We start from the raw sequence: 53,499 nt of genomic DNA, 5'->3' as shown, positions 1-53,499 counted from the left end.
CGTGTGCCGCGGTCCGGGAGCTGATGGGCCGTCAGATGTCGTGGACGAGGCTCCGGTCGGGGTTTCCGGCGCCGGTACGGGTGGCCGGCAAGACCGGCACGCTGCCGGGGCTCGCGATGGAGATCGGTGTCGTGGAGTACCCGGACGGCGGGCGTTACGCGGTGGCCGTGTTCGTCGACGGGGGCGGCCGCACGCCCCGCATCGACGTGGACACCGCACTCGGCCGCGCCGCGGCCGTAGCCGTCGGCATGCTGCGTGACCAGCGCTGATATCCAGTCACGTATGGGCGGTGCGGTGGGCTGGTCTTGGACAGCCCGGCCGCGCCGGTGCTTGGGTGGGCGTCATGTCCGAAACACGTGATCTGAACCGCCGCGCCCTCATCCGTACCGCCGTCGCCACCGGGGTCGCCGCCACCGGGGTCGCCGCGGCGGGGCCCGCGGTCGCCGCCCCCGCGGGCCGGACCGGCACCGCGACGCTGCGGTGGTTCGGCACCTCCGGCTGGCGCATCGACGTCAACGGGCGCACGGTGCTTGTCGACCCGTACCTCACCCGCTTCCCGACCGGCCTGTTCACCGGCGCGTTCGACCCGGCGACGCCGCTGCGGGTCGACGCCGACGCGATCGGCTCGCGGGTCGGCGCGGCGGAGACGGTGCTCGTCACGCACACCCACTGGGACCACTTCAACGACGTGCCGCACATCGCGAAGACCGTCCCGGGGGCGCGGATCCTCGGCACCCTCACCGCCTACCACCTCGCGCTCGCCTCGGGTGTGCCGGGCGGCCAGGCCGTCCCGGTCAAGGGCGGCGAGCACCTCGACTTCGGCGACTACACCGTCGAGGTGGTCGCGTCGCTGCACAGCCGCAACGCCGCCTACTCCCTCGCGTTCCCAGGCGTGCGGCTCACCCCTCCCGCGGCGCCGCGGACGATCGGCGACCTGCCCGAGGGCGACACCCTCGCGTACCAGGTGACGATCGCCGGCGGCCCGAAGCTGTTCTTCATGGGCGGCAGCGACTTCGTCGAACGCAACCTGACCGGCCTCGCTCCTGACGTGGCGATGGTCGCGCTGCCGTCGGCCGGCGTCGTGTACGACTACACCCGCCGGCTGCTGGCGGCGCTGGACCACCCACGGGTCGTCGTGCCCGTGCACTGGGACAACTTCGAGACCCCGCTGCGCAACCCACCGGCGGTCGCCGCCGGCGACGCGGCCAAGCTCGACGCGTTCGTCGCCGCGATCCGCGAGGCCTCACCGCGCACCCGGGTCCTCCTGCCGTCGTACGACACCCCGTACACCTTCTGACGTTCACGGGGGAACGCGCGGACCGGCGGGCCCGGGCGGTCCATGGGCTGGGCGGGCCTCAGCACTCGAACGCCGACCAGCAGATGTCGTTGCGCAGTCGCTGGTCGTCGAGGACGAGCTCGCGGATGGCGTCCGGCAGCTGGTCCCGCTGCCACTGGCACTCCTGCCGCGCCGCCGCGTCGCCGGTGCCGTCGGGTGCGGCCGCCCGCGCGGCCTTGATGGCGTAGGCGGCCGCGCCCAGCTCGTGCGCGGCGACGTGGGCGACGACCGCGGCCTGCCCGGCGGCGTACGCGGCGTGCCGCGCGGCACCGCGCAGGTCCCGGGCCGCCCCCATCGCGTGCCCGCCCGCCGCCCGGGCCTCCATCATCTTCACCTCGCCCCGCACCCACGCCCGGGCGGCCTCGATCGCCCGGCGTGGCCGGAGGTCCCCCGGCCGGGCCGCCTCGAAGTGGCCGAGCACGTGCTCCGCGCACACGGCGGCCCACAGCGCGAGCAGGTGGTGGTCGTCGTCGGTGAGCGTCCCGCCGCGCCGGATCGTGATGAAGCGGGGATCCCGGATCTTCGGCAGGATCATGCTGCGTTCCCACGGTTCATGCCTGTCAACCGTACCGTTGAACCGCCGGTTGAGACTTCAGCTCACCCGCGCCGCGGCACGTCGGGTCGCGGCGGCGTGGAGTACCTGATCAGGGCGTCGATGCCCCAGCCGCCCAGGAACGACAGCCAGGCGAGGGGCACGCCGAGGAGGCCGTCGTACCAGAACAGCCAGCCGCCCGCGCCCGCCCCGGTCACGAACGCCTCGCGGTAGCCGGGGATCGGCAGCAGCACGTCGATCAGCACGTACGCGACGCCGACCAGGATCGACATGACGGGTGTACGCACCAGCCACGCGTACAGCCAGGCCGGCCCGGCGGACGCAGCGACCATCCCCACGAAGAACCAGGGCGCGTCGCCGCGCAGGATCGTCATCCCGGCGGTCGGCAGCGCGATCCCGATGGTGGCGGCGAGCGCGACCCCACACCTCACCCACGCCCACCGGCTCATCGCAGCACGATAACCGTATCGTGCTGCGGATGCGCCCCAGACTGATCGCCGAGTCCTGCGTCGGGGCGACATCCGGCCAGGTCAGGCCCGTGGCCGGCGGCGGCTGGCTGGTCACCGACCCGGACGACGACGCCACGCGCCTCCTCTGCCGGCGGCTGCACGCCAGGGCGACCGTCGACGGCGGCTGCGGCGTGGTGTCCAGCGACGGCACCCACCTCGGCACCGTCACCGATGGCGTCGTCACGGTTGAGGACCTGCACGGCCGGCAGGTGTGGCGGAAGGCCCTCGAGGGCGTCACCGAGTGTCACCTGGACGGGCGCGGCGTCCTGTGGACCCTGGCCGGCGATCGGCTCGGCGCGCGGGAGACCGCCACCGGCCGCCTGATCGGCGAGGCCCTCCTCGGTGTCCACCCCGGCTGGTCCACCTGGATCGACGACCCACGCGGCGACTGGACCGGTCTCGCCGGCGACCGCAGCTGGCTGGCCCGCCCCACGACCGCCGGCATCGCGGTCCGGCCGGTGCCCGACGTGACGCTCACCGACCTGCACCGCACGGAACCCCGGTATCTGGCCAGCCCCCGCGACGGGACCCGCCTCACGGTCCGGGACGTCGCCACGAACGCCGTCGCGGCCGACAAGCCCACGGACCCGGGCGCGTGCCTGCTCGCGTCCACCGCGGTCAGCGAGTCGCTGGTGCTGGCCGCGTACAACCTGGACGACCACGAGACGGAACTGGAGCAGCACCTGCTGCTGTCGACGGCCACGCTGCGCGTGCGCTCCGTCATCGAGTATCCGGCACCGCAGCGCGACGTCCGCCGGTCAGCGGAGCACGGCACGTGGCTGACAAGGGACGCCGAAGGGCTCCGCCTGTGGCGGCTCGACGGTCTGCTCGACGACGACCCGCTCCCGGGGCAGCAGGCGCTGTTCTGAAGCAAGGCGGACACCGCTGCGAGGCTTTGTCCACTACTGTTGTCGATGCGCGGCATTCGACAAGCGGGGGGGCATGGACGAGCGGAGCGACGAGACCGGGTTCGGCGAGGCGGGGACCGACGAGGAGCTGCCGGCGGCGCCGGGGCGGTCGCGGTGGATCTGGCTGGTCACGGCGGTCGTGGCGGCGCTCGTCGTGGTCGGGGCCGTCGTGTACGTGCGGCTCGGCGGCACCACGCACTCGCTGCCGGAGGCCGTCGCGCCGAAGACGTCCGCGACGCCGTCCGCGCTGGTACTGGAGCCGAGGCCGACCGGTGCGGCGTGTCGCGACGCCCGGCCCGGCCAGTGCGGCGACGACGAGCAGGGGCTCGCGGCCTTCCCCTTGACGGTGCAGGACTGGGACTTCCGGATCGAGCACCGGTTCCGCCCCGCCTACGGACCGCAGGTCCGCGAAGGGCTGCTCGAGGGCACGACCTCGACCGAGATCGAGTTGCCTGGCGACGTGTTCGGCGCCGACGGGCAACCGCTGCCCAGCGCCGAGCCGAAGACGACGAGCGCCGACGGGCGGGTCACCATCGTCTACGACAAGGACCGGCACCTGCGGACCATCGAGTGCCGGGTCGACATCATGGCCTCGACCCGGCAGGCGCCCGACGGGCTCCAGCTGCTGCAGGCGTGTGTTCGGGCGATCGTCACCGACGACATCGCCGCCGAGACCAACACCTGGATGGCGCAGCACATCCGGCCGACGGACAGCCCGACGGCCGTGGTGAGCCGCTGGGCGTGCGGCTGGCTGGCGCTGGAGCTGACCGTCGGTTTCCGGGACAGCGTGGTCACGATGTCGGCACCGGCCGGCCAGCACGCGACGCCCTGCGCTCAGGTCGACCGGAAGTAGCCGGCGCCGCGCGGTACCGTCGCGGGATGATGGATGAGATCCGCCGCCTCGCCGCCGAAGTCGACACCACGGCGCTGTGCGACGTCGGCGACGACGTGCGGGGTCATGTCGCCCGCGCTGCGCTGCCGGTCGGCGAATCCCGTCCTGTGCGGCCCGGCGGTCACGGTCCGGTGCCGGGACGACTTCTTCGGCGTGATCCAGGCGATCGAGCTCGCGTCCGCGGGTGATGTACTGGTGGTCGACGGCGGCGGACGCGAGACCGCCCTCGCCGGTGAGCTGTTCGCACGGGTCGCGCTGGGCAAGGGCCTGGCCGGGATCGTCGTCGACGGCGGCTACCGTGACCTGCGGTTCGTGTCCGGGTGCCGACTGCCCGTCTACAGCCGGCACGTCACCCCGAAGGCGGGCACCACGACGAAGCCCGGCATCCTGGGCGCCACGGTCAGCTGCGGCGGCGTGCCCGTCCACCCCGGCGACATCGTCATCGCCGACCACGACGGCATCGTGGTGCTCGACCCGGCCGTCGCCGTCGCCCGCCTCACCGCCGCCGCGCAGGTGATGGCGACCGAGGCGGAGGTCGCGGAGCGCCTCGCCGCCGGCGCCACCCTCGCCGACGTGCTCAACACCGCGGAGCACGCGGACCGCCTGACCCGCGGCGAGCCGTCACGGCTGCGGTTCACCCTCTGACGGCAGGCGCGGCGGGCCGGGACGCGCCGGCGGCGAGCGCCGCCGGCGTCAGGCGGACGGCACGAACCGTAGGGCCGCGGTCGCGCCCGACGGGTCGAGGACGAGGCCGGTGGTGTCGGTGAACTCCGCGAGCCGGGCGAGCGCGTCGTCCGGCGCCGTGATGCCCGGCAGCGCCACGAGCAGGCCGGCGAAGGTGAGCGTGGCGTCGGCGTGGACGGGGTCGGCGCCCAGGCGGTCGACGTCGCCGGACAGGGACACCGCCGCTCGCAGCGACGGCCCGTCCTGCTCGCCCAGCCGGAGGTCGACGGCCTCGAACCGGTGGTGGATGTAGTGGTGGACGGTCGCCTCGGCGGGGTCCGTGAACGCGGCGCTCGTCAGGTGCAGCCCGCCCATCCGGCGCCAGCTGTCCGTCGGCGCCGGCATCCACTCGACGGCCAGGCTGAGCGGGCTGAAGTCGTCATCGTCGGGCACGTCCTCGAACCGGAAGTCGAAGCACCAGGTCAGGCGCGGCGGTAGGGCCTGGTTCGCGAACAGCAGACCGTGCCACCGGCTGCCTTCCGCGGAGACGAAGTCGAGCACGGCACCGAGTCTGGCACACCGCACCGGCTCGCCGGGGCGGTGTCGTGCGGCGGCGCCTACACTCCGGGCGTGGCTGCGGGCGGGGTGGTGGATGTCAGGGCCAGGCTCCGCGAGGCGTTCGTGTGGCGGGGGGACCGGACCGACAAGAGCCGGTACGCCGACATCACCGGCTGGTGGCGGGACGCGGAGCTGCTCGGTCTGCTCGGTCCGGCGCTGGCGGGGTTGTTCGCCGGGGCGGAGCCGACCGTGGTGCTCGGGCCGGACTCGCGGGGGTCGCTGGTCGGGCCGCTCGTCGCGCTGCACCTGGGGGTCGGGTTCGTCGAGGTGCGCAAGGACCGGGCGCCGGCCGGTGACAGCGACCAGTGGATCCGTCGCACGACGCCGCCGGACTACCGGAACCGGCACCTGGAGCTCGGCTTCCGGCGCAACCTGGTGCGGCCGGCGGACCGGGTGCTCGCCGTCGACGACTGGGTGGACACCGGCAGCCAGGCGCGGACGGTCCGCGCGATGGTCGACGGCGCGGGCGCCGGCTGGGTCGGCTTCGCCAGTCTCGTCGACGCGCTCGACGACGCCCGGCTGCGCCGCGACCTGGGGCTCAGGTCGCTGCTGCACCTGCGGGACCTGTGAGGGGACCTACCGCCAGCTGGCGCGGTCGCGGGCGCCGCGAATGCGGTCGATGCGGGCCTCGACCGTGGACGGCGCGTCGATGCCGAGCCGGGCGCGGCGGCGCAGCTGGCACGTGAGCATGTCGGCGAGCGGCGCGTCGCGGTCCTTGCGCCACCGTTTCGTGAGCCACATCGACTTCTTGGCGAGCAGCTTCGTCTCGGCGGCCTCCGATGCCGTCGCCGAGGCGGGGCCGGTCGCGGCGGCGAGGACCTGGTGCGAGCGGTGCCGGTCGGCGCGGTTCGGGTGGCGCTTGTTGCGGCGGATGTTCTTGCGGGAGCTCTTGTCGTTCTCGCCGTAGTCGTTGCGCCGGTCCTTGGCGTAGCTCAGCGCCTTCTTCTCCTGCGGGCTCCTGCGCGCCACCGCCGTCACCTCCCGTCTCGGCTGCCGCCGGCCAGGGTATGCGCCGGGCGGCCCGGCCGGCACCCGGATTCCGGCGTGGGAGACGCCATGAGGTCAGGTGTTGCGCAGGATGCGGTGGCCGAGGGCGGGTGACAGGCGCATGATCGGCGGCAGGAGCCTGGACCTGCCGACGAGGATCTCGTCGGTGCCGCGGGCGAGACCGTCCAATATGGACGCGGCGGCCGCCGCGGGGGTGATCTTGTTGGCGCCGCGGCCGCTGGTCATGTCCGTGTCGACGAGGGTCATGACGGCGTCGACGACGCGGACGTGCGGGGCGGCGTCCTGGCACTGGTAGCGCAGGGCGCGGGTGAAGGAGCGGACGGCGGCCTTCGTCGCGCAGTACACCGGGGCGGAGCGCTTCGGGGCGAGGGCCAGGCCGGTGGTGACGTTGACGATCGCGGCGGACGGCTGTCGGCGCAGGTGGGGCAGCAGGCCGGTGGACAGGGCGACGACCGCGTCGAGGTTGACGGCGATCTCGCGGCGCAGCACCGGGCGCAGGTCGCGCGGGTCCTCGGTGAGGAAGTCGGTCAGGGTCTGCACGCCGGCGTTGTTGAAGACCACGGACAGGTCGGGGTGCCGCTGCGTGACGCGGTCGGCGAGGTCGGCGACGGCGGCTGGGTCGGCGAGGTCGAGCGGCCAGTGGGTGACGCGGTCGCCGGCGGGGCCGTCGAAGCCGCGGGCGACGGCGACCACGTGGGCGCCGCGGGCGACCGCCTGCCGGGTCAGCTCCCGGCCGATGCCGCGGCTGGCGCCCGTGATCAGGACGGTCCGGTCGTTCAGGTGCATTGCGGTGTCTCCTGTACTGGGCGGGCGAACGCGACTGGAAGGGCGGAAGCCGCTGGGCGGGCGGATGCCACCGGACGGGCGGATGCCGATGGAAGGGCGGATGCCAGTGGACGGGCGAACGCCGACCGGAAGGCGGCGGGGGTCATCGCGGTCCGGCGGCGGAACTCGCGGGTGAAGTGGGGCTGGTCGGTGTAGCCGCTGGCGAAGCCGACGACGCCGAGCGCGTGCCGGGTGTCGATGAGCAGGCCCGCGGCGGCGTCGGCGCGGGCGGCGGCGAGCAGCCCGCTGAACCCGCCCTCGGCGCGCAGGTGGCGCTGCGCGGTGCGCGGTGACATGCCGAGCTCGGCGGCCAGGTCACGCAGCGTCCAGCGGCGGACGAGGTCGCCGGCGAGCAGCGCCCGCGCCGGGTCGGTCCCGGCCCGCGACGGCGCCGGGGGCACGACGACCGAGGTCCAGGTGAAGTGCCACGGCCCGCCCCGGTGGTCGGGTGGCGGCGCGGTGAACGTCCCGTCGGCGTAGACCGGCCACGGGCCGAGCGTCAGGGAGAGGCCGTGGACGCCGGTGGCCGTCAGCAGCGCCGCCAGTACACCGGCGACCAACGCGTCCTCGGCGGGCGTGGGCGGCTCGTCGGCGGGGCCGGTGTGGGACGCGGTGAGGGTGCGCTCCCCCGACGCGTGCACCACGACGCGGTGGCGGGAGTGCACGAACCGTTCGAGCCTGGCCCAGCGGGCGAACAGGTCCTGCGGGCCGGTGGCGGCGGCGAGCGCCGACATCGCCGGGTCGGGCGGCAGGCGGGGCAGGATCAGCCCGACGCGCAGCAGCGGCAGGAGCCCGTGCGTGGCGGCCACGTCGGCGAGCAGGCGGCGCTTCACCGCCAGCGGGACCAGCGCACCGCCCGGCGCGGGTGCGGAGACCGCGATGCCGTCGTCCGCGAGGGACCGCAGCACCGCGGCGACCAGCGCCCCGCTTGCGAAGTCGTCCATGACCGGCAACGGTAGGCGCTGCCGGTCCGCGTGTATTGAACGATCACGCCGCGATCGGGTACCGGCGGAGCTGGATCCGGGTGTGGTCCAACGTGCCGGGCAGCGGCGGGCCCAGCGGCTGGACGGCCGTGTACCGGTGGGTGCGCAGCAGCTCGGCGAGCAGGGTGGTGGTGACGAGCAGGACGAGGTTGCGGCCGGCGCACCCGGCGGGGCCGGCGCTGAACGGGAAGATCTGCGGGCTGCGGCGGGCCGCGCCGCTGAGCCAGACCTCGGGCGCGAACCTGTCGGCGTAGTGCATGCCCTCGTCGCGGTGGAAGAACGAACTCATGACGATCAGCGACGTGTGCGCCGGGAGGGTGGCGCCGTCCCAGTCGGTCTCGCGGGTGCTCTCCCGCAGGATGGCGAGCGTCGTCGGCCACAGGCGCAGCGTGTCCTGCACGCACGCGCCCAGGAAGCGCAGGTCGGTGGCGGCGGTCTCGGCGCGGGACGGGTCGGAGCCGAGCAGGGCGAGGGTGCGGAAGGCGGTGGCGGCGGCCGCGTCGAACGCGAACAGCCAGTGCGGCACCTGGCCTGCCGGGTCGACGTCGGTGGTCGACGGGGTGCCGGCCATCATGCCGGCCAGGCTGCCGGGCTCGGCGCGGGCGACGTACGCGTCGACGCGGCGCTGGAACCGCTGCCGCAGGCCTTCCTGGCGGGGCCGCAGGTAGGCCCAGTTGGCGGCGTCGCGCAGCCGGTCGAGCTCGCGGGTCAGCCGCTCGTCGTCGCGGGCGGCCTCGCCCAGCGTGACGCGGCGGGCGATCCGGGCGAACATGGTGGAGAACCGGCGCCAGTCCAGGGCGTCGCCGGCCGGGTCGCCGCGGCGGACCTCGTCGCGGATCGCGGCGACGATCGCGTCGGCCTGGCGGTGCTCGGTCTCCTGGGTGTCGAGGACGCGTTCGTTGTACATGCGGCGGTGGGTGCGTTCCTCGCCGGTGCTGATGAGCACGCCGTGCGGCTGGAAGTGGCGCAGCGCCGCGCGCTTCTCGGTGGTGGCGGGCGTGAACGGGTCGGGGGTCTCCCGCAGGATCCGCTCGACGTCGGTGGCCGACAGCACCACCGCGAACGACCGGCCCGGCACCTTCAGCATCAGGGGGCTGCCACCGTACTGGCGCCGCAGCCGCTGCAGGAGCCGCCCGGCTCGCTTGTCGGCGTCGAGCCGCCGCGCGAAGCGCACCATCCGCGGTCGCCGGCGGATGACGCCCTGGAGGAGCGTCGGGGCGACGACCGCGAGGGCGACCTTCGCCGTGTCGAGGGCCGACGCCGTCGCGGGCGGCGCGGACGGGGCGGTCCGGGCGGGCGTGGCCGTCGATGCTGTCATGTCGTCCCGGCTACCCGGCCCCCGGTCGGGGAAACGCCGCGGCGGCCGGGCGCTGGGGAGCAAGCCGTCTCGTCCGTCACGATCGCTGGGCGCTGACGAACGCGTTCGTTACGATCGTGTTCGTGAGTCCGAGACAAGGTCCCGTCAGCCGCCGCAGCCGGCCCGCCAAGGCGCCGCTGAGCCGCGAGAGCGTCGTGGCCACCGCCCTGCGGCTCATGAAGGACGAGGGCCTGGAGCGGGTCACGATGCGGCGGCTCGGCGCCGAGCTGGAGACCGGGCCGGCGTCGCTCTACGTGTACGTCCGCAACACCGCGGAGCTGCACGGGGCGCTGCTGGACGAGCTGCTCGCCGAGCTGCTCGCCGGCGTGGACCGGCCGGCGCCCGGCCAGCCCTGGCGGGAGCGGCTCATCGCGCTGCTGTCCGCCTACACGGAGCTGCTGTTCGCCTACCCGAGCCTCGCCCGGTCGGTGCTCACGCTGCGCCCGTCGGGGCCCAACTACCTGCGGCTGATCGACACCGTCCTCGGGCTGCTGCACGCTGGCGGCGTGCCGTCCGGGCAGGCGGCGTGGGGGGCCGACCTGCTGCTGCAGCACGCGACCGCCACCGCCGCGGAGCACGGCAGCCGGGCCGAGGCGGCCGAGGCCGAGCGGGAGGCGGAGGACCTCGCCATGGCGGTCGCCGACGCGCCGGCGGACGTCTACCCGCACATCGCGATGGCGCGGCAGGAGCTGTTCGCCGGCACCGGCGGGCAGCGGCAGCGCTGGGCCCTGTCCGCGATCATCGAAGGTTTGCGCGTGCCGATCCCGTAGTCCGTTTTCGTAGCCATCACGAACATGTTCGTCACGAACGCGTTCGTCAACCCGTCAGGAGTAGCCATGACCACCATCAGCATCGTCGGGGCCGGACTCGGCGGCCTGACCCTCGCCCGGGTCCTGCACGTCCACGGCATCCCCGCCACCGTCTACGAGCTGGACGAGTCGCCGTCCGCCCGCACCCAGGGCGGCATGCTCGACATCCACGACTACAACGGCCAGGTCGCGCTTCGCGAGGCCCACCTGTTCGAGCGGTTCCAGGCGATCATCCACGCCGGCGGCGAGGCGACCCGCATCCCGAGCTGCGGGCCCTGATCACCGCGGCCGACGGCCCGCTGGTCCCCCGCCCCATCACCGCGCTGCCGATCCGGCACCGCTGGGACCGCGTGCCCGGCGTGACGCTCGTCGGCGACGCAGCGCACCTCATGTCGCCGTTCGCCGGCGAGGGCGCCAACCTGGCGATGCTCGACGGCGCCGAGCTCGGCAAGGCGATCGCCGCGCACCCCGGCGACGTCGAGGCCGCCCTCGCCGCGTACGAGCGGGACCTGTTCCCGCGCAGCGCCGACGCCGCGCGGGAGGCCGCCGACAACCTGGCGCTGTGCTTCGAGGACAACGCCCCGCAGGGCCTGCTGGACCGGTTCGCCGCGCTCAGCGCGCACTGACTCCGCCGCGGGCGTCGGTGTCCCGTCCCGCGGCCGGGTCGCTCTACGCTGTGATCCATGCGGGACCCCGAGACCGACGCCCTGGCCCTGCTGCACGACCTCGTCCGCATCGACAGCGTCAACCCGGGCCTGGTCCCGTCCGGCGCGGGCGAGGCGGCGATCGTCGAGCACCTCCGCGCACGGCTGCGTGGCGCGGGCTTCGACACCACGGTGGTGCCGGCCGCCGGCCGCACCGACCGCCCCAGCCTGGTGGCGGTGCCGCCGGGCCCGGCCGCGGGGCCGACGGTCGTGTTGAACGGGCACCTCGACACCGTGGGTGTGGACGGGATGCCGGCGCCGTTCACGCCCCGGCTCGACGGCGACCGGCTCTTCGGCCGCGGCGCCGCCGACATGAAGGGTGGCGTGGCGGCGATCGTCGCCGCCGCGGAGCACCTGGTCGCGGTGGGGGCGCCGGTCCGGCCGGTGCTCGCGCTGGTCGCCGACGAGGAGGACGCGAGCCTGGGCAGCGAGGCCGTGATCGACGCGCTCCCCCGGCTCGGGATCCGGCCGGACGCCTGCCTGATCGCGGAGCCGACCGACCTCGCCCTGACCAGGTCGCTGCGCGGGTTCGCCGTCGTGCGGGTGCGCTTCGCCGGCCGCGCCGCGCACAGCTCGCAGGCGGACCTCGGCGTCAACGCCGTCACCCACCTGGGCCGGTTGCTGCACGCGGTCGACCAGCGGGGCGCGGCCGTGCGGGCCGGCGGCGGCGACCTGATGGTGACGGTCGCGCGCGGCGGGTCGTCGCCGTTCGTGGTGCCCGACCACGCCGAATGCCTGGTCGAGCTGCGCACGACGGCTGGCCGGTCCAGCGCGGCGGCGCTCGACGAGGTGCGGTCCCTGCTGGACCCCGGGTGGCACGCCACCGCCGAACTGCTCGCCCACCGCGACGGCTGGCGGCTCGACGACACCGGGCCGGCCGCCGGGCTGTCCCGCCGGCTCGGGGCCGAGCTGGGCACCGGAGCGACGTTCGACGCGCCGTACTGGATGGAGGCCCCGCTGTGGCAGCGGCTCTGCCCCACCCTGGTGTGCGGCCCGTCCGGCGGCGGGTTGCACGCGGTCGACGAGTGGGTCGACGTGCGCCAGGTCCGCGCGCTCACGTCCGCCCTGATCGCGGTCCTGTCCGACTGGACCCCCGACGACGGCCGGACGCCCGGCGCAGGTCAGAACTCCGATGCCGACTGGAGGTCCGATGCCGACTGACCCGCGCGGGTTGCGTGGCGACGCGCCGCTGCTGGATGCCTGGCTGCGCTTCGGCGAGCGTCCGCCGTCGCCGTTCACCATCCCGGGCCACAAGCAGCGCCACGACCTCGTCGGTGATGTCGTCGCCGGCGACGTCCCGCTGTACGCCGGCCTCGACACCATGAAGCTCAGCAGCGGCGTCCTCGCCGACGCCGAGGCCCGCGCCGCGCGGCTGTGGGGCGCCGACTTCTGCCGCTTCTCCACCGGCGGCGCGACGCACGCCAACCAGGCCGTCGCCCTGGCGGTCGCGGGCGACGGCGACCGGGTCGTCGTGAGCCGCACCCTGCACCGTTCGCTCCTGCTGGGGCTGGTGCTCGCCGGCCTGACGCCCGTCTGGGTGCGCCCCGAGGTCGACCCCGCCACCGGCCTGCCGCTGGGCGTCGCGCCCGCCACCCTGCGCCGCGCCCTGACCGCGAACCCGGACGTGCGGGCGGTGTTCGTCGGCGACCCGTCCTACGTCGGCACCGTCGGCGACATCGCCGGCCTCGCCGACGCGGCGCACGAGGCGGGCGTGCCGCTGGTCGTCGACGCGGCGTGGGCCGCCCACTTCGGCTTCCACCCCGACCTGCCACGGCACCCGCTGCAGCTCGGCGCCGACGTCATGGTGACCAGCGCCCACAAGACGCTCCCCGCCTGGAGCCAGGCGGCGCTCGTGCTGGCCCGCACCGGCCACGTCGACGCGGCGCGCCTGGACGCCGGCGTCGAGGCGACCGCGACCACCAGCCCGGCCGGCGCCGTCCTCGCCAGCACCGACGCCGCCCGCGCGCTGCTCCGGCGCGACGGCCACGCGCTGCTCGGCGACGCCATCGCCGCCACCCGCGAGGCCCGTGACCGGCTCCGCGGCGTCGACGGCCTCACCGTCCTCGACGGTCCCGGCGTCGACCCGTTGAAGCTGACGCTGCTGCTGTTCGGCACCGGCGCCGACGGCAACCTCGTCGAGCGGGACCTCCTGGCCGCCGGGCTGCCGGTCGAGTCCGCCGACCGCGACGTCCTCGTCGCCGTCGTCTCCCTCGCCGACACCCCCGCCTCCCTCACCCGCCTGACCACGGTCCTCGCCGACTCGGTGCGGCGGCGCCGGGGCACACCGCGACCGGTCGTCGGGCCGGCGGTCTACGGGGTCGACCCGGTCACGTCGATGCCACCGCGGCAGGCGTTCTTCGCCGCCACCGAGACCGTGCCGGCCGAGCGGGCCGTCGGCCGGGTCTGCGCCGAGCTCGTCGCCCCGTACCCGCCCGGCATCCCCGTGCTCGCGCCCGGCGAGCAGGTCACCGCCGCCGCCCTCGCGGCCCTCGACCAGGCCCGGCGCGCCGGCGTCAGGATCGCCTACGCGGCCGACCCGTCCCTACGCACGCTGCGGGTGGTCACGGAACGGGCGGGTCGGGCTGATGCTGCGCGGTGAGGGCACCGCCGGCAACCAGGTCCTCGACAGCGACTTCTTCGGCAACCACGCGGGGACCGGCGCCGGGGCCGGGCTCGCGGTCAAGTTCGGCGGCGGCGGCAACGTCGTGCGGGGCGTCCGCGCGTACGGCAACGGCGAGAGCGGCATCGACGTCGGCGAGTTCACGGGCGCGGTCAACGTGGAGCGCACGTGGGCGTGGGGCAACACCGGCAACGGGTTCACGCTCGGCGGCGGCGACCCGGTGCCGGCCGCGGCGCACGTGCTGCGCGACAACGCGGCCTGGGACAACGCCGGTGACGGGTTCTCCGACGCGCGAGTTCCGCGGCGCGATCCGGCTCACCGCCAACACGGCGTGGCGCAACGGCGACGCCGGCTTCACCTGTACCGACGCCGCCGCCGCATCGCAGGGCAACCTCGCCGTCGCGAACCGCCGGGCGCAGGCGGTGCCCCGCGCCGACGGCAGGCCGTGGCCGGCGGGCGCGGTGGCGACCAGGGCCGACTTCCGGTCCACCGACCCCACCGTCGCGGAAGGCGCCCGCCAGGCCGACGGGCGCCTTCCGCTCACGGACTTCCTGCAGACCTCATGACGGTCACATGGCGATGTTCGCCTGCGGGCCGCCGTAGGTCCTGACCAGGTTCGGCACGTCGGCGGCCGGGTCGAGGGTGTAGGAGTAGAAGCTGCCCGGGTTGAACGCCGAGCCCCTCGTCTCCTGCCGGCCGCTGCTGTTGACCACGATGCTGCCCGACTGCTTCAGCTGCGCGTTCGCGTCCGGGTAGTACGGGTTGTTGACGTGGTCGAAGTAGCTGTTCTCCAGGACCATCTTCGTCGCGCCGCGGGCGTAGTTGCCGTAGCTCGTGACGTTCTGCAGATAGTTGTTGTACAGGTGTGCGTAGGCGAGATTGTCCGCGCTGGGATTGCGTTGCGTGGTGTCGTGCAGCCAGTTGTGGTGGATCGTCATCCGGGCCACGACGTTCTCGGTCCAGCCGATGCCGAAGGTCTTGTTGTGGTTGCCGAGGATGTTCCACGACACGGTGACGTTGGTGGTGTCCTTGCGGGAGTCGATGTAGCCGTCGTTGATGTTCGTGAACGTGTTGTGGTCGATCCACACGTGGTCGGCCGTGTCCATCTGGATGCCGTCGTAGTCGAAGTCCTTGTCGTCGGGGTCGTCGGAGGCGACGGCGGTGTCCCCGATCGTCAGGTTCCGGATGATGACGTTGCGGACGCCCGCGCCGAGGAAGAACCCGCCGTTCTTGATCCGCCCGGTCTTCCCGACGCCGACGAGGGTCTTGTTCGACGCGACCGGGATCTCGTACCCGTAGTTGGGGACGGTGATCGTGCCGCTGATCCGGATGATGTACGCGGGGGCGGCGGTCGCGTACTTGAGCAGGTCCGCGTACGTGGTCACGGTGACGGCCGTGCCGCCGGCGCCGCCGGTCGTGCCCTGCGCGAAGCCGTCGGCGGTGTTGGACCAGGTGCGGCCGCCCTGCGTCGGCGTCGGGGTGGTGCCGGTCGTGGCGTTGAACGACCACTGCATCCGGGCGACGTCCGAGCACGGCTCCTGCACGATCGGGTTGTTCCCCGCCGTGGACCCGTCCTTGTTGCTGACGCACAACCCGTTCGCCGCGCTCTTCACCAGGTACTTGCCCGACGCCGCGCCGCTGGCGGTCAGCTGCCACGTCTGGTTCGCCGACGCCCCGCACGTCCACTGCCACAGCTGCGTGCCGGCCGTGGTCGTGTTGTTGGGCACGTCGACGCACTTGCCGCTGCCGGCGTTGACGAGGCCGTACGCCCCGTTCTGCGCGACGACGGTGAACCGCTGGGCGGCGGTCGTTGCGGCGCAGGCGACCTGGGTGAGCAGGCCGCCGTTGCCGGTGCCGGCGGCGACGACGCACTTGCCGCTGGACGCGGACGCGAGCGTGTAGACGCCGCCGTTGACGGGGGTGACGGCCGCCTCCGACGGCCACACGGTCACGGCGACGACGCCGGCGGACGCGGCCAGGACCGACGCGAGGAGGACGACTGTTCTTCGGTGCTGCACTTCCGTTGCTCCTTCCCTGCAACTGTTTGTCGCTGAGAGAGATGCATCGGACCACCCACCGATAACGGCTTTTCCGCCCGGCGTCCCGTTCCCTTCGACCGGCGGTGAAACTTCCACCCTCGGTTCCGCTACGGGCAGCCCTTTCGCACGAACCGGTACTCGGCACCGTTGTCCGGGTCGCCGACGGTGAACAGCAGGACGAGCCGCTCGTCCCGCACGACCTCGTCCCGCACGACGGAGACCAGCCGCGTGCCGTACGCCTCAGACCTGCCGTTGAGCGTGCGGAAGTGCAGGTCGATCTCGGTGGCCGGGCCGCGGCGGTCCGTCATGCGCGGGACGACCTTCCAGGTGCCGGCGCCGTCACTGCGCCAGGTCTCACCGCCCGGGCCGGGCCGGAACTTCTCCACGGCGGGCGCCAGAGCCACGTTCAGGATGTCACGGGCGGTGAACCGGTGATCGGCGCCGAACACGAGCTCACCCCGGTCCGCGCTGCACCAGGTGCCGACGACGTCCGCGTCGGTGAGCGGGTCCCGGTCACGGTCCAGGTAGGCGAGTCCGCCGCAGACGGCCAGCGCCGCCGCAGCCAGCCACCACCAACGCCTCATCACCGCACAGTAGACCGCGCGGTGCGATGCCCAGGTGTGCGCGGCGTGAAGATCCTGGGCCGGCCGGCTACTGGATGTCTTCGATGGATGGTGTACCGGGGCAGCGGATGCACCTAAAGACGCGCAGCGAGCCGTGACGGCTGACCAGCACGCCGGTCGGCTCGTCCGCGCCGTTGCGCCCGGGCCGTTGCCGGCCACGGCTCCCGTCGGGCCACAGCAACTACCCGCCCGCGTGACTGTCCTGCAACGTGACCTCACCGGCCGTCGGATGCAGCCGCGTCGCCGTCCTGGCGTGCCTGGCCAGCGACGGGAACAGCTCCACCAGCGGCGAGGCGATCACCGCGCCGTCGTAGTTCTTGACCTCAACCGGGCTTGAGCCCCTACGGTCGCCGTCATGTCGATGTCAGACGCCGAACTCGCCGCCCAACCCGCCGCCTACTGGACCGGCGTCGCCTACGAGTCGCTGATCGCCTTCACCCGGGCGCGGCAGGCGGAGCTCGGCTTCACCCAGCCGCAGTTCTGGCTCCTGCGCAACCTGTCCGCGAACGACCTCTCCCCCGACGGCCAGGGAATGACGCTCCCCGAACTCACCACGGCGATGCGCACCTACCTGCGCCGCGAGGACGACCTGACCGCCGAGTCCGAGGTCCTCCTGTCCCGCGGCTGGCTCACCCGCGACCCCGCCGGCCGCCTCTGGATCACCCCCGCCGGCGACGAGGCCCGCACCACCTTCGCCCAGCACGCCCCAGCCGTCCGCGCCCACATCCACAACGGCATCCCCGACACCGACTACGTCACGACGGTGAAGGTCCTGCAGCAGATGATCCGCAACACCACTCCTCCGCCCCTACAGCCCTGACCGCCGGTTCGGCCGGTCCCCGGTCACCTACGCTCCGGCCATGCCTTGGTTGGGTGCGATGTCGACAAAGTCTCGGGCGGCGAGGGCGACGACGGCAGCCTCGATCGCCGCCTCGGTGACTTCGGGCACGACGATGACGTTCCGGCCGAAGAACACGACGGTGAAGGTGCTGTTGCCAGCGGGTGCCGCGTGATCCGGATCCTGGTCGTCGACGACCACGAGGTGGTGCGGCAAGGGCTGCGGTTCGCCCTGGAACAGGAACCTGACCTGACCGTCGTCGGCGAGTGCGTGGACGGCGCCACGGCCCTGGCCGCCATCAGCGAGCTGCGCCCCGACGTGGTGCTGCTCGACATGGTGATGCCCGGCATGGACGGTCTCGGTGTGCTGCACGCGCTGCGCGAGCGCGACGATCCGGCCGCGGTCATCGTGTTGACGTCATTCCCGGCGGAGGACCGGGCGCTGGACGTGGTCCGCGCCGGCGCGGTGTCGTACCTGTCGAAGAGCACCGCTGTCGACCGGGTCGTGGAGGCCGTCCGCGCCGCGGCGACCGGCGGCAGCGTCCTGGGACCCCGACGTGGCGGCGCTGCTGGTCCGCGGGGTCCGCGCCGGCGACCAGGGCCCGCTGTCGCGCCTGTCCGCCCGCGAACGCGACGTCCTGGCCCTCATCTCCCGCGGCAGGTCCAATCGCGAGATCGCCCGCACCCTGATGCTCGGCGAGCAGACCGTGAAGTCGTACGTGTCGAGCGTCCTGACCAAGCTCGACCTCCAGGACCGCACCCAGGCCGCCATCTTCGGCCTGCAACAGGGTGTCGTTGCCCTGGGCGACGCGCTCAAACCCGACCCGGACTGACCGCGCGTCGGCCCTCCTCCGTCGGGCGTCCTCGTCCCCTTGGCCGGCACGTCCCTAGTACCCGAAGGCCCCGGCCTGCCACAATCCTCGTCCCACCGCCGGCTGTGCGGCCCTCTGCCACGACGAACCCGGCGGTCTCCGTCACGACCCTCCACACGGCCTCACCTCACCGGCGCGCGACGACCCTCCGCGCGCCGGCCTCCGTCACGGCCCTCCACGCGCCGGCCTCCGTCACGACCCTCCTCTCGCCGCCGTCCGGGCGGCTTTCCCTCACTGCCTCTCCTCAGCACCGCGCGGCCTGCCCGTCGTCGGCGAGCCGGCCGTCGTGCATGACGACCGTGCGGTGGCAGGCGTCGGAGACCGCTTCCTCGTGGGTGACGACGACGAATGTGGTGCCGTCGGCGTTCAGCTCTCGGATCAGGTCGAGGATGCCGGCGCCGGTGGTGGAGTCGAGGTTGCCGGTCGGCTCGTCGGCGAAGACGATCGCGGGGCGGCCCACGAGCGCGCGTGCGATCGCGACCCGCTGGCGCTCGCCGCCGGACAGCTTCGTCACCCGGTGCCCGCCCCGGTGCGCGAGACCGACCCGGTCGAGGGCCTCGGCGGCGGCGGCCCGTCGGGCCCGGGCCGGGACGCCGCGGTAGATCAGGCCGGTCGCCACGTTGTCCAGCGCGGTCAGCGACTCGAGCAGGTGGAACTGCTGGAACACCACACCCACGCGGTGCGCACGCAGCCCGGCGAGGGCCCGGTCGCTCAACGCTTCCACGGCCTGGCCGTCGAGGCGCACGCTGCCGCTCGTCGGCCGGTCCAGCGCCGCCATCAGGTGCAGCAGCGTCGACTTCCCGGACCCGGACGGCCCACGCACGGCCAGCATGTCGCCGGCGTCGACGGTCAGGGTCACCCCGCGCACCGACTCGACCGGCGGCACTCCCGGGTAGGTCTTGCGCACTTCGCGTAGCTCCAGCACGGTCACTGGCGTCCTCCTGTCGTCCCCGTCCATCCTCGGCCGGCTCCGCCCGCGCGACCTCCCCCGCTGGTTGGTCGTGCGCCCCCTCCTTCGGGGGTACCGCCGCAACCACCCCTGAACGTGGGTGCCATCAGCCCACTTTCGGGGACGACCCCACGAGCGGATTCCGCGACTGTTGAGCCATGACACTGCGCACGCTTGTCACCGCCGGGCTCACGATCCTGACCCTCGCCGCCTGCACCGGCACCCCGGCCACCAACACGGCCGCCGGTCCGTCCCCCACGCCCAGCTCGAATCAGGCCGCCGCGATCAGGCTGGCGGAGTGCATGCGCGCCAACGGGTTCCCCACGTTCCCCGACCCGGTGAAGGACGACCGCGGCCGCTGGAGCTTCCCGCCCGAGTCGACGGGTGACTGGCTGCCACCCGAGCCGTGCCGCCCGCTCGTGCGGGACTGGAAGGTGGCTTTCTCCGACGTGCCCCCAGCGAGCGCCGAGGACCTCGCCAAGACCCGCGACTATGTCACCTGCATGCGCGAGCACGGCTTCCCGGACTTCCCCGACCCGGACGAGGACGGCAACATCGAGCTCACAGACCGATTCAGAGTCCTCGCCGACACCGACGACGCCGCCTTCATCGCGGCCCATGAGGCCTGCCAGCAGCGCCTCCCGCCCAGGCCCAAGAAGTAGCCAACCGATCAGAACGTCCACGATGAGGTGCTTGGCCGATCGTAGGTCCCCGAACTCAGTGCATCTGGTCGTCTTGCCGGCAAGCTGTTGCGCGAGGTATCACCGGACGTCCCTGGTCGGGCGCGAAGACGATGAACTCCCAGGGGTCCTGCTCGAACCATCACCCTTGTGAGCTGCCCTCAGCGGGTCAGTCCGAATCCTTACATCGGACACCAACGACGGCGATCTCGCCGCTGCGGACGAGTTCACGAATCGCTCGGGTCATGGCCGACACGCCCGGTTCCGGCACGATCAGCTGGTCGACGGCCCAGAAGTAGCTGCCGTCTGCGACTTCGCCGGTCTCCTTCCACAACGCGAGCAGGCGGCGGACCTCATCGACAGTCACGATCGTGAGCGCCCAGCTGGAGCCGTCAGGAAGATCGACGAAGGCGTCGACGTTCGCCACCGACTCCTCGGTGTCAATTGTCGAATCGAGAAAAAGCCGCACCGCAAACGTCGGTTCTGTGATGGTCAGGTACGGATCGGTGGAGCTCATGAACGCCAATCATGCCGCACACCGCGAACAGGCCCATGATCGGCATCGGACGTCATCTAGGCTGCGGCGGTGAATTTCGAGACGCTGGATGCGGTCATTCAACATCTGATCGCAGACGCCAGCGAGGGGAACCTTCGCGCCTTCGGCGAGGAGACCATCGTTCTTCTCACTCGGGGCATCATGCAACCAGGACTCGTCACCAAGCAGGACCTCGACGAACAGGGGCGGCTGGCACTCGCTGACGCATACGACCGCGTACTGACGGCAGCCCGGACGAGCTCCGCAGGTTCTGGATCCGAATCAATCAGGGTGTCCTCACCGTTGACGACATGGACTTCCCGCTCTGCAACATCATGGACGCCCTCGAGCAGTGGATCACCTTCCAGGAGACAGGCCAGCCCGGCGAGCTGTACGAACTGGCCATCTGGTGCATCGACTGGGTCGACTTCGCCATTGAGGTGTCCGATGACAACGACATGCTCGCCGCGCCCGAGATTGCCGCGAAATACGAACGGATCAGGCGGGCGCTGACCCGGTAGTACCAGAAGCGCCGATGCACCATCGCCATCCGGATCTGCCACCGACCTCGTGCTGCACGCTGAGCGAAGTACCGTAGGGGCGTGGCCGACGACGATACCCGGGCTGGCCTGGAGCAGGCACGTTCGGCTGTCGCCGGCGAGGTGGACAGGCTCGAGGCGGACCTGCGCGCCGTGTTCGAGGCGAGTCAGGACTCCAACGCCGACGATGAGCACGATCCGGAGGGGAGCACGATCGCCTACGAGCGGGCGCAGCTCGCGGCTGTTCTCGAGGCGACCCGGCGCCGGCTGGCTGACCTGGACGAGGCACTGGCGCGGCTGGACTCGGGTGAATACGGCATCTGCGAGCGCTGTGGCCGGCCGATCCCCGCTGGTCGCCTCGCGATCCGGCCGTTCGCCCGTACCTGCGTCGCCTGTGCGTGATGGCGTGTGCGTCGGATTCCGTACGAGGACCTGGATCACGATGGCGACGTCGACCGTACGTACACCGGCGACGCGCCCTCCGGTATCAACCAGCCTCGCCGGTCCTGACCTGCGCGGCGGCGCGCCGGAGGCCGGTGTGGTGAAGGCGTGAAGATGCTGTGCAGGCGGCGCTCGCGGGGCGGCGGGGCGGTTTGATGCGGGTATGTTCGAGTCAGTACGGGGCGCGGTGTACGGGCTGTACGCGCGCCGATTGAGCCGGCGGCTGGCCGGTGGGCGGCTGCCGCGGCACGTCGCGATGGTCATGGACGGTAACCGGCGGTGGGCGCGGCAGATGGGGTTCGACGACCCCAGGGTCGGGCACCGGTACGGCGCGGAGCATCTCGACGAGGTGCTCGGCTGGTGCGCGGAGCTCGGCATCCAGCACGTGACGGTGTTCGTGGCGTCGGTCGACAACGTCCGTAAGCGTGACGCCGGCGAGGTCGGGAACCTGATGCGGATGATCGAGGAGGTCGTCGCCGAGCGGTTGCGGCGGCCGGCGAGTCCGTGGCGGGTGCATCTGGCCGGCCGGTTGGACGTGTTGCCCGACTCGACCCGGCACGCGTTGAAGCTGGCCGAGGAGTCCACCAGGGACAGCGGGGCGCCGTTCGGGCTGACGATCGCCATCGGGTACGACGGGCGGGAGGAGATCGTCGCGGCGGTCAGGGCGCTGTTGGAGCAGGAGGCGCTCGCTGGTCGTACCGTCGACGACATCGCACAGACGTTGAGCGTGGAGCAGATCGCCCAGCGTCTCTACACCGGCGGGCTGCCCGATCCCGACCTGGTCATCCGCACCAGCGGCGAGCATCGCATGTCGGGGTTCCTGCTGTGGCAGGCCGCGTACTCGGAGCTGTACTTCTGCGACGTGTACTGGCCGGGCTTCCGTAAGGTCGACTTCCTGCGGGCGCTGCGGTCCTACGCTGCTCGGCACCGCCGCTTCGGCGGCTGACCTCGCTCCTACGCCGCTCGGCACCGCCGGTTCGGTGGTTGACGGGCGCCGGCCGGCTGACCGGCGCCCGAACCGGGTCAGATCGAGGTGGAGGAGATCGAGGACCGGGCCGCGGCGGTGGTCGTGGTGCGCGGCGGGATGGACGACGTGTCGAACGCGTAGGTGATCACGGCGGTCGCGATCGCGTCGGCGTTCGTGTCGAGGGCGAACGTGTTGACGTTGCCGACGAGGGTGTACATGCTGCGCAGCTGGGCGTAGAGGGCCGGGTCGCCGCCCTTCTGCGTGACGCGGAACAGGTCGTCGCACGCCTTGTGGTAGCAGGGGTCGTAGGCGACGCCGGCCACGCCGCCGAACTTGGCGACGTCCGCGGCGGTCTTGATGACCTCCGCGCCGGTGAAGAGGCCGCCCGCGGGGATGTTCACGCCCGCGGCGATGAACGGGCCGTAGTCGGAGCGGCCGGTGAAGTCGGCGGCGTTCGTCTGCTGGCCGCGGGATGCGAAGAACGCCTCGAAGAGGGCCTCGATCTGGGCGGAGCCGGCCGGGCCGGGGCCGGCGCCGGCGGCCGCGGAGTCGTCGCCGTCGTAGACGCCGAACTGGTAGTTCGGCGAGGCGATCATGTCGAAGTTGAGGTAGAGCTTGATCTGCGCCTGCTGCGCCGGGGTGAGGCTGTTGACGTAGAAGGTCGAGCCGACGAGGCTGGCCTCCTCGGCGCCCCACCACGCGAAGCGGACCTTGTTGACCGGCTTGCTGCGGGCCATCTGGAGGGCGACCTCGAGCAGGGCGGCGCTGCCGCTGCCGTTGTCGTTGATGCCGTTGCCCTCGGGCACGGAGTCCAGGTGGGAGCCGGCCATGACGACGTTGCCCGCGTTGCCGCCCTTGGTCTCCGCGATGACGTTCTCGGTGTCGCGGATCTCGGCGGTGGTGGAGGTGGTGAGGTGGGCGGTGAGGCCGGCGGTGGTCGAGAAGGCGGCGCCGGTGTCGTACGAGACCCCGACGGCCGGGATCCCGACCGGGCTGCCGAGGGTGCCGAGCAGCAGCGAGTACCGGTCGGGTGCGGTGGCCCGGTCGCCGTTGCCCTGGTTCATGACGATCGCGCCGGCGGCGCCCGCCGCCTCGGCGTTGGCGACCTTGGTGCCGAACGGACAGCCGCCGCGCTGCATCAGCGCGATCTTGCCGGTGACGGCGGCGGTGAAGTCGGTGGCCTCGCAGCCGGAGGTGACGGCGACCCGGGGCTCTGCCAGGTTCAGGTCGACAGGGACGACGGCGGCGGTGACATCACCGGAGCCGGAGCAGGTCATGACGTCGTAGTCGGTGCCTTCGACGTACGTCGTGGCCGCCGGCGCGGTCTGCGCGAAGGACGAGCTCGACTCGTCGCAGAAGTTGAACTGGAACGGCTGCCGGGTGACCTGGTAGCCGGCGTGCTGCAGGAGGGCGGCGACGTAGTCGGCGCTGCGCTTGTGCCCGGGCATCCCGGACGCGCGGTTGCCGCCGTTGAGGTCGCCGATCAGTTGGAACGCGAGCAGGTGCCGCAGGACGCCGGGCAGCGTCACGGCCTTGGTCAGCTGTTTCGGTGTGCTGATGGTGGGGGCGGCGGCGGCAGGTACTGCCAGCCCGACCGACCCCACCATGACCGCGACGGTCGCCGCGCCCACGAGCCTGCGAAGCACCACGTGCTCTCCCCTCCTCGTCGAGGTACAAGAGGAGGACTGTAGGCAGACTCGCAAGATCGACGGTAGTTGATGCATGTCCGTTTGTGCGCGATGTGCACACGCTGGGGTGGGGCCTTACGCGGCGGCGAGCACGTCCACGACGAACCGCAGGGCGCCGGCGGGCCTGCCGCCCTCGGGGTTGTCGCCGTACGCCATCGCGGCCGGGATGTCGAGCTGGACCCGGCTGCCGACCTTGACTCCGACGAGGCCGTCGTCCCAGCCCTTGATGACCCTGCCGGCGCCGACCTGGAATTCGAGGGGCTGCGACCGGTTCCAGGACGCGTCGAACTCCTTGCCGTCGGCGTAGGTGACGCCGACGTAGTTGGCGGTGATGGTCTGCCCCGCCTGCACGGCCGCGCCCTTGCCCTCGACCAGCGTGGTCGAGACCAGCTTCGTGACGGCCCCGGTACCGCCGGTCACGGTCGGCTTCGTCTTCAGCGCCGGGTCGGCGCCGTCGGGCAGCGGCGGGAAGGCCGCGTCCGTCGCGCCCTGAGCGGGATCCTGAGTAGCGCCGGCGCTGCTGTTCGTGCCGGCCGCGGGCGTCGACGGGTCGTCGTCACCGGACTGCGAGAACCAGACGATCCCGCCCACGACGAGCAGCACCGCAAGCGCCGCTCCGATCATGCTCAGCACCCGTCGGCGCTTCTCCGCCGCCACCGCCTTGGCCCGGGCGGCCTTCGCCGCCGCGCGCTTCGCGGCCTTGGACTTGTCCACCTGGATGCTGCTGCTGGCGCGCTTGGTCGCTGCGCCACGCTGCGGGTTCGCCACACGTTCGGTCACCGCAACACCATACGGCGGTGATGTGCCCATGACCACTCGCACTTGATCTCAACCGGTTTCAAGCGGGCGGGCCGTCGCCGATCACGCCGCGCACGTGGTCCAGGGACAGCGCCTCGGCGTCGAACTCGGTCAGCAGCCAGGTGGCGCCCGCCTCGACGTACGCGGCGGGATCCGCACCCGGCGGCAGGGCGACCGCGACGTCGTCCGGCACCGTCATCTTCGTGAGGGCCTCGGCGAGTTCGTCCGCGTGCTGGAGGTTGACCGGGAAGAAACCCTGGTGGCGGGCCGCCCGCCGGAGCGGCTTCACGCTGCCCGGCATGGCGGCCACCCACACCGGCACGCCGGGCCGCTGCACCGGTCGCGGGAGGAACACGACGTCGTCGACGACGTAGTGCGCGCCGCGGTGGCGGACGGGCTCGCCGGACCAAGCGGCGGTGAGGATGTCGAGGGCCTCGTCGAGCATCTGCCCGCGCAGCCGGTCGTCGACCTGCTCGCCGAACCGGGACAGCTCCCCGCCGAACCGATCGCCGCCGAGCCCGACGCCCAGCGTGAGCCGCCCGCCGCTGAGCCGGTCGAGGGTCGCGGTCTCGCGAGCCACCTTCGCCGGCCGGCGCCGCGGCAGCGGCGTGACCATCGGTCCGAGCCGCAGCCGTTCAGTACCGGCGGCGATCGCGGCGAGGGTGATCCACGGGTCCGCGGCCTGCCGGATCGGCTCGCGCCAGCGGATGTGGTCCCAGACGAAACAGCCGTCCCAGCCGGCCTCCTCCGCCTCAGCGGCGAGCCTCGCCGCGACGAGGGGATCGGCGAGGGCGTCGAACAGCGGGAGCCAGATCGCCGCCCGGGTCACGGCGCGTACCCGTGCAGGCGGTCGGCGAGCTCCACCGGCCGACTCAGCGCGACGCAGTGCCCGGCGTCGATCTCGTCGGGCGTGATGCCGAGCCGCTCAGGCACCAGCCGCCGGAAGAGGCCGGGCGGGAAACACCGATCCTGGACACACAGCAGGAATCGCGTCGGTACCGCCGGCCACGCGGCCAACGGCCAGGGCTCCGCGGCCGCGGTCTCCGACGGGTGCGCGCGCTCCCGGCGCTTCGCCTCCTCGGCGAGGTCGCGGGGCACGTCGTGGTAGAAGCAGACATCGGGGTCGTCGTTGCCGGTGCGCCCACCGTCGCGCGCGGCCTGCTCCCGGACGGCGTCCCGGTAGCCGGCGCCGCCGCCCCAGTCGCCGGGCCGCTCGCCGGGCACGGGGATCATGCCGGCGACGAGCACGAGCGCGTCGGCGCCGATCCGGTCCGCGACGAGCGGTGCGGTGAACGCGCCGAACGAGTGGCCCACGACAACCAGGTCCCGCCGGTCGCCGGCCGCTTCGACGACCGCGTCGGCGTAGGTCGTGAGGTCGGCGCCCTCACCCTCGGGCAGGTCCGGCGTGACCGCGTCGTGCCCACGGGCGCGCAGCGCATCCGCGACGAGGTGCCAGGACCAGCCCGAGTCTCCCGCGCCGTGGATCAGTACGAAGGTGCTCATGCCGATCACGCTAGTTTCGCTTCTCCATGCTGAAAAGCGATCGTTCATGATGCTATCCATCGACTGTACCGATATACACTCGGCGTCGTGACCGACATCGAACTGCGGCACCTCGCCACCATGACGGCCGTCGTCGACGAGGGCTCGTTCAGCAGGGCCGCCGCCCGTCTCGGCTACACGCAGTCGACGGTCAGCCAGCAGATCGCCGCCCTCGAGAAGACCGTCGGCGGCGCCGTGTTCGACCGCCCCGGCGGGCCCCGGCCGGTGCGGCTCACCCCGCTCGGCCAGGTCGTGCTGACCCACGGGCGCGACCTGCTGACCCGGACGCACGCCATGGTCGACGCCATCGACCGCTTCCGCGCCGGCGACGGCCGCATCGACATCGGCACGTTCCAGAGCCTGTCGATCGCGCTCCTGCCGCGGCTCGTCGTCGCGCTGCGCGAGGAGTTCCCGGCCTGCGACATCCGGCTGTTCGAGGAGGAGAGCGACCCGCCCCGCGTCGACGACGTGGACCTCATGTTCTACGACGGCCGCACCGACGGCGACGTCGAGCACCGCAAGCTGCTCGACGACCCGTACGTGCTGGTCGCCCGCCGCGGCGACTTCCCCGACGGTGTCGTGCCGCTGGCCGGCCTGCACCTCGCCCCGATGGTCGCGTGGCCCGCCGACTGCGACCAGCCCCGGATCGAGGCCGCCTTCGCCCGCGCCGGCGTCCACCCCCGCATCGTGTTCCGCAGCGCCGGCAACGACGCGGTGTTGTCGATGGTACGAGCGGGCATCGGCTCCGCCGTCCTGCCGCGGCTGGCGCTCAGCAGGGTCGACGACTCGCTGGCCGTGCACGAGCTGGACCCGGCGTTCCCGCCCCGCGAGATCTACCTGCTGTGGCGCGCCGGCCGCACCCACTCCCCGCTGGCCGCCCGCGCCATCGAGCTCGCCCTCGGCATCGCCGCCACGCTGCCATGAATTCCCGCACCACGTCGCCGCGACCCGGCTCCGGCGGCCGGCGGCGCGCCTGAGGCGGCTACCAGGCCAGGCGGCGGCGCTTGCGGCCGGTCAACCGCTCCGCGGTGGCCACACCCTTGCGGAGCAGGCGGGTGGTGCGGGTCGTGCCGCGGCGGGCCTCGATCCGTTCGCTGACCTTCCTGGCACCGGCGATCGCGAGGGGCACCGCGATCGCGGCGACCGCCCACCGGGCGATCATCTTCGGCAGCATGGTCGTCCTCCGTACGTCGACGTCCCGACACCTACCGGGGTACCCGCCCGCCCGCACCACGAACCGCCCGGCTTTCTCAGCCGGCCGAGGCACCACCGGACGCCGCCGCGACGGCCTGCTCGGCGTCCTGTTCACTGCCGCCGGCCACCGGCCGGTGGAACGTCCACCACCGGTACATCACGTAGTTGAACACCAGCGTGGTGCCACCCGCGGCGACCCGGCCGACAGCGAGGTGCACGCCGAGCGCCTGCAACCCGAGAACCGCCCCGACGGTCAGCGCGTAGTCCCCCAGCACCTGCACGACGAACCTCGCGACCTGCGGCCCCACCGCCCGATGGCTCGCGTCGAAGGTGAAGTACCGGTTGAGCACGAAGTTCACGGCGTACGTGGCCCAGAACGCGATCGTCACGCACGCGAACGCCGGCAGCGGCGTCGCCGCCTTCAACACCAGCAGCAGCCCGACGTCGAACCCGAACCCGAGCCCCGCGAACGCCACGAACCGCACCAGCGGATGCCGCCAGACGCTCACGACCCTCCCCCGCACGGCGGTGACCCTACAGCAGCCAGCTGTCCGCCGAACGCCGTTCCAGCCGAACCGCCAGCCGCCGCCGTCCGCCGCCGACCAGCGGCGGAGCAGGCCGCCACGGCCCGACCACGCCGCTGGAGCAGCGGTGGTACAGCGTGCCGTCACCCCCGCGCAGCGTGCCCGCCATCGAAAGTTCCACAGCCATCTGCCGGATGACCGCCGCGGCATCGAGACCTAAGATCATCCGCCATGGGCTGCCGTGGGGTGTTCTTCGCGCTGACCGCCGCGCAGGAGGCGGCGCTCACCGCCACGCGCGACGACGCCGAGGTCCGTGCGTTCGTCCACGCCGTCGAAGCGGCGTGGGACGACGAGTGGCTGTGCGAGACCGACAAGGCGTGGGACGCCATGCACCGCTGCCTCGGCGACGGCACGCTGGACATCGCCTACCGCGACGGCGGCCCGCTCCCGCTGACCGTGCTCGGCGGCCGCCACCACTACGAGGGCGAGGAGTACGTCGTCGCCCACATCCTCGTCGCCGACGTCGTCAAGGTCGCCGAGGCCCTGCGCACCGTGGACGAGACCTGGCTCCGCGACCGCTACCACCGCATCGACCCCGACGACTACCAGGGCGTGCTGGACGACGACGACTTCGAATACACGTGGTCCTACCTGCAGGACGTCCGCGACTTCTACCAGCACGCCGCCGCGGCGGGCCGCTCCGTCATCTTCACCGTCGACCAGTGACCACCTCCTGCTCTCGCGCCTGAACGGGCCAGGTGCGTGGGTCGAGGCGGGACAGGTGGGGAATCGCGCCGGCCTGGCTCAGGGTCTCGATCAGGTCGGCCGGGGCGTTGTGGACGACGGCGTCGCACATCGGGGTGGAGCCGCGCCGGCTGACCAGGTTGACGTCGACGTGCTCGGCGAGCAGGCGGGGCAGCAGTTCGTCCCACAGCCGCTGCGTGACGATCCGGTCCTGGGCGCCGCTGACGATCAGGGTCGGCACGGCCGCCGGCCACCACCGCAGCTCGTACGTGCTGCCGAAGTGCCGGGCCGACCAGTCCACGGCCGCGGTGTTGTACGGCATCCGGGCCAGCATCTCGGCGCCGGCGGCCATCCCGGCCGGCGTGAAGTTCCACGGCGCGGACGCCACCGTGAGCCGGCGCAGGTTTTCGTCGGTGGGGTCGGCCTCGTACGCCGCGCCGGCCGCGTCGACGGCGGGCAGCAGATGTTCCCCGACCATCCGCTCGAAGTCGGCGAGCCAACCGGCGTGCGGTGCCGAGCTGACCAGCACGAGCCCGGCCAGCAGCGGCTCCAGCTCCGGCACCGACAGCAGGTACATCCCGCCGGTGGAGTGCCCGACGAACACGGCCCGCGGCAACGCCTGGGCCGCCTCGACCAGCACCCCCGGCCAGCGGGCGAAGGGTTCGCCGCCGACCATGTTCGAGCCGTCGCCGGGCAGGTCGACCAGCCACGTCACACCCGGTACACCGGCCGCCTCCGCCAGACCGTGCAGGCTCTCCGACCCGATGCCGGGCCCGCCGGGCAGCAGCAACCAGTTGAGGTCCCCGGCCCGCTCCGCCACCGGCCGCAGCCGCGCCCCGGACGCCGTCCGGAACTCACTCACCGTCACGCTCGGCATGCTCCACGACGGCGCCGCCGCGCGCCAGGCAGTTCGCCGGGTCGGTGAGCTGCGCGAATCGGCCGTTCGGCCGACGCGATCATGCACGTTCGGCAGCCCGAGCGGGACAGCGAGGGATGTTCATGTCCCACTACGCTCCTGCCGTTCCCCCCAAACCCTGAGGATGGCGATGACGTTTCTGTCCCGTTTGTCGGCTCGCCGGACCGGCGCCGCGCTCGCCGCGTCCGCGCTCGTGTTCGCGGCGCTGCCGGCGACGTCGGCGCTGGCCGAGGACGACTTCCCGTCCGTCGGCGCGGCCACCAGCTCCGACATCGGCCTCGGTGCCGTCGGCACGCCCGGCAAGGCCGTGACCGTCTGGGTCGACGCGCACAATGCCGTCAAGCCCCGGTTCGAGATCGACCAGACCGGCCTGGCCGGTGTCGCGACGTTCGCCGTGCCGGACGGCAACGACCAGTGCAAGGCGACCGGGAAGAAGATCGTCTGCGACCTGCCGCAGGCCGACTTCACCTCCGTGCCCGTCGTGCTCGTCCTGCACCCCGACAAGGGTGCGGCGGTCGGCGACAAGGGCACGTTCACGCTGGACACGATGGCCGACAACGCGCCCGACCTGCCCGCGTCCGTGCACAAGGTCACGATCGCCGACGGTGCCGACCTCGTCGTGACCGCACCCGTGTACGTCTCCCCCATTCCCGAGGTCAAGCCCGGCGACGTCCTGTTCACGAAGGCGGCGTTCGTCAACGCCGGCAACCGGGCGGCCGCCGGCGCCACGATGACGATGATGTTCGACCCGGGCATCGCGCCGTTCAAGTACGAGGGCTGCACCTACACCGAGACCGAGTACCCGCTGATCGTCGAGTGCCCGGTCGACGGGACGATCGAGCCCGGCGCGGGCCGGGAGTTCGTGACGATCGACGAGAACGGTAAGGAGACGCCCGGCATGGGTGCCGTCGTGGCACCCGATGCGCTCGGCTGGAAGGGCGTCGACTTCCTCGCCCTCGCCGACAGTGTCGTGGAGGACCTTCCGCCGGAGGTCCTCGCGAAGGCGAAGACGAAGACGACCAAGGCGACGACCGGCAAGAAGTTCAAGATCCGGCAGCAGGAGCCGGTCGTCAAGTCGCTCAAGGCGCAGCCGGAGATCGACAAGAACGACAACTATGCGGGCACTGCCTACGGCGTGCTGAACTCGCACGACCTCGCCACGATCGGCGCGACCGCTTCGGGTGGTGTGGGGAGCGTGGTCACGGTGAACATCGGCGTCAAGAACACCGGCGTCTCGATGCTGGACGCGTACCGGACCGGCGGCGAGCCCGCCGCCAGGTTCAACTTCGTCGTGCCCGACGGCACCGAGGTCGTCGGGGTCGGCGAGGGCTGCATCGCCCGGTGGAAGGAGGACGACGGCAGCATCGGCTGGGACCCGGTGCCGGGCAAGCGCTTCTACGACTGCGGGATCGACTCGTCGCTGTTCAAGCCGGGCGCGTCGTACACGACGGCGTTCAAGCTGAAGATCACGCAGGTGATCGCCCACGCGACGGGCACCGTCTCGTTCACCAACCCGTTCCGGGACCCGGCCGAGCCGCCGGCGGACGCCAACCCGGGCAACGACGTGGCCGAGGTGGTCATCAACCCGAACCCCGGCGGCTCGGGCGGTGGCCTGCCGCTGACCGGTGCACAGACCGGGCTTGTCGCCTCGGTCGGCGCGGCGCTGCTGGCGGGTGGCGTGGTGCTGTTCCTGGTGGCGCGCCGTCGCCGCGTGGTGCTCGTGGTGCCGCAGGACGGCAGCGCCGAGTAACCCTCTGCACGAACAGGCCCCGGCGACCGCGGTCGCCGGGGCCTTGCCGTCGGCGCGGTCAGAGCAGGTGGCGCAGGTACCGGTCGGGTTGGCCGAGGAACGCCCGGAAGTGCTCGACGACGGCGAGGTCGGCCCAGCTGGTGCGGCGGATGCCGTGCTCGCCGAGCTCCAGCACCGTCGCGTCCGGCAGCGCGGTCAGGACCGGTGAGTGGGTGGCGACGACGACCTGCGCGCCGGACTCGGCCAGGGTCGCCAGGCGGGACATGAGGGTGAGGGTGGACGTGAAGGACAGGGCCGCCTCCGGCTCGTCCATCAGGTAGAAGCCGGGCTGGTTGAACTTGCGCTCCAGCAGGGCCAGGAAGCCCTCGCCGTGGCTGCGCTCGTGCAGGTCCCAGTCGGGCGAGCCTTCGAGCGACTCGAGGTAGGTGTACAGGCCGTGGGTCGTCTCGGCGCGCAGGAAGTACGCGTTGCCGCGAGCGCCGGCCGTGCGGACGAAGCGCAGCTGCGCGCCGAGCGGGGCCTCGGTCTCGCGGGTGCGGTGCATGGCGCCGCGGGAGCCGCCTTCCGGATTCAGCCCGTACGCCTGGGCGAGCGCCTCGATGAGGGTGGATTTCCCCGACCCGTTCTCGCCGACGAGGAAGGTCACGCCCGCCGGGAGGTTGAGGCCCCGGTCCAGCAGGGACCGCACCGCGGGGATCAGGGCCCACCAGGCGTCCGGATCCCACGATGCGCCGGGGTCCACCTCGACGCGCCGCACCAGCCGCTCCACACCGGCGAACACTACCGGCCGGCCCGGCGTAAGCGCCGGATGAACACCTCCGCCACGGCCAGGTTGACGATCCAGCCGGCGGTCTGACCGAAAGGGATCAGGGTGGGTGCGAGCGTCGCGGCGCTCTCCGTGCTGAACGGCAGCCGGATCAGCAGCAGCAGCGGCACCAGCACGCGGGCCGTCACGGCGAGGAACGTCAGCGCGTAGTTGCGCAGCATCCACTCGCGGTGGGCGGTGAAGTCGCGGCGGCGGGCGGCACGGTACGCCAGACCGCCGGTGATCAGCCACAGCACGGCCGCGACGGTGAGACCGACCTGCGTCACCGGACGGCCCGACCACAGCGCGACCGGCACCGCGGTCACCGCCGCCGGCAGCACCCCGGCGAGCAGATACACCCGGCCGATGGTGCGGTGGACGCGCGGGCGGGCCCGCACGCGCGCCATGAACTGCAGCGGGCCGAGGATCAGCGCCACGGCGGCGGTGAAGATGTGCGCGACCAGGGTGGCGTAGTGCACGGTCCCGCTGACGCCGAGGCGGCTCTCGGAGGCGTCGAGGCCGACGTACGGATAGACGAGCACGAGACTGACGACGACCGCGACCACGAGCGTCACGCGCGGCAGGCGGCCCGGCGACCCACTGCGAGGCGATCCGCTGCGAGGCGACGGCCGGCGGGGCCGCTCGACCGTGCGTTCGTTCGACATGACTCGACTCTGGCCCACCACGGCGCCACCGTCATCAGCCCAGCGATGACCCAGCGCTACGCCAATGGGCGTAGGTCCACCGGTTCGAGAGAGCGCTCTCTGTGGGATGGATCGCAAGATTCACGTGCCAGTTGATGCAACTGAACCGTGGCGGACCCTGCACCGGTTACCCGTCGTACTTCCACCTGCGCGCCAAGGCGACCTGCAAGCCGATGGGCAGCGGCTCGTCCTACAGCGTCACCGGCCCGCGCGCCTCGATCGGCGGCACGTCGAAGGTGCTGTGCCAGGTCGGCTACTACGCCGCCGGCGGCACCACGCTGGTTGAGAACAACTGACGTCGCGCACAACGAGACGTCGTGAACGACTGAACGTCGCGCACAGCTGACGAACAACGGGTCCCGGGCGGTGCGCAACGGTCCGGGACCCTCGGCGTCTCAGCCGAGCTGGTCGCGGCGGCGGGTCAGGTACGCGGTCTCGGCGGTGTTGCCGGCCAGCTCGATCGCCCTGTCGTACGCCGCCCGCGCCTGCTGACCGCGCCCCAGCCGCCGCAGCAGGTCGGCGCGGGCCACATGGAACGCGTGATAGCCGGCCAGCCGGCCCTCCAGGCGGTCGACCGCCGCCAGGGCCACGTCCGGCCCGTCGAGCTCGGCGACCGCGATCGCACGGTTCAGCGCCACGACCGGCGAAGGGTCCAGTCGGACGAGCTGGTCGTACAGTGCGACCACCTGCGACCAGTCGGTGTCCCGCACATCGCGGGCGGAGGTGTGCACGGCGTTGATCGCGGCGAGGATCTGGTACCGCCCGGGCGCCTCTCCCGTTGCCAGCCGCTGCCGGACCAGCCGGTGCCCCTCGGCGATCAACGCCGGGTCCCACGCGCCGCGGTCCTGTTCGGCGAGGGTGACCAGCTCGCCGCCCGCGGAGACCCGGGCGGCCCGCCGGGCCTCGGTGAGCAGCATCAGCGCCAGCAGCCCGGCCACCTCGCCGTCCGCCGGGAGCAGTGCGCGGATGAGGCGGGTGAGCCGGATGGCCTCGGCGGTCAGGCCGGGACGCACCGGGTCGCTGTCCGCGCCGGTGGCCAGGTAGCCCTCGTTGAACACCAGGAACAGCACGGCGAGCACGCCCGCGACGCGAGCCGGGAGATCCTCGGTGGAGGGCAGCCGGTACGGGATGCGCGCCGCCTTGATCTTCGCCTTGGCCCGGGTGATCCGCTGCCCCATCGCGGTCTCCTGGACCAGGAACGCCCGGGCGATCTCGGGCACCGTGAGCCCGCCGACCATGCGCAGCGTCAGCGCCACGCGGGTCTCCATCGCCAGCGCCGGGTGACAGCAGGTGAAGATCAGCCGGAGCCGCTCGTCGTCGATGGCGCCCAGAGGCTCGGCAGGCGTGTCGTCGTGCAACATCCGGGCCTCCTTGTGCTTGTCGTCGCGCTTGCTCTCGCGCCGGATCCGGTCGATGGCCTTGCGGTTGGCGGTCGTGGTCAGCCAAGCGCCGGGGTTCGGCGGCACGCCGTCGGCCGGCCAGCGCTCCACGGCGGTCGCGAACGCCTCGGCGGTCGCCTCCTCGGCGATGTCGAGGTCGCCGAAGTGCCTGGTCAGGCTGGCGACCACCCACGCCCATTCCTCCTGGTGGGCCCGGGTGAGCGCGGCCCGCACATCAGTCACAGAGATGGCCGGACCTCGATCATGCGGTTGCGCTGGATCACGGACGCCAGGTGCTGCACGGTGCGCTCCTCTCCTCGGCCCCTCTGTCTACCTGACCTACGAACCCGCCGCCGCCGATCCGACACGACCGCTCGAAGTTTTCCGGCGGAGATTGATCTGGAGGACATACCGAAGCATTCCGTTTCATTCGCCGACGTCACGGCGTCACCAACCGTGCCGAGATCACCTCGATCGATTGACACGGAAGTCGGGCTGCCCCTACGTTTCGCTCACTTTCACTTCGCGGGGGCATCCAGTGATCTCACTTCATCGCGCCGTGCGCAGGTTCCTGTCCGGCGCTCTTCCCATCAGCCTCGCGCTGACCGTCGCGGCCGTGGCCGGCGACCCGGCCGCCGCCGACCCGGCACCCGGGCAGCCTGGTCAGCCCGGCCAGGTCGCGCCGCCGGTCGACCAGCGCGCCGCCGAGACCGCGGCGCTGCAGCAGGCGGTCGAGAGCGGCCGCACGGTCGAGGTGGCGAACTCCAGGTCCGAGATGGCCCGCACGATGGCCACGCCGCGCGGCACGCTGGTGCGGGAGAGTTACGCGGTGCCGCAGTGGACGAAGAAGGACGGCGCCTGGCGGCAGATCGACCTGTCGCTGCGCAAGGACGGCACGACCCTCGCCCCGGCCGCGTCCGTGGCGGACGTGCGGTTCTCCGCCGGCGGCACCGGACCGCTCGTCACCCTGGCCGGCGCCGGCGGCGCGCTCAACCTGACCTGGCCGTCGAAGCTGCCCGCACCCCGCATCGAGGGTGACACCGCGGTGTACGAGTCGGTCCTGCCCGACGTCGACCTCCAGGTGCAGTCCACAGTGGAGGGCTTCGGCTACTCGCTGATCGTCAAGACCCGGCAGGCCGCGGCGAACCCGGCCCTGGCGAAGCTCAAGTTCGGGCTGAGCAGCACCGGCTGGTCGCTCAAGCAGCGCCCCGGCGGCGGCTACGAGACCCGCGACACCACCGGCAAGGTCACCGCGTCCGCCGGACCGGCCCTCATGTGGGACTCCGCGGGCGTGCCCAACGCGCAGCGGTCCCTCGCGGCGGCGCGGTCCGCGGGGAAGAACTCGCTGCTGCGGCACGTGCCCGACGACTCCCGCAAGGCCGACCTCCCCACCACCGTGGAGGACGGCTCCCTCGTCATCGTGCCCGACGCCGCGATGCTCGCCGACCCCAACGTCGCGTACCCCGTCGTGATCGACCCGTGGACCGGCGTCGGCCGCGCCCGCTGGGGCTACACCGACTCCACCAACGCCAACCGCGACGACGGCATCGTCCGCGTCGGCCTGAACACCGACGGGTCCGGCACCTTCCGCTCGTTCTTCGCGTTCGACCTCACCTGGCTGCCCGGCAAGCAGATCCGCAACGCCAAGTTCGTGACGTACATGACGCACTCGTGGTCGTGCACCGCGACGCCGGTCAACCTGTACCGCACCGGCGACCTCACCGGGTCCGGCCGGCAGGCCTGGTCCGGCCCCGGCCTGGACCTGCACATCGAGCAGAAGTCCGGCAACGCCCACAAGCCGTCCACCGGCGCCGGCTGCGCGAACGACCCGCAGCCGAACATGTACATGGAGTTCTCCAACCAGACCCTGGTGAACGACATCGTCGGCTTCGGCCAGGGCCGCGGCAGCTACACCCTCGGCCTCTCCGCCCGCGACAGCAACGGCGCCAACGAGACCGTCGGCAACCGGTGGAAGAAGTTCGACCAGGCCTCGACCGCGCTGTCCGTGGAGTACAACAGCCTGCCGAACACGCCGCAGGCGGCGCAGATGGCGACGCACACCGACTACACTGCCGCCGGGCAGGCCTGCGTCACCGGCGCGACCCGGCCGATCGTGCGGTCCATGACGCCGTGGCTCAAGGCGACCGTCTCCGACCCCGACGGCGACCAGAGCGGCCAGCTGTCCGCCGCGTTCTCGCTCGAGCGGCTCAACGGCAGCACCTGGGCGGGCGTCGCGGGCTGGCCGAAGGGCGACTCCGGCATCCCGTCCGGGACCCTCGGCGAGGTGCAGGTGCCGGCCGGCACCCTGACCAGCGCCACCTACCGCTGGCAGGTGCGGGTCAGCGACACCCTCGGCGGCACGTCGAACTACTCGGCGTGGTGCGAGTTCTCCGTCGACACGACACCGCCGGGGGTCGTGCCGACCGTCACGGCGGCCGACGGCCTGTACCTGGAGTCGCCGCCCAACGACACCATGCGCGGCTCCGTCGGGCGCAGCGGCCAGTTCACGTTCGGCGCCAACGGCGAGACCGACATCGTCGACTACGAGTACCAGCTCGACGGCAGCGCGAAGACGTACGTCGCGGCCTCCGTCACCGGCGGGCCCGCGACCGTCTGGGTCACCCCGACCCACCGTGGCGAGCACGTGCTGACGGTCCGCTCCCGCGACGCCGCGCAGAACGCGTCGCCGCCGAGGGACTACCGCTTCCTCGTCAACACCGCCTCCGATCCCAAGGCCGTGTGGAAGCTGGACGAGGGCACCGGCGTCACGCTCAACACGACGCCGGCCGGTGGCCCCGCCGCCACCGTCACGGGCGGCCAGACCTGGGTGGCGGGTCGCGTCCTCGGGGCGCACCCCGTCGCGGGCACGGACGGCGCGCTGCGGTTCGACGGCGTCGACGACCTCGCCGCCACCGCCGGGCCCGTGCTCGACACGTCGAAGAGCTTCAGCGCTGCCGCGTGGGTCCGGCTCACCGCCACCGACAGCCAGCGCACCGTCATGTGCCAGGAAGGCGCGATGGCCTGCGGGTTCGCCGTGCACTACCGGCCCGCGCCGGACAACCGCTGGTCGTTGAGCCTGTACGGCAGCGACACCACCGACCCGCCGATCGTCCGCGCCAACTCGGCCGCGCCGCCGGTCGCGAACCGCTGGACCCACCTGGCGGTGTCCTGGGACGCCGGCACCAAGACCGCGAAACTCTTCGTCAACGGCGACCTGTCCGGCACCGTGAGCCGGCCCACGAACTGGAACGCCACCGGCGCGCTGCTCATCGGTCAGGGCAAGTTCAACGGCTCGCGCAACAACAAGTTCGCCGGCGACATCGGTGACGTGCGGGTGTGGGACCGGGCGATCGACCCGTCGCTGGACCTCAAGCCGCTCGTGGCGCCGGTACCGACGGGCGCCTGGGCGATGGAGGACTACGACGAGGACGTGCCGCGGCAGGTCACCGACGACTCCGGGTACCAGCACCCGCTGACCCTCACCGACGCGCCCGGCGCGACCTGGTGCGAGGGCAACGACCTCAGCGGCGGGCTCTGCCTGGACGGCGTCACCGGCGCCGCCGCCACCGCCGGGCCGGTCGTGCACACCGACCAGTCGTACTCGGTGAGCGGCTGGGTCCGGATCACCGACACCAGCGTGTCCCGCAGCGTCTTCGCCCAGCAGGGCACGCGTGGTGCCGCGTTCACCGTCCGGTACGACAAGGTCGCCAACCGGTGGGCCTACGCGGTGACCGGCACCGACGTGGACGCACCGACCGTGGTCAAGGTGACCTCGCTCGCCGCGCCGGTGCTCAACAGCTGGACGTTCCTGGAAGCGGTGTACGACGCGCAGGCCGGCCGGATCCGGCTGTTCGTCGACGACAAGCTGCAGGCCGAGGCGACCATCGCCGGGGCCTGGGACGCGGCCGGGCCGTTCACCGTCGGCCGCACCCTGCAGGCCGGCGCCGCCGCCGAGTTCTTCGCCGGCACCATCGACGGCATGCAGGTGTCGGCCGGCGCCACCAGGCCCGTCACCGGAGCCCCGCCGGCCGGCGGGCTGACCCTGCTGCGCTCGGGCCTGCCCGGCAAGTGCCTGGACAACTACACGGGCGGGTCCGCCGACGGCAACAACGTCACGTCCTGGTCCTGCAACGGCGGGTACAACTCGCAGCTGTGGACGCTGGCGGGCGACAACACGATCCGCATCGTCGGCAAGTGCCTCGACGTCGTCGGCTCCGGCACCGCACCGGCCACCCGGGTGCAGCTGTACACCTGCAACAACACCGTGGCGCAGCAGTGGCAGCTCGGCCCGGACAACTCGATCCGCAACCCCAACTCCGGCCTGTGCCTGGACGTCATGAACGCCAGCACGGCCGACGGGGCCGGCATCCAGATCTGGACCTGCGACGGCAACTCCGCCCAGCAGTGGACGATGCAGTGGGCCGGCATCGGCATGGTCCACTCCGGCATCCCCGGCAAGTGCATCGACAACAACCTGGGCCTTCTCACCAACGGCAACCCGATCCAGTCCTGGGACTGCAACGGCGGCGCCAACTCGCAGATCGTCACCGTCCTCGGCGACGGCACCATCCGCGTCGCGGGCAAGTGCCTGGACGTCGTCGGCTACGGCACCACCAACGGCTCGAAGATCCACCTCTTCGACTGCAACCTGACGCCGAACCAGCTGTGGGAGCTCAGCCCGAACAACTCGATCCGCAACCCCGTGTCGGGTCGCTGCCTGGACGTGCCGAACTCCAGCACCGTGAACGGCACCCAGCTGCAGATCTACGACTGCAACGCCACGAAGGCCCAGGAGTGGCTGGTGTCCTGAGCTGAGCCTGTCCCTGTGGCGACCGCTCGGCCGAGCGGTCGCCACAGGCGGGTCACGGCTGGGCGAAGGGGCGGACCTCGACGCGGCGGTTGCAGGCCCGCGAACCCTCGGCGGCGATCTTCAGGGCGACGTCGAGGTCGGGCGCCTCGAAGACCCAGAAGCCGGCGAGGTACTCCTTCGTCTCCACGTACGGGCCGTCGGTGATCAGGCCCGCGCCGTCGCGGTTGTCGAGGACCGTCGCGGCGCTGGGCGCGGCGAGGCCGCCGGCGAAGACCCAGTGCCCCTCGTCCCGCATCCGGTCGTTGAACGCGTCGATCGCGGCCATCTCGTCGTCCCTGGGCACGATGCTGTCGTCGAAGAGGACGGAAACCAGGTACTGCATCCTCGGATCATCTCCCGTGGTCCGGGCCGCCCTCGTCGGCGGCGCTCATCCCATCTACGAACACGTCCCGCCCGATCCGACAGGTTCCTCAGGAATCTCCGAGGACGAGCAGGTCGCTGTCCATTGTGATGTGGCCCGGGTCGTCCCCGGCGGCGACCGCGCGGTCCAGGGCCGCGAAGCCGAGCCGGGTCTCCTCCTCGGTCAGGTGCTCGAAGGTGGAGATGGCGCGCAGGCGGAGCCGCCGCGCGTAGGCGGCGAGGTCGGTGGCGACCGTCTCGCGGATCCGGTCGAGGCCGAGGACCGTCAGGCCCGCGTCCTCGAAGAGGCCGGTCACCTCGGCGACCGTCGGGAACATGCGCTGCTCGACGTCGCGGGCGCTGGGGAAGAACCGGTGCCAGTACAGGTCGGGCAGGCGGTCGGCGAAGGCGCTGCGGACCAGGACCCGGCCGCCCGGGCGCAGCACCCGGTGGATCTCCGCCGCCGCGCGGGGCCGGTCGACGATGTGGTGGAAGACGAGGAACAGCAGCACGACGTCGCAGGAGTCGTCCGGCAGCGGGATCGCTTCCGCGCTGCCCGCCAGGTACTGCACGCGCGGGTGGGGGGCCGCCTGCTCCCGCATCCGCCCGGACGGCTCGACGCCGTAGACCGGGCCGCCGAAGGTCTCCGCGAGGACCGTGGTGAAGCGGCCCGTGCCCGAGCCCAGGTCCAGCGCCGTCAACGGGTTCGGCGCGCCCGCCCACCTGGCGAACAGCCCGGACCAGAGCTCCGCGGTCCCTTCCGGCAGCGCCCGCCCGGCCGAGTACACCGAATGCTGCCGTACGTCGTAGTCAACCCGCTCCAGCATGGCCACCGTCCTCGAGGTTGCCGGCGGCCTGGGCCGCGACCGTGCCGTCGAGGTGGCAGTGCGGCTCGTGCCGCACCCGGGTGCCCTCCCCGCAGCGATCTGACGATGAGAGTGACCGTACCCGTGCGGCCGGACCCGCCAAACGCGGCCCGAACCGTTGCTCAGGGCGCGGAAAGCGCCTCGGTCGGTGACAGCCGGCTGGCGCGGATCGCCGGGTACAGGCCGGCGATCCCGCCGACGAGCATCGTCGCCGCGACCGCGCCGGCGGTCGCCCACGCCGGGACGACCGAGGGCCACGCCTGGTAGGTGGCGTAGCCGGCGGTGACGGCCACGCCGAGCACCACCCCGCCGAGGCCGCCCATGGTGGACAGCAGCAGCGACTCGACGAGGAACTGGAGGCGGATCTGGCCGCGGGTGGCGCCGAGCGAGCGGCGCAGGCCGATCTCGGCGCGGCGCTCCAGGACGGAGATGACCATCGTGTTGGCCACGCCTACGCCGCCGACCAGGAGGGCCACCGCGCCGAGGCCGAGGAGCAGGCCGTTGAGCGTCGTGTCGGCGGCCCGGCGGGCGGCGAGGACGGCCGACGGCTTGGACACCGCGACCGTGCCGGGCGCCTGCGGGTTGGCGGTCGCGGCCAGGACGCCGTGGACCGCCTCGATCTGGCTGTCGCGGGTCCGCGCGTACACGGTGCTGGCCCGGCCGTCGAAGCCGAACGCGGTGGCGGCGACGTCCCAGCCGATGAGCACCGCCGCGTCCAGCTCGGGGGCGAGCGCGACCGGGCGCAGCACGCCGATCACGGTGAACCGTTCGCCGCCGACCAGGATCTCCACGTCGGGGCTGGCCCGCCCGACGCCGAGCCGCTCCGCGGCCGCCGCGCCCAGCACCGCCGCCGGGTACCGGCCGGTCAGGCCGTTGAGCCAGGTGCCGCCGCGCACCACGGCGCCGACGGTCCGCGGCAGGCTCTCCCGCGCGGCGAGGACGGTGAGGCCGTTGGTCTCCGCCCGGTTGATCCGGTCCGTCCGGTACACCTTGGCTCCGGTGACCTTCCCGGTCGCCGAGACGCCGGTGACCGGGCCGATCCGCGCGATCATCGCCTCGGCCTCGGCGGGCAGCTTCGCCGCGTCGCCCTCGACGGTGCGGCCGGGCGCGACCGTCAGCAGGTTGGTGCCGAGGGCGGCGAGCTGCCGGTCGAGCTGTTCCCGGGACGAGGAGGAGATGCCGACGACCGCGACCATCGCGGCGATGCCGATCGCGATGCCGAGCGCCGACAGCAGCGCCCGGGTGGGCCGGGTGCGCAGGCCGGCCGCGCCGACCCGGACCACGTCCCGCACGTCCATGCGGGCCGGGGCCAGCTGGGCCGCGGTCACGATCCGGCCGCCGGCGCGGAGTCGGCGACGACCAGGCCGTCACGCATGTGGACCTGCCGGTCGAGCGCCGCCGCCACCGAAGCGTCGTGGGTGATGACGACGACCGTGGTGCCGCCGGCGTGCAGCTCCCGCAGCAGCGCCAGGATGCCCCGCCCGGACGCGGTGTCCAGGTTGCCGGTCGGCTCGTCGGCGAGCAGCAGCGCCGGCCCGCCGACCACGGCGCGGGCGATCGCGACCCGTTGCCGCTCGCCGCCGGACAGCTCGTGCGGCTCGTGGTCGAGGCGGTGCCCGAGTCCGACCCGCTCCAGGGTCGCCTCCGCGCGCCGGCGGCGCTCCTTCACCCGTACGCCCGCGTAGAGCAGCCCGTCGGCGACGTTGTCGAGTGCGGGCACCGCGGTGGCGAGGTGGAACTGCTGGAACACGAAGCCGATCCGGCTCGCCCGCAGCGCCGACAGCTGCCGGTCCGACAGCCGCGACACGTCGTGCCCGTCGACGGCGACCGTGCCCGAGGTGGGCCGGTCGAGGGTGCCGAGCATGTGCAGCATCGTCGACTTCCCGGAGCCGGACGGGCCGACCACGGCGACCAGCTCGCCGGCGCCGACGCGCAGCGTGATCCCGGCGAGCGCCCGCACCCCGCCCGGGTACTCCTTGGTGACGCCGGTCAGCTCGATCATCGCGGCATCCCCACGGTCATGCCCTCGCGCAGGCCGTCGCCGGTGACCTCGACCCGGCCGTTGGCGAACAGGGCGGTCTCCACCCGCACGTACCGGGTGCCGGAGCCCTCGACGACCTCGAGGCCGTAGCCGCCCTCGGCGAGCGCGACGAGCGCCGCGACCGGCACGGTCAGCACGTCCTTGTGCTCGGCGGCGGTGAACGTCACGGTGACCACGGCCGCCTCGACGCCGGTCGCGGCCGACGGGTCGCCCAGCGACACGATCGCCTCGATCTTCGTCAGCGGCGGGCCGTCCTGCTGCTCGATCACCGTGTACACCCGCTCGACCCGGCCGGGCACCGTCCGGCCGTCGGGCATCTGGACCTGGACGGCGACGCCCTTACGGGCCAGGCGCTGCTTGGACACGTCGAGCTTGACGGTGATCTCCCGTCCGGTGCCGGTGAACCGCAGCACCTCGTCGCCGCCCCCGGTGGACGCGTTGACGCCGGCGGTGACGGTGTCGACGCGGATCGCCCCGGGCGCGAACAGGACCCGGCCGAGCTCGACCTGCCCGGTCTGCGGCAGGTGGTTCGCCTGCTGCCAGCGGCGTACCGCGGTGGCCGTCGTCGCCGAGTAGCTGTCGTCGACCGTGAACCCGGTGTAGCCGAGCGCCCGCAGGTTCGTCTCCAGCTGCCGGACGTCGGCGCCGACGACACCCGGCGCGAGCGTCCGGTACGCGGCGACCTCCCCGAACAGCAGCACGACCGGCGCGTCGTCCACGCGGTACACCGGCTGGCCGCGGTCGATGACGTCGCCGGCCTGCGGCAGCCGGGTGAGCACGCCCGGGATCCGGCCTGCGAGGGCCGTGGCGGGACCGTAGCCGAGGCTGCCGGGCTCGTCGTCGGTGTCCAGCATCGTCGTGCGGGTCACCTGCGCGGTGGCCGGCGGCAGGTCGGACGCGTCCTGGGTGCCGGTGTCGCCGCCGCCGAACTGGAACCCGGCGAGCCCGACGGCCGCCGCCGTGGCCGCGCCCACGACCCCGGCGACCGCGGCGGCCTGCCCGCGCCGTCTCACCGGGTCACCGCGGGGCTCGGCGTGCAGGACCGGACGTGGTCGTCGCACAGCAGCGGCAGCGACCCGGCCGTCAGCGACCTGCTCATCGGGACGCCGCCGGGGACGGGGTGAACGAGCGGACCTGGTCGTCGCAGAGGCGCTTCGTCTCCTCGTACCGCGGACTCTGGCGGATCGCGTCCGGCACGACCGCCCGTCCGTCGGCGTCCGGGTCGGGGAAGTCGGGGAAGCCGTGCGCCCGCATGCACCGCGAGAACTCCCGGGACTTCTCCACCTTCGCCGCCGCCTCCGCCGGCGGGAGCTGCGGCAGCAGCGGCGCGCACGCCGCCTCCGCGGCCACCAGCTTGTCGTTGCCGACGGCGGCCTTGTCGACCGGGCCCATCCGGATGCTCGACGCGCTGACCTCCGGGTCGCCGAGCGGGACGCCGTGCTCGCGCATGCACCGCGTGTAGGCGATCGCCTGCTCCTGCAGGCTGCCGGTCGCGGTCGTGCTTGGCCTGGACGTGCCGTCGACCGTGGCGACACCGTCGTCGCTGCCGGCGCCTGGGTGGGCTCCTGTGCAGGCGCCGGCGCAGGCGGCGAGCAGGAGCGGCAGCACGGCCCGGGCGAGGAGTCTCGTTCTCATGGCGGCCAGTGCAGCAGCGGACCGGCAACGCGGGCGTCACAGCGTCTGTAACGCTGGTGTTATCCCCGCCCACCGACAATGGCAGGGAAAGGACGGTCCGGTGCGGGTGCTGCTGATCGAGGACGAGGCGCTGCTGGCCGAGCAGGTCGCCGACGGGCTGCGCGACCACGGCATGGCGGTGGACGTGGCCGGCGACGGGCTGGACGGGCTGCACAAGGCCGGCGCCAACCGGTATGACGTGGTGGTCCTCGACCGGGACCTGCCGCTGCTGCACGGCGACCAGGTCTGCACGGCGCTCGCCGCGGGCGGCAGCGACGCGCGGGTGCTGATGCTCACCGCCGCGGGTGAGGCGGCGGACCGGGTCGCCGGCCTGATCCTGGGCGCCGACGACTACCTGCCGAAGCCGTTCGTCTTCGACGAGCTGGTGCTGCGGATCCGGGCGCTGGCGCGGCGGGCCAACAACGCGCCGCGGGTGCTGCAACGCGCCGACCTCACGTTCGACACCGGCCGGCGGGTCGTGACCCGCGGCGGGCGCATCATCCCGCTCACCACGAAGGAGCTGGCCGTGCTGGAGATCCTGATGTCCGCCGCCGGCGCCGTGGTCAGCGCCGAGGATCTCCTCGAGCGGGCGTGGGACGAGCACGCGGACCCGTTCACCGCGACCGTCCGGGTGACCGTGGCGCGGCTGCGCAAGAAGCTCGGCGACCCGCCGCTGATCGAGACGCTCGTCGGCGCGGGGTACCGGCTGTGAAGGCGCACCGGCCCCGCCGCTCGATCCGGCTGCGGCTCACCCTGGTGTACGCGGTCATGCTGGTCCTCACCTGCGCGGGGCTGCTCGCGCTCAACTACGCGCTGCTGTACAACAGCCTCTACACCAACGTGCACGGCCCGACCGCGGCCGAACTGGCCGTGATCCAGCCACCCACGGACGGCTCGGAGGGGGCCGACAAGTTCGAGGCGGTGAAGCGGGAGCTGGCCGAGACCGAGCGGCTGCGCCGGCGCGAGCTGCTGCACACCGGGGAGATGTCGGTCCTGGCGCTGGCGTTGACGTTCGTCGCCGGGGTCGGCGTCTCGTGGATCGTCACCGGCCGCATGCTCCGGCCGCTGCGCACCCTGACCACCACGACCCGGCGGATCTCGCAGGACCACCTGCACGAGCGGGTCGCGCTGGCCGGTCCGGACGACGAGCTCAAGGAGCTGGCCGACACCTTCGACGCGATGGTGACCAGGCTGGAGGGGTCGTTCAACAGCCAGCGGAGGTTCGTCGCCGACGCCTCGCACGAGCTGCGGACCCCCCTCGCCATCGTCCGGACGGGCGCGGAGGTCCTGCTCGCCAAGCGGCAGAGCACGCCCGAGCAGTGGCAGGCGATGGCGACCCGCGTGCTCACCGCGACCGGCCGGGCCGAGCGGCTGCTGGACGGCCTGCTGGCCCTGGCCCGCAGCGACAGTGGTGCCGTCACCCGCGAGCCGCACGACCTGGCGCTCGCCGCGGCCACCGCGCTCGGCGACGCGGACCCCGAGGCCGTGGCCGCCGACCTGACCGTCACCACCGACCTGCGCCCGGCGTCCGCGCTCGGCGACCCGGCCCTGCTCGACCAGCTGGTGCGCAACCTGGTGGACAACGCGGTCCGGCACAACGTCCCCGGCGGCTGGGTCGACGTGACGACCGGCGGCCCCCGCGGCCCCGGCGGCCCGGCGGTCGTGGTGGTCCGCAACAGCGGCCCGGCCATCCCGCCGGCGGAGGTCGACCGCCTGTTCGAGCCGTTTCAGCGGCTGTCCGCCGACCGCCCGGCGGGCGGCCGCTCCACCGGCCTGGGCCTCGCCATCGTCCGGTCGATCGTCCGCGCCCACGGCGGCACGGTCGTCGCCGAGCCGCAGGACGCCGGCGGCCTGACGGTCACCGTCACCCTGCCACCGCCGCCCCCACCGGCCGACACCCCGCCGTGACCGGGCCACCGGCGGGTGCCCCGGTGTGGCAGGAACGCCTGAGCGGCCGGGACCGGGCGCGGGTCAGGCACGGTCCGCGGGGTCTTCCTTCGGGTAGCAGGCGACCGCCAGGCGGAACCCGTCGCCTTCGGCGCCGCCGTAGCGGGTGAACAGGTCCTGCAGCGTCTGCTGCAGCTCCTCGAGGAACGCCTTGCGCTGCTCCGGGCGCACCTTGATCTCGCCCGACACGCCGATCGACGGCAGGTCCGGACGGGTGAGGTCGAGCGCGGCGATGTCCGCCTGCACCTCCTCCATCAGGTCGACCAGGTGGCCGAGGCTGAGCAGGTCGCGGGCCTGGCGCAGCCCGATCCGGCCGACCAGGCCCGGGGACAGCCAGTAGGACCGGCCGGCCGCCTGGTAGATCCCCTCGTGGATCCCGCGCACCCGGCGCTCGGCGACCTGACTGACCAGGCCGGCCTCCACCAGGCGCTTCACGTGGTAGTAGACCCGCTGCGGGGTCTGGTCGAGCTCGACCGCGACCTCGGTGCAGGACCGGGGCTCGGCGAGCCGCCGCAGCACGTCGATCCGCTGCGGCTTGAGCAGGGCCTCAGCCTGCTCGATCTGGTCGAGGTAGACGACGTCTCTCATGACAAGCCAAGTCTTTACGTACAAGATTTTTTTGTCAATAGGTACGCCGGAGGAACCCGGCATCCTCCACGGACGCCGGGCTCAGTGGCAGTGCGGCTCCTGCCGGTCGCCGACCGGGGTCACGGACGGCCTGGTCCACTGGGGCACGGGCCGGCCGTCGCGGCGCCACCTGGTGTACGTCGGCTCCTGGGGCCAGCCGTCCGGGGACGACTCCCAGACCTCCTGGCGGCCGTAGGCGGTCATGTCGAGCAGCTTGTGCGAGCCCATGATGGCCTCGACGCCGCGCCCGGTGGTCTCGTACGTGAGGAAGAACCGGTCGCCCTGGCGCAGGTAGCAGGCGATGACGCCACCACCGGCGTAGGCGGGGTCGTCGATGCCGTAGGTCGAATACCAGCGGTGGGTGTAGCCCATGAACTCCCGGAACGGGGCCATCTGGTAATACGGGCCCTCGCCGAAGACGGCGAACGAGATGCCGCGCTCCTCCAGGTAGGCGGCGTCGTGGAAGTCCCAGATGGACGCGGTGCAGCCCTCGCACTGGTCCTCGAACGGCTTGTCCAGGTGCCACATGTGCTTGTAGACGACCAGCTGGTCGCGGCCGGCGAAGATGTCGGCGAGCGGGGTCGGGCCGCCGGCCCCGACCAGGGAGGTCGGCGTGACCTCGGTCATCGGCAGGCGGCGGCGCGCCGCGGCGATCGCGTCGCCCTCGCGGGTGTGGGCCTTCTCGCGGGCCAACAGGCCTTCCCGCTCGCGCAGCCAGGTCGCGCGGTCCACGACCGCCGGGGTGGGCGTCACATCATGGGAAGCGGTCATGTCCAGTATCCTAAACATAGTCGAACCTATGTTCACCAGAGTGAGCCGGGATGAGCCAGAGTGTTCCGGAGCGATCCAGGGTGAGCCGGAGCGGGGAGGGGTGAGGCGCGCGTGCCGGTCAGGCAGGGCTACGGCGACCACGGCGACGCGTGCCGCGCCGCGAACGCGCTCGACCTCGTCGGCGACCGGTGGACGCTCATCATCGTGCGGGAGCTGATCCTCGGCCCGAAGCGCTTCGGGGACCTGCAGGACGCGGTCCGCGGCATCACCCCCGCCGTCCTCACCGAGCGGCTGCGGTCGCTGTGCCAGGCCGGCATCGTCGACCACGTCGTGCTGCCCGACCTCGCCCGCACCCGGGCGTATGTCGCCACCGCGTGGGGCCGCGACCTCGAGGGCGTCCTGGCGGCCCTCGGCCGCTGGTATTCCGCCGGCCCCGACCCGGCCACGACCGGCGGCATGACGCCCGACGCGGTCGTCCTCGCGATGCGGACGATGGCCCCGGAGGCGCCGGGCGAGGTGCCGGCCGTCGTGCTGCGCCTCCACGACGCCCGGCGCGCCCACCCGCCCGTCCGTGTCTTCCACACCGTGGCCGAGGGCGGCGCCGTACACGTGAGGACCGGCGAGATCCGGGACCCCGCCGCGACCGTGACGGCCGACTCGACCGCGTGGACCCACATCCTCTTCGAGGGCCTCGGCCTCGACGCCGTGGACATCGACGGAGACCAGGGTGCCGTCGCCCGGCTCGTCGGCCTCTACACTCCACCGGCGTGACCCTCGGCCCCTACGCGCAACGGCTGCTCCAGGCCATGACGGGGCCCGCCCCGGACGACCCGCGGTTCACCGGCGAGCCCCCGGACCTGAGCCGCGTCGGCGACGAGGAGCTCGGCGCCCTGTTCGTGGCGGCGTGGCAGGTGGCCGCGGAGACAACACAAGGGGCAACACAAGGGGCGACGCAGGAGACGGCACCGGCGGCGGTCACGGCCGCCGGTGCGGTGCGGCTCGCGGTCCAGGAGCGTTCGCCGGCGTTCACCCCGGCCGTATGCGCCGACCTGTTCCACACCATCGCGGAGCGCGGGTTCAGCCCCGGCGTGGCGGTGGCCGCGGTGCTGCGCTGCACCGGCCCGCTCCCGCCCGATCTCGCCGCACCGGCGGCGGTGCTGGCCCGCGACGCCCGGGGGTTCGGACGGCTCGTGCTGGCCGCTCTGGCCGGGCCCGCCGTCGACGCGGCCGTCAGCGCCGGGGTCCGGGCGGACCTGGCCGGCGACCCGCTCGCGGCCGCCGAGGTCGAGGAGGTGCTCGCGCTGGACGTGGCGGGGCGGGCGGTGGTGGCCGAAGCCGACCGGCACCGGGACGTGGGCGGGGTGGCGGCGCTGCCCGACATCATCGACCGGCTCGCCGGCCTCCCCGGGTACGTGCCGTTCGCCCGCATCGCGCTGGAGACCGCCGGCGCGCGCATCGCCGACATCCACAGTGGACGGACCGCGTACGCGGCGGACAAGGCGTTCACGCCCTCGAGGTCGACGTGCTCTGGCGGGCGTGCCAGGTGGCGCTGCTGCGGGACGAGCCTTGGGTGGGCGAGGTGCTGCAGCGGCTGCTGCCCGGCGCCGTGGTGGCGCCGACCTCGGCGAGGACCGCACCGTCCCAGGCGGCCGGCCACGCCCTCGCCCAGGCGGTGGCGGCCTGGCCGACGCCGGAGTCGGTGGCGGCGCTGCGGGCGGCCCGCACCGCGGCCCGCCACGCCGGTCTCGTCAAGAAGCTCGACCGGCTGGTGCCCGTCGCGGAGCAGGGCCTCGCCCGGCAGCCCGCGATCGCGCTGCGCCTGCCCGCCGGCGCCGCCCCGACCCGGGCCCAGCTGACGACGATGACCCATGCCCTCGAGGGCGGGTACCTCGGCGACGTCAGCTTCCCGTGGGAGCGGTGGCACGCCGACGTGCCCGGCGACCTCGCCGCGCGGCTGATCTGGGAGGCCGAGACCGCGCCCGGCCGGTGGGAGGCGGCCCTCGGCGCGCCGCCGCGGGGCGGGCGGGTGCGGCTGTGGCACCCGGCGCGGGCCGGCGCGGCGGACCGGGCCGCCTGGCGGGACACGGTCTTCGAGCGGCGGTTGACGCAGCCGGTCCGGCAGGCGTTCCGCGAGCACTACCCGGCCGGCGACGGCACCGCGACCGACATGTTCGGCGGGTACGCGGTGGCGATCCGGCCGCTGCTCGGCGTGGCGGTGCGCGACGGCTGGCGCGGCGAGCACGGCGCCGGGCTGCTCCGCCGCGACCTGGGCCGGTGGCGGGTGGCGTTCACCGTCGACGGCCCGCTGCACCGCGGCGCGTCCGGGTTCGGCTTCACCGGCGCGCTGCACCTCCAGCACCGCGACGGCGGCCAGTGGTGCCCGGCCCGGTTCACCGACGCGCCGCCGGTGCTCGTGTCGGAGGCGCTGCGCAGCGTGGACCTGCTCGTCAGCGTGGCCGCGTTCGGTCTCGACGACGACCCGCAGCTGCGCGACGACGCCCGCTGGCAGGCGCTCACCCGGCTCGCCGACCGGCCGCTCGGCGAGACGGACCGGGAGCTGCCGGAAGGGCGTGACAGCTGCCGGATGCGCCGCGCGGCGCTGCGCCGGATCCTCGCCGGCTTCGACGGCGTGTCGTTCGGCGACCGGCACGTCCACGTCGGCCCCTACGCCGTGCACCTCGCCACCGCCCGCGTCACCCGCGACGGCGACCCGGTCACCACCGACGTGCGGCACCGGGTCCCCGCCTCGGCGGTGCCGTGGCTGCCGTACGACGAACACCTGCTGGAACGCGTCGCCCACACGGTCGTCGCGCTCGCCTACTGATTCGGGGTGCCCGGATGGCGGTCCTCTACGTCGCGCTGCTCGTCACCGCCGGGTGGGCCGTGGCGGGACTGCCGCGCCCGGCCGGGCCCGCGAAGGTGCCGGTGGCGACGCTGGTCTCGGTGGCGGTCGTCGCGGTCGTGTCGGGGCTGCAGCTGACGGTGGCGCCGGGGCTGTTCGAGGCGCTGCGGCGGGACCGGGCGGCGATCGCGGACGGGCAGGTGTGGCGGCTCGTCAGCTCGTTCGTCGTGCAGGACAGCGGCTGGACCGGCACCGTCTTCAACCTGGTCACGCTGGCCGTCCTCGGCACGCTCGCCGAGCGCCGCTGGGGCGCGGCGCGGTGGCTCGTGCTCGCCGGCACGGTGCAGGTGCTCGGCGGGCTGTGGGGGCTCGTCGTCCTGCCGGTCGGCGCGGGCAGCTCGCTGGTCGACTTCGGCCTCGCCGCGTCCCTCGCCGCGGCGGCGCTGGTGCTCGGCACGTCGGTCCAGGTCCGGGTGCTGGGGACGGTGAGCCTCGTCGCGGCGCTCGTGCTGCTCGTCCTCGGCGACGTCCACGGCGGGGCCGCGACGCTGGGCGCGGCGGCGGGTGTGACGCTCGCCGTCCAGCAACGGCGGTCGATAGGCTCGGTGCATGTCTGACGGGGAGACGCTCGGCATCGACTTCGGCACGTCGCACACCGTCGCCGCCCTCGCCCGGGCCGACCCGCACCGCGCCGTCGAGCTGCTGCTCTTCGACGCCTCGCCGCTACTGCCGTCCGGGGTGCACGCCGAGGGCGGCGAGCTCCTCGTCGGGCGCGACGCGCAGCGCGGCGCGCGGCTCGACCCGTCGGCCTACGAGCCGCACCCGAAGCGCCGCGTCGACGACGGTGCGCTCCTGCTCGGCGGCGCCGAGGTGCCCGTCCGTGACGCGATCGCCGCGGTGCTGCGGCGGGCCGGGGGTGAGGCCGCCCGTACCCTCGGCGGCGCGACACCGTCAGGGCTCGTCCTGACGCACCCGGCCGGTTGGGGGCCGCGGCGGCGGCAGCTCCTCGTCGACGCGGCCGCGGCGGCCGGCCTGCCCGCACCGCGGCTGGTGCCGGAGCCGGTCGCGGCCGCCGTCTCGTTCACCACGGTGCTCGGCCACCGCGTCGACGTCGGCAGCACGGTGGTCGTGTACGACTTCGGCGGCGGCACGTTCGACATCAGCGTCGTGCGGCGCACCGGCGGCGACCCAGGCGGTGATGCATGGGACGTCGTGGCGGCCGACGGCCTCGACGACGTCGGCGGCGTGGACCTCGACGCGGCGGTCGTCGACTGGGTCGGCCGGCAGGTCGCGGACCGCGATCCCGCGCTGTGGCAACGGCTCGCCTCGCCCGGCTCCGCCGCCGACCGGCGGCACCGGGCGACGCTGTGGGAGGACGCGCGGGCCGTGAAGGAGCGGCTGACCCGCGGCAGCAGCGCCGGGCTGAGCGTGCCGCTCTTCGACGTCGACCTGCACCTGACCCGCGACGAGCTCGACACGCTCGTCCGGCCGTGGCTGGAGCGCACCGTCGCGCTGACCACGGCGACGCTGTTCACCAGCGGGGTCACCGCTGACCGGCTCGCCGGGGTGTTCCTCGTCGGCGGGTCGAGCCGGATCCCGCTGGTCGCCACGCTGCTGCACCGGGCGCTGGGGGTGGCGCCGGTGGTGCTGGAGCAGCCCGAGCTCGTCGTCGCCAACGGCAGCGTCCACACCGTGGGCGCCGCACCCACGCCCGCGGTGGCGGCTCCGCTTCCGGTCGATCGCACTGTACGGGCGGCTACCCCTCCCCCGCCTCCACCGCCGGTCGCGCCGGTCGAACCCGCCACCGCCCCGGTCGAAGCTCCCACGGCCGCTCCTGTCGCCGGTCGTGACAGCGTCCCGGCCGGGCCTTCGCCTTCGCCGGAGAAGCCGGTCACGGCGGCGCGGCGGCGGGTCGCGCACCCGGTGCTGCTCACCGCGGCCGGCGTCGCCGTGCTGCTCACCGTGGTGCAGATGGCGCAGTTCCGGACGCTGTTCGGCGACCTCAAGGCCCGCTCGCCCGGCTTCACCGACTTCGGGATCACCGTGGAGGGCGTCGCGTATGCGGCGGCGCTGCCGCTGCTCGCCCTCATCGCCGCCGTCCTGGCGGCACGGGCCCGCTCCTGGCCCTGGGCCGCGGCGCTCACGGCCACCGCGGCCGGCACCGTGCTGCTCCTGCGCGCGACGCGGTTCGTCCACGACGGCGACGGCGGCGTCGAGCGGCACGACCTGCTCGGCTGGCTCCGGGACGCCACCACCGCCGGCGGCGCACCCGGGTCCGCCTTCATCGCCGTGCTGTGCCTGCTCGCCTGCGCCGCACCGGTCGCGTGGTTCGCGGTCCGCGGCGCGGGCCGGCCGGCACCGGACCACGTCCGGCCGGCGCTGCTCGCCACCGCGGTCACCGCCGTCCTGCTCGCGGTCGCCAGCACCGCGACCATGGTCCTGGGCCGCGCCAACCCGGTCCGCGCGAAGTTCTCGCCGTTCACGCCGATCACCGTCATCGACGCGTCCGGACCCGGCCGCAATGTCCACCGCGGCCTGCTCGGCCTGGGCGTCGTGGACTGGCCCGGCAACCACGTCGGCCCGCAACCGTGGCAGATCAGCTGGGTCCTCGCGCTGCTCGCCGGCGCCGCCGCGCTCGCGCTCGCCGTCCGCGCCGGCCGCCAGGCCTGGGCGGTGCTGACCGGCGGCGGACTGCTCGCCTCGGTGGTCGTGGCCGTGCTCGCCGCCGGCACCTACCTCAACAGCCGCCAGCCCCTGCTCGCGGTCCTGCTCCTCGCGGTCACCATGCTCGCCGCCGTCCCGGCGGGCCAGTACGCATTACGCTTCCACGCCGTCGCCCGGACATGACGGCGCAGGGTTCCGTCGAAGTTCGCCGGGACCCTCTTGCTCCGGCGAAGGCATTGACCTACGTTGAGCATCGACATCCACCGGGGGCGATGCGCTGAAGCACGGCCACGCGCCGGTGGCCCAAGCGATCCACGGGGGATTCGATGACGTCTGTCTGGAAGAAGTCTGCCCAGAGCCTGCTCGCGGTGGCGGCTGTTGCCGCGTCTGCGCTCTTCGCGCCCGCCGCGGGCCACGCGGCACCCTCCTGCTCCCCGGTCGCGCCGACCGAGGCGGCGGCCGCCGCGGCCGCGAAGGCCTGCGGGATCACCGTCGAGGCGCTCGACCACCGCTCCGCCACGAGCAGCCTGCAGGTGCAGGCCGACGG

The 53,499-nt window shown here is 73.3% G+C and carries 62 protein-coding genes and 1 pseudogene (2 of these 63 cut by a window edge); 32 read left to right on the top strand and 31 right to left on the bottom strand.

Annotated elements, in window-relative coordinates; genetic code table 11:
* Together ACQEVZ_RS41070 and ACQEVZ_RS41065 are read left to right on the top strand one after the other, a co-directional pair.
* Positions 1-269: the final stretch of a serine hydrolase gene (locus tag ACQEVZ_RS41070; RefSeq protein WP_433377714.1), read on the top strand. The gene continues 604 nt to the left of window position 1, outside the view; 269 of the gene's 873 nt are visible here — the last part of the coding sequence; its start codon lies off the left edge, out of view; the stop codon is at positions 267-269.
* Positions 270-343: 74 nt separating this feature from the next.
* Positions 344-1,297 (top strand): MBL fold metallo-hydrolase, encoded by a 954-nt coding sequence (locus ACQEVZ_RS41065; RefSeq protein ID WP_433377711.1) that lies wholly within the window; start codon positions 344-346, stop codon positions 1,295-1,297.
* A 58-nt stretch (positions 1,298-1,355) separates the two neighbouring features.
* Here the strand turns inward: ACQEVZ_RS41065 and ACQEVZ_RS41060 are convergent, their stop codons facing one another.
* Positions 1,356-1,871: a putative immunity protein gene (locus ACQEVZ_RS41060; protein ID WP_433377708.1), complete on the bottom strand. Its 516-nt coding sequence runs from the start codon at positions 1,869-1,871 to the stop codon at positions 1,356-1,358.
* A gap of 62 nt (positions 1,872-1,933) precedes the next feature.
* A complete protein-coding gene (locus ACQEVZ_RS41055; protein ID WP_433377705.1) occupies positions 1,934-2,338 on the bottom strand; it encodes a hypothetical protein in 405 nt (134 codons plus the stop codon).
* Positions 2,339-2,367: 29 nt separating this feature from the next.
* Here ACQEVZ_RS41055 and ACQEVZ_RS41050 point away from each other — a divergent pair, with 29 nt between their 5' ends.
* The gene (locus tag ACQEVZ_RS41050; RefSeq protein ID WP_433377702.1) at positions 2,368-3,267 is read left to right on the top strand and encodes a hypothetical protein; all 900 of its coding nucleotides are present in this window, start codon (positions 2,368-2,370) and stop codon (positions 3,265-3,267) included.
* 73 nt (positions 3,268-3,340) lie between these two features.
* A complete protein-coding gene (locus ACQEVZ_RS41045) occupies positions 3,341-4,159 on the top strand; it encodes a hypothetical protein (protein ID WP_433377699.1) in 819 nt (272 codons plus the stop codon).
* Here the strand turns inward: ACQEVZ_RS41045 and ACQEVZ_RS41040 are convergent.
* Complete coding sequence (locus ACQEVZ_RS41040) at positions 4,141-4,266, bottom strand: hypothetical protein (protein WP_433377697.1); 126 nt, start codon at positions 4,264-4,266, stop codon at positions 4,141-4,143. The genes ACQEVZ_RS41045 and ACQEVZ_RS41040 overlap by 19 nt on opposite strands.
* Here ACQEVZ_RS41040 and ACQEVZ_RS41035 point away from each other — a divergent pair.
* On the top strand, positions 4,265-4,843 hold the full coding sequence (locus ACQEVZ_RS41035; RefSeq protein WP_433377694.1) for an RraA family protein: 579 nt from the start codon (positions 4,265-4,267) through the stop codon (positions 4,841-4,843). The genes ACQEVZ_RS41040 and ACQEVZ_RS41035 overlap by 2 nt on opposite strands.
* Positions 4,844-4,891: 48 nt before the next feature.
* On the opposite strand, the gene ACQEVZ_RS41030 is transcribed toward ACQEVZ_RS41035, so the two are convergent.
* Positions 4,892-5,422 (bottom strand): hypothetical protein, encoded by a 531-nt coding sequence (locus ACQEVZ_RS41030; RefSeq protein ID WP_433377691.1) that lies wholly within the window; start codon positions 5,420-5,422, stop codon positions 4,892-4,894.
* 69 nt (positions 5,423-5,491) lie between these two features.
* Here ACQEVZ_RS41030 and ACQEVZ_RS41025 point away from each other — a divergent pair, with 69 nt between their 5' ends.
* Complete coding sequence (locus tag ACQEVZ_RS41025) at positions 5,492-6,049, top strand: phosphoribosyltransferase family protein (protein ID WP_433377688.1); 558 nt, start codon at positions 5,492-5,494, stop codon at positions 6,047-6,049.
* A 6-nt stretch (positions 6,050-6,055) separates the two neighbouring features.
* Here ACQEVZ_RS41025 and ACQEVZ_RS41020 read toward each other — a convergent pair whose 3' ends face one another.
* From ACQEVZ_RS41020 to ACQEVZ_RS41005, 4 genes are all read right to left on the bottom strand, one after another.
* Positions 6,056-6,448, bottom strand: a complete 393-nt coding sequence (locus tag ACQEVZ_RS41020; protein ID WP_433377685.1) for a hypothetical protein — start codon at positions 6,446-6,448, stop codon at positions 6,056-6,058.
* 93 nt (positions 6,449-6,541) lie between these two features.
* Positions 6,542-7,273, bottom strand: coding sequence for an SDR family oxidoreductase (locus ACQEVZ_RS41015; protein WP_433377682.1), 732 nt, complete (start codon positions 7,271-7,273; stop codon positions 6,542-6,544).
* On the bottom strand, positions 7,264-8,256 hold the full coding sequence (locus tag ACQEVZ_RS41010) for a helix-turn-helix transcriptional regulator (RefSeq protein ID WP_433377679.1): 993 nt from the start codon (positions 8,254-8,256) through the stop codon (positions 7,264-7,266). The genes ACQEVZ_RS41015 and ACQEVZ_RS41010 overlap by 10 nt, the downstream gene beginning before the upstream one ends.
* A gap of 43 nt (positions 8,257-8,299) precedes the next feature.
* Entirely contained in the window at positions 8,300-9,613 is a 1,314-nt protein-coding gene (locus ACQEVZ_RS41005) for a cytochrome P450 (protein WP_354890282.1), read from the bottom strand.
* A gap of 122 nt (positions 9,614-9,735) precedes the next feature.
* On the opposite strand from ACQEVZ_RS41005, the gene ACQEVZ_RS41000 reads away from it, so the two are divergent.
* The 6 genes from ACQEVZ_RS41000 to ACQEVZ_RS40975 all read left to right on the top strand — a co-directional run bounded on the left by ACQEVZ_RS41000 (position 9,736) and on the right by ACQEVZ_RS40975 (position 14,351).
* Positions 9,736-10,422 (top strand): TetR/AcrR family transcriptional regulator, encoded by a 687-nt coding sequence (locus ACQEVZ_RS41000; RefSeq protein ID WP_433377675.1) that lies wholly within the window; start codon positions 9,736-9,738, stop codon positions 10,420-10,422.
* 66 nt (positions 10,423-10,488) lie between these two features.
* A complete protein-coding gene (locus ACQEVZ_RS40995) occupies positions 10,489-10,740 on the top strand; it encodes an FAD-dependent oxidoreductase (RefSeq protein WP_433377672.1) in 252 nt (83 codons plus the stop codon).
* An 80-nt stretch (positions 10,741-10,820) separates the two neighbouring features.
* Positions 10,821-11,087, top strand: a complete 267-nt coding sequence (locus ACQEVZ_RS40990; protein ID WP_433377669.1) for an FAD-dependent oxidoreductase — start codon at positions 10,821-10,823, stop codon at positions 11,085-11,087.
* A gap of 57 nt (positions 11,088-11,144) precedes the next feature.
* Complete coding sequence (locus ACQEVZ_RS40985) at positions 11,145-12,326, top strand: M20 family metallopeptidase (protein WP_433377666.1); 1,182 nt, start codon at positions 11,145-11,147, stop codon at positions 12,324-12,326.
* Complete coding sequence (locus ACQEVZ_RS40980) at positions 12,316-13,764, top strand: aminotransferase class I/II-fold pyridoxal phosphate-dependent enzyme (RefSeq protein WP_433377663.1); 1,449 nt, start codon at positions 12,316-12,318, stop codon at positions 13,762-13,764. Before ACQEVZ_RS40985 ends, ACQEVZ_RS40980 begins: the two co-directional genes overlap by 11 nt.
* A gap of 293 nt (positions 13,765-14,057) precedes the next feature.
* Positions 14,058-14,351, top strand: a complete 294-nt coding sequence (locus ACQEVZ_RS40975; RefSeq protein WP_433377660.1) for a hypothetical protein — start codon at positions 14,058-14,060, stop codon at positions 14,349-14,351.
* Between the two features lie 3 nt (positions 14,352-14,354).
* On the opposite strand, the gene ACQEVZ_RS40970 is transcribed toward ACQEVZ_RS40975, so the two are convergent.
* Positions 14,355-15,803: an RICIN domain-containing protein gene (locus tag ACQEVZ_RS40970; RefSeq protein WP_433377657.1), complete on the bottom strand. Its 1,449-nt coding sequence runs from the start codon at positions 15,801-15,803 to the stop codon at positions 14,355-14,357.
* Between the two features lie 128 nt (positions 15,804-15,931).
* Positions 15,932-16,408, bottom strand: a complete 477-nt coding sequence (locus ACQEVZ_RS40965) for a hypothetical protein (RefSeq protein ID WP_433377654.1) — start codon at positions 16,406-16,408, stop codon at positions 15,932-15,934.
* Positions 16,409-16,802: 394 nt separating this feature from the next.
* Here ACQEVZ_RS40965 and ACQEVZ_RS40960 point away from each other — a divergent pair, with 394 nt between their 5' ends.
* The 3 genes and pseudogenes from ACQEVZ_RS40960 (at position 16,803) to ACQEVZ_RS40950 (ending at position 18,117) form a co-directional block, all read left to right on the top strand.
* Complete coding sequence (locus ACQEVZ_RS40960) at positions 16,803-17,267, top strand: MarR family transcriptional regulator (protein ID WP_433377651.1); 465 nt, start codon at positions 16,803-16,805, stop codon at positions 17,265-17,267.
* 189 nt (positions 17,268-17,456) lie between these two features.
* Positions 17,457-17,744, top strand: a pseudogene (locus ACQEVZ_RS40955) (response regulator); the annotation flags it as partial.
* Between the two features lie 97 nt (positions 17,745-17,841).
* Positions 17,842-18,117, top strand: a complete 276-nt coding sequence (locus ACQEVZ_RS40950) for a response regulator transcription factor (protein ID WP_433377648.1) — start codon at positions 17,842-17,844, stop codon at positions 18,115-18,117.
* Positions 18,118-18,400: 283 nt separating this feature from the next.
* On the opposite strand, the gene ACQEVZ_RS40945 is transcribed toward ACQEVZ_RS40950, so the two are convergent.
* Complete coding sequence (locus ACQEVZ_RS40945; protein WP_344507478.1) at positions 18,401-19,087, bottom strand: ABC transporter ATP-binding protein; 687 nt, start codon at positions 19,085-19,087, stop codon at positions 18,401-18,403.
* 176 nt (positions 19,088-19,263) lie between these two features.
* Between ACQEVZ_RS40945 and ACQEVZ_RS40940 the strand changes: the two genes are divergently transcribed.
* The gene (locus tag ACQEVZ_RS40940) at positions 19,264-19,767 is read left to right on the top strand and encodes a hypothetical protein (RefSeq protein WP_433377645.1); all 504 of its coding nucleotides are present in this window, start codon (positions 19,264-19,266) and stop codon (positions 19,765-19,767) included.
* 187 nt (positions 19,768-19,954) lie between these two features.
* Here ACQEVZ_RS40940 and ACQEVZ_RS40935 read toward each other — a convergent pair whose 3' ends face one another.
* The gene (locus tag ACQEVZ_RS40935; protein ID WP_433377642.1) at positions 19,955-20,302 is read right to left on the bottom strand and encodes a hypothetical protein; all 348 of its coding nucleotides are present in this window, start codon (positions 20,300-20,302) and stop codon (positions 19,955-19,957) included.
* Between the two features lie 329 nt (positions 20,303-20,631).
* Here ACQEVZ_RS40935 and ACQEVZ_RS40930 point away from each other — a divergent pair, with 329 nt between their 5' ends.
* The 3 genes from ACQEVZ_RS40930 to uppS all read left to right on the top strand — a co-directional run bounded on the left by ACQEVZ_RS40930 (position 20,632) and on the right by uppS (position 22,246).
* The gene (locus ACQEVZ_RS40930; protein ID WP_433377639.1) at positions 20,632-20,841 is read left to right on the top strand and encodes a hypothetical protein; all 210 of its coding nucleotides are present in this window, start codon (positions 20,632-20,634) and stop codon (positions 20,839-20,841) included.
* Between the two features lie 81 nt (positions 20,842-20,922).
* Positions 20,923-21,261 carry a TraR/DksA family transcriptional regulator gene (locus ACQEVZ_RS40925; RefSeq protein ID WP_433377636.1) on the top strand — a complete coding sequence of 113 codons (339 nt, stop codon included), beginning with the start codon at positions 20,923-20,925 and terminating at the stop codon, positions 21,259-21,261.
* A gap of 202 nt (positions 21,262-21,463) precedes the next feature.
* Complete coding sequence (gene uppS, locus ACQEVZ_RS40920; protein WP_344507468.1) at positions 21,464-22,246, top strand: polyprenyl diphosphate synthase; 783 nt, start codon at positions 21,464-21,466, stop codon at positions 22,244-22,246.
* A gap of 77 nt (positions 22,247-22,323) precedes the next feature.
* Here the strand turns inward: uppS and ACQEVZ_RS40915 are convergent, their stop codons facing one another.
* The 4 genes from ACQEVZ_RS40915 to ACQEVZ_RS40900 form a co-directional block, all read right to left on the bottom strand.
* Positions 22,324-23,916, bottom strand: coding sequence for a M28 family peptidase (locus ACQEVZ_RS40915; RefSeq protein ID WP_433377633.1), 1,593 nt, complete (start codon positions 23,914-23,916; stop codon positions 22,324-22,326).
* Positions 23,917-24,030: 114 nt separating this feature from the next.
* On the bottom strand, positions 24,031-24,735 hold the full coding sequence (locus tag ACQEVZ_RS40910) for an FKBP-type peptidyl-prolyl cis-trans isomerase (RefSeq protein WP_344507466.1): 705 nt from the start codon (positions 24,733-24,735) through the stop codon (positions 24,031-24,033).
* 58 nt (positions 24,736-24,793) lie between these two features.
* Positions 24,794-25,582 carry an LLM class flavin-dependent oxidoreductase gene (locus ACQEVZ_RS40905; RefSeq protein ID WP_433377630.1) on the bottom strand — a complete coding sequence of 263 codons (789 nt, stop codon included), beginning with the start codon at positions 25,580-25,582 and terminating at the stop codon, positions 24,794-24,796.
* On the bottom strand, positions 25,579-26,256 hold the full coding sequence (locus ACQEVZ_RS40900; protein WP_344507462.1) for an alpha/beta fold hydrolase: 678 nt from the start codon (positions 26,254-26,256) through the stop codon (positions 25,579-25,581). Before ACQEVZ_RS40900 ends, ACQEVZ_RS40905 begins: the two co-directional genes overlap by 4 nt.
* 87 nt (positions 26,257-26,343) lie before the next feature.
* On the opposite strand from ACQEVZ_RS40900, the gene ACQEVZ_RS40895 reads away from it, so the two are divergent.
* Entirely contained in the window at positions 26,344-27,219 is an 876-nt protein-coding gene (locus ACQEVZ_RS40895; protein ID WP_433377627.1) for a LysR family transcriptional regulator, read from the top strand.
* Between the two features lie 58 nt (positions 27,220-27,277).
* Here ACQEVZ_RS40895 and ACQEVZ_RS40890 read toward each other — a convergent pair whose 3' ends face one another.
* The 3 genes from ACQEVZ_RS40890 to ACQEVZ_RS40880 all read right to left on the bottom strand — a co-directional run bounded on the left by ACQEVZ_RS40890 (position 27,278) and on the right by ACQEVZ_RS40880 (position 28,200).
* Entirely contained in the window at positions 27,278-27,469 is a 192-nt protein-coding gene (locus ACQEVZ_RS40890) for a hypothetical protein (RefSeq protein WP_433377624.1), read from the bottom strand.
* A 76-nt stretch (positions 27,470-27,545) separates the two neighbouring features.
* Positions 27,546-28,013 (bottom strand): GtrA family protein, encoded by a 468-nt coding sequence (locus tag ACQEVZ_RS40885; RefSeq protein WP_344507456.1) that lies wholly within the window; start codon positions 28,011-28,013, stop codon positions 27,546-27,548.
* A 10-nt stretch (positions 28,014-28,023) separates the two neighbouring features.
* Positions 28,024-28,200 (bottom strand): hypothetical protein, encoded by a 177-nt coding sequence (locus ACQEVZ_RS40880; RefSeq protein ID WP_433377620.1) that lies wholly within the window; start codon positions 28,198-28,200, stop codon positions 28,024-28,026.
* Positions 28,201-28,244: 44 nt separating this feature from the next.
* Here ACQEVZ_RS40880 and ACQEVZ_RS40875 point away from each other — a divergent pair, with 44 nt between their 5' ends.
* Complete coding sequence (locus ACQEVZ_RS40875) at positions 28,245-28,739, top strand: YfbM family protein (protein ID WP_433377617.1); 495 nt, start codon at positions 28,245-28,247, stop codon at positions 28,737-28,739.
* Here ACQEVZ_RS40875 and ACQEVZ_RS40870 read toward each other — a convergent pair.
* On the bottom strand, positions 28,723-29,625 hold the full coding sequence (locus ACQEVZ_RS40870) for a hypothetical protein (protein WP_433377614.1): 903 nt from the start codon (positions 29,623-29,625) through the stop codon (positions 28,723-28,725). The genes ACQEVZ_RS40875 and ACQEVZ_RS40870 overlap by 17 nt on opposite strands.
* A 178-nt stretch (positions 29,626-29,803) precedes the next feature.
* On the opposite strand from ACQEVZ_RS40870, the gene ACQEVZ_RS40865 reads away from it, so the two are divergent.
* The gene (locus ACQEVZ_RS40865; RefSeq protein ID WP_433377611.1) at positions 29,804-31,423 is read left to right on the top strand and encodes an LPXTG cell wall anchor domain-containing protein; all 1,620 of its coding nucleotides are present in this window, start codon (positions 29,804-29,806) and stop codon (positions 31,421-31,423) included.
* 58 nt (positions 31,424-31,481) lie between these two features.
* Here ACQEVZ_RS40865 and ACQEVZ_RS40860 read toward each other — a convergent pair whose 3' ends face one another.
* A complete protein-coding gene (locus ACQEVZ_RS40860) occupies positions 31,482-32,180 on the bottom strand; it encodes an AAA family ATPase (protein ID WP_433377608.1) in 699 nt (232 codons plus the stop codon).
* Positions 32,181-32,203: 23 nt separating this feature from the next.
* The gene (locus ACQEVZ_RS40855; RefSeq protein WP_433377605.1) at positions 32,204-32,893 is read right to left on the bottom strand and encodes a DUF2306 domain-containing protein; all 690 of its coding nucleotides are present in this window, start codon (positions 32,891-32,893) and stop codon (positions 32,204-32,206) included.
* Positions 32,894-33,027: 134 nt separating this feature from the next.
* On the opposite strand from ACQEVZ_RS40855, the gene ACQEVZ_RS40850 reads away from it, so the two are divergent.
* Positions 33,028-33,228 carry a hypothetical protein gene (locus ACQEVZ_RS40850; RefSeq protein WP_433377602.1) on the top strand — a complete coding sequence of 67 codons (201 nt, stop codon included), beginning with the start codon at positions 33,028-33,030 and terminating at the stop codon, positions 33,226-33,228.
* 99 nt (positions 33,229-33,327) lie between these two features.
* Here ACQEVZ_RS40850 and ACQEVZ_RS40845 read toward each other — a convergent pair whose 3' ends face one another.
* Entirely contained in the window at positions 33,328-34,554 is a 1,227-nt protein-coding gene (locus ACQEVZ_RS40845; protein ID WP_433377599.1) for an RNA polymerase sigma factor, read from the bottom strand.
* 316 nt (positions 34,555-34,870) lie between these two features.
* On the opposite strand from ACQEVZ_RS40845, the gene ACQEVZ_RS40840 reads away from it, so the two are divergent.
* On the top strand, positions 34,871-39,121 hold the full coding sequence (locus tag ACQEVZ_RS40840) for a ricin-type beta-trefoil lectin domain protein (RefSeq protein WP_433377596.1): 4,251 nt from the start codon (positions 34,871-34,873) through the stop codon (positions 39,119-39,121).
* Between the two features lie 52 nt (positions 39,122-39,173).
* Here ACQEVZ_RS40840 and ACQEVZ_RS40835 read toward each other — a convergent pair whose 3' ends face one another.
* The 6 genes from ACQEVZ_RS40835 to ACQEVZ_RS40810 all read right to left on the bottom strand — a co-directional run bounded on the left by ACQEVZ_RS40835 (position 39,174) and on the right by ACQEVZ_RS40810 (position 44,062).
* Positions 39,174-39,503 (bottom strand): YciI family protein, encoded by a 330-nt coding sequence (locus ACQEVZ_RS40835; RefSeq protein WP_344507436.1) that lies wholly within the window; start codon positions 39,501-39,503, stop codon positions 39,174-39,176.
* An 88-nt stretch (positions 39,504-39,591) separates the two neighbouring features.
* Complete coding sequence (locus tag ACQEVZ_RS40830) at positions 39,592-40,347, bottom strand: class I SAM-dependent methyltransferase (RefSeq protein ID WP_433377593.1); 756 nt, start codon at positions 40,345-40,347, stop codon at positions 39,592-39,594.
* A gap of 161 nt (positions 40,348-40,508) precedes the next feature.
* Positions 40,509-41,714: an ABC transporter permease gene (locus ACQEVZ_RS40825; protein ID WP_433377590.1), complete on the bottom strand. Its 1,206-nt coding sequence runs from the start codon at positions 41,712-41,714 to the stop codon at positions 40,509-40,511.
* The gene (locus ACQEVZ_RS40820) at positions 41,711-42,388 is read right to left on the bottom strand and encodes an ABC transporter ATP-binding protein (RefSeq protein ID WP_433377587.1); all 678 of its coding nucleotides are present in this window, start codon (positions 42,386-42,388) and stop codon (positions 41,711-41,713) included. Before ACQEVZ_RS40820 ends, ACQEVZ_RS40825 begins: the two co-directional genes overlap by 4 nt.
* Positions 42,385-43,440 (bottom strand): peptidoglycan-binding protein, encoded by a 1,056-nt coding sequence (locus tag ACQEVZ_RS40815; RefSeq protein WP_433377584.1) that lies wholly within the window; start codon positions 43,438-43,440, stop codon positions 42,385-42,387. The genes ACQEVZ_RS40820 and ACQEVZ_RS40815 overlap by 4 nt, the downstream gene beginning before the upstream one ends.
* Before the next feature lie 82 nt (positions 43,441-43,522).
* Complete coding sequence (locus tag ACQEVZ_RS40810; RefSeq protein WP_433377581.1) at positions 43,523-44,062, bottom strand: hypothetical protein; 540 nt, start codon at positions 44,060-44,062, stop codon at positions 43,523-43,525.
* A 100-nt stretch (positions 44,063-44,162) separates the two neighbouring features.
* On the opposite strand from ACQEVZ_RS40810, the gene ACQEVZ_RS40805 reads away from it, so the two are divergent.
* Together ACQEVZ_RS40805 and ACQEVZ_RS40800 are read left to right on the top strand one after the other, a co-directional pair.
* Positions 44,163-44,813: a response regulator transcription factor gene (locus ACQEVZ_RS40805; protein WP_344507425.1), complete on the top strand. Its 651-nt coding sequence runs from the start codon at positions 44,163-44,165 to the stop codon at positions 44,811-44,813.
* Positions 44,810-46,009, top strand: a complete 1,200-nt coding sequence (locus ACQEVZ_RS40800; RefSeq protein WP_433377577.1) for a sensor histidine kinase — start codon at positions 44,810-44,812, stop codon at positions 46,007-46,009. Before ACQEVZ_RS40805 ends, ACQEVZ_RS40800 begins: the two co-directional genes overlap by 4 nt.
* 63 nt (positions 46,010-46,072) lie before the next feature.
* On the opposite strand, the gene ACQEVZ_RS40795 is transcribed toward ACQEVZ_RS40800, so the two are convergent.
* Together ACQEVZ_RS40795 and ACQEVZ_RS40790 are read right to left on the bottom strand one after the other, a co-directional pair.
* Positions 46,073-46,636 (bottom strand): helix-turn-helix domain-containing protein, encoded by a 564-nt coding sequence (locus ACQEVZ_RS40795; RefSeq protein ID WP_344507421.1) that lies wholly within the window; start codon positions 46,634-46,636, stop codon positions 46,073-46,075.
* Between the two features lie 81 nt (positions 46,637-46,717).
* The gene (locus ACQEVZ_RS40790) at positions 46,718-47,446 is read right to left on the bottom strand and encodes a DUF899 family protein (RefSeq protein ID WP_433377573.1); all 729 of its coding nucleotides are present in this window, start codon (positions 47,444-47,446) and stop codon (positions 46,718-46,720) included.
* A 111-nt stretch (positions 47,447-47,557) separates the two neighbouring features.
* On the opposite strand from ACQEVZ_RS40790, the gene ACQEVZ_RS40785 reads away from it, so the two are divergent.
* The 6 genes from ACQEVZ_RS40785 to ACQEVZ_RS40760 all read left to right on the top strand — a co-directional run.
* Complete coding sequence (locus ACQEVZ_RS40785) at positions 47,558-48,217, top strand: winged helix-turn-helix transcriptional regulator (protein WP_344507417.1); 660 nt, start codon at positions 47,558-47,560, stop codon at positions 48,215-48,217.
* Positions 48,214-49,302, top strand: coding sequence for a hypothetical protein (locus ACQEVZ_RS40780; RefSeq protein ID WP_433377569.1), 1,089 nt, complete (start codon positions 48,214-48,216; stop codon positions 49,300-49,302). Before ACQEVZ_RS40785 ends, ACQEVZ_RS40780 begins: the two co-directional genes overlap by 4 nt.
* Before the next feature lie 5 nt (positions 49,303-49,307).
* On the top strand, positions 49,308-50,270 hold the full coding sequence (locus ACQEVZ_RS40775; protein WP_433386023.1) for a DUF4132 domain-containing protein: 963 nt from the start codon (positions 49,308-49,310) through the stop codon (positions 50,268-50,270).
* Between the two features lie 14 nt (positions 50,271-50,284).
* Complete coding sequence (locus ACQEVZ_RS40770) at positions 50,285-50,905, top strand: rhomboid family intramembrane serine protease (RefSeq protein WP_433377566.1); 621 nt, start codon at positions 50,285-50,287, stop codon at positions 50,903-50,905.
* Positions 50,898-53,135 carry an Hsp70 family protein gene (locus ACQEVZ_RS40765; protein ID WP_433377563.1) on the top strand — a complete coding sequence of 746 codons (2,238 nt, stop codon included), beginning with the start codon at positions 50,898-50,900 and terminating at the stop codon, positions 53,133-53,135. The genes ACQEVZ_RS40770 and ACQEVZ_RS40765 overlap by 8 nt, the downstream gene beginning before the upstream one ends.
* A gap of 143 nt (positions 53,136-53,278) precedes the next feature.
* A protein-coding gene (locus tag ACQEVZ_RS40760) for a DNRLRE domain-containing protein (protein WP_433377560.1) crosses the window boundary here: on the top strand, positions 53,279-53,499 show its 5' portion. 538 nt of this gene lie beyond the right edge of the window; only the first 221 of its 759 coding nucleotides appear in the window; its start codon is at positions 53,279-53,281; its stop codon lies beyond the right edge, outside the window.

It is taken from the genome of Dactylosporangium sp. CA-152071 (assembly GCF_050936335.1).
GTDB lineage: Bacteria > Actinomycetota > Actinomycetes > Mycobacteriales > Micromonosporaceae > Dactylosporangium > Dactylosporangium maewongense.
The sequence above is the reverse complement of the archived record's forward strand: the minus strand, read 5'-3'. Positions and strand labels throughout refer to the sequence as shown.

Bases quoted from the DNA above. Each gene is read 5' to 3' on its own strand.
- ACQEVZ_RS40930 (WP_433377639.1), top strand. From the start codon at position 20,632: ATGGACTTCCCGCTCTGCAACATCATGGACGCCCTCGAGCAGTGGATC.
- ACQEVZ_RS40985 (WP_433377666.1), top strand. From the start codon at position 11,145: ATGCGGGACCCCGAGACCGACGCCCTGGCCCTGCTGCACGACCTCGTC.
- ACQEVZ_RS40880 (WP_433377620.1), bottom strand. From the start codon at position 28,200: ATGGCTGTGGAACTTTCGATGGCGGGCACGCTGCGCGGGGGTGACGGC.
- ACQEVZ_RS40940 (WP_433377645.1), top strand. From the start codon at position 19,264: ATGACACTGCGCACGCTTGTCACCGCCGGGCTCACGATCCTGACCCTC.
- ACQEVZ_RS40835 (WP_344507436.1), bottom strand. From the start codon at position 39,503: ATGCAGTACCTGGTTTCCGTCCTCTTCGACGACAGCATCGTGCCCAGG.
- uppS (WP_344507468.1), top strand. From the start codon at position 21,464: ATGTTCGAGTCAGTACGGGGCGCGGTGTACGGGCTGTACGCGCGCCGA.
- ACQEVZ_RS41065 (WP_433377711.1), top strand. From the start codon at position 344: ATGTCCGAAACACGTGATCTGAACCGCCGCGCCCTCATCCGTACCGCC.
- ACQEVZ_RS40900 (WP_344507462.1), bottom strand. From the start codon at position 26,256: ATGAGCACCTTCGTACTGATCCACGGCGCGGGAGACTCGGGCTGGTCC.
- ACQEVZ_RS41035 (WP_433377694.1), top strand. From the start codon at position 4,265: ATGTCGCCCGCGCTGCGCTGCCGGTCGGCGAATCCCGTCCTGTGCGGC.
- ACQEVZ_RS40890 (WP_433377624.1), bottom strand. From the start codon at position 27,469: ATGCTGCCGAAGATGATCGCCCGGTGGGCGGTCGCCGCGATCGCGGTG.
- ACQEVZ_RS40965 (WP_433377654.1), bottom strand. From the start codon at position 16,408: ATGAGGCGTTGGTGGTGGCTGGCTGCGGCGGCGCTGGCCGTCTGCGGC.
- ACQEVZ_RS40935 (WP_433377642.1), bottom strand. From the start codon at position 20,302: ATGAGCTCCACCGATCCGTACCTGACCATCACAGAACCGACGTTTGCG.
- ACQEVZ_RS40820 (WP_433377587.1), bottom strand. From the start codon at position 42,388: ATGATCGAGCTGACCGGCGTCACCAAGGAGTACCCGGGCGGGGTGCGG.
- ACQEVZ_RS40810 (WP_433377581.1), bottom strand. From the start codon at position 44,062: ATGAGAACGAGACTCCTCGCCCGGGCCGTGCTGCCGCTCCTGCTCGCC.
- ACQEVZ_RS40865 (WP_433377611.1), top strand. From the start codon at position 29,804: ATGACGTTTCTGTCCCGTTTGTCGGCTCGCCGGACCGGCGCCGCGCTC.
- ACQEVZ_RS41050 (WP_433377702.1), top strand. From the start codon at position 2,368: ATGCGCCCCAGACTGATCGCCGAGTCCTGCGTCGGGGCGACATCCGGC.
- ACQEVZ_RS40850 (WP_433377602.1), top strand. From the start codon at position 33,028: ATGCAACTGAACCGTGGCGGACCCTGCACCGGTTACCCGTCGTACTTC.
- ACQEVZ_RS40765 (WP_433377563.1), top strand. From the start codon at position 50,898: ATGTCTGACGGGGAGACGCTCGGCATCGACTTCGGCACGTCGCACACC.
- ACQEVZ_RS40875 (WP_433377617.1), top strand. From the start codon at position 28,245: ATGGGCTGCCGTGGGGTGTTCTTCGCGCTGACCGCCGCGCAGGAGGCG.
- ACQEVZ_RS40995 (WP_433377672.1), top strand. From the start codon at position 10,489: ATGACCACCATCAGCATCGTCGGGGCCGGACTCGGCGGCCTGACCCTC.
- ACQEVZ_RS41060 (WP_433377708.1), bottom strand. From the start codon at position 1,871: ATGATCCTGCCGAAGATCCGGGATCCCCGCTTCATCACGATCCGGCGC.
- ACQEVZ_RS40795 (WP_344507421.1), bottom strand. From the start codon at position 46,636: ATGAGAGACGTCGTCTACCTCGACCAGATCGAGCAGGCTGAGGCCCTG.
- ACQEVZ_RS40775 (WP_433386023.1), top strand. From the start codon at position 49,308: ATGACCCATGCCCTCGAGGGCGGGTACCTCGGCGACGTCAGCTTCCCG.
- ACQEVZ_RS41005 (WP_354890282.1), bottom strand. From the start codon at position 9,613: ATGACAGCATCGACGGCCACGCCCGCCCGGACCGCCCCGTCCGCGCCG.
- ACQEVZ_RS40770 (WP_433377566.1), top strand. From the start codon at position 50,285: ATGGCGGTCCTCTACGTCGCGCTGCTCGTCACCGCCGGGTGGGCCGTG.
- ACQEVZ_RS40790 (WP_433377573.1), bottom strand. From the start codon at position 47,446: ATGACCGCTTCCCATGATGTGACGCCCACCCCGGCGGTCGTGGACCGC.
- ACQEVZ_RS40980 (WP_433377663.1), top strand. From the start codon at position 12,316: ATGCCGACTGACCCGCGCGGGTTGCGTGGCGACGCGCCGCTGCTGGAT.
- ACQEVZ_RS41015 (WP_433377682.1), bottom strand. From the start codon at position 7,273: ATGCACCTGAACGACCGGACCGTCCTGATCACGGGCGCCAGCCGCGGC.
- ACQEVZ_RS41045 (WP_433377699.1), top strand. From the start codon at position 3,341: ATGGACGAGCGGAGCGACGAGACCGGGTTCGGCGAGGCGGGGACCGAC.
- ACQEVZ_RS40830 (WP_433377593.1), bottom strand. From the start codon at position 40,347: ATGCTGGAGCGGGTTGACTACGACGTACGGCAGCATTCGGTGTACTCG.
- ACQEVZ_RS41055 (WP_433377705.1), bottom strand. From the start codon at position 2,338: ATGAGCCGGTGGGCGTGGGTGAGGTGTGGGGTCGCGCTCGCCGCCACC.
- ACQEVZ_RS41040 (WP_433377697.1), bottom strand. From the start codon at position 4,266: ATGACCCCGCACGTCGTCGCCGACGTCGCACAGCGCCGTGGTGTCGAC.
- ACQEVZ_RS41010 (WP_433377679.1), bottom strand. From the start codon at position 8,256: ATGGACGACTTCGCAAGCGGGGCGCTGGTCGCCGCGGTGCTGCGGTCC.
- ACQEVZ_RS40855 (WP_433377605.1), bottom strand. From the start codon at position 32,893: ATGTCGAACGAACGCACGGTCGAGCGGCCCCGCCGGCCGTCGCCTCGC.
- ACQEVZ_RS40960 (WP_433377651.1), top strand. From the start codon at position 16,803: ATGTCGATGTCAGACGCCGAACTCGCCGCCCAACCCGCCGCCTACTGG.